Genomic DNA, 55876 nt, shown 5'->3' with positions numbered 1-55876 from the left:
GCGTCGCGGCGCTTCATCACGGCGCGCATGGCGGCGAGCTGGTTGGGCCGCAGCGCGGTCCAGCCGAACAGGTTCCGCGCCGCCCGGCGCAGGCTGGTGGAGTGCGTGGTCAGTTTCATCAAGCGCCTCAGCTACCCCCGGCGATCCCGCCCGAAACCGGCACCGCCGCTCACCGCCCGGCGCGGGATCAGCGGCGGAACATGGCCCGGATCGCGATCAGCAGGAACAGGCCGCCGACCACCAGGCCGAGCAGGCGTACGCCGGGGATGTCGGCGGCGCTGGTGGCGTCGGCGAGCGGCAGGGCGGACATGTGGGAACTCTCCCACGGGTGGTCCCGGGACGCCAGCGGCTAACAGTAAGGATTGTTGACTATTTAGCTGCGCGGTGTGACCATGGCAGCACCCGCCGGTCCTGGCGGGTCCGTGGGGGAGACGGGGGTACGACAGCACATGAGCGAGCGGACCGTGGGATCGACCGGAGACCTGGCGGCGCTCGCCGCCGCCGTCCTGCAACCCGGGTTCGTCGGCACCACGCCGCCGCCGTGGGTGTGCCGCTGGCTCGGCGAAGGGCTCGGCTCGGTCGTCCTGTTCGCCCGCAACGTCGTCGACAACGAGCAGGTCGCCACGCTCACCGCGAACCTGCGCGCCGAGCGGCCGGACGTCATCGTCGCGATCGACGAGGAGGCCGGCGACGTCACCCGGATCGAGTCGGCCCGGGGCAGCTCCCGGCCCGGCAACTACGCGCTCGGCGCGGTCGACGACCCGGCGCTGACCGAGGAGGTCGCCCGCGACCTCGGCGCCGAACTCGCCGCCGTCGGCGTGACGCTCGACTACGCCCCGGACGCCGACGTCAACTCCAACCCGGCCAACCCGGTCATCGGGGTGCGCTCCTTCGGCGCCGACCCGGAACTCGTCGCCCGGCACACCGCCGCCTGGGTACGCGGCCTGCAGGCCGGCGGCGTGGCCGCCTGCGCCAAGCACTTCCCCGGCCACGGCGACACCCGGGTCGACTCGCACCACGACCTGCCGCGCATCGGCGGCGACCGGGCCCGCCTCGACGCTGTCGAACTCGCCCCGTTCCGTGCCGCCGTCGCGGCCGGGGCGCAGGCGGTGATGACCGGTCACCTGCTGGTGCCGGCGCTGGACCCGGAGTTGCCCGCCACCCTCAGCCCGCGCGTGCTCGGCGGCCTGCTGCGTGAGGAGATGGGCTTCGGCGGCGTGGTGGTCACCGACGCGGTGGAGATGCGCGCGGTGGCCGACCGGTACGGCTTCACCGGCGCCGCCGTGCGCGCGCTCGTGGCCGGGGCCGACGCGATCTGTGTGGGCGGGGAACGGGCCACCGAGGCGGACGCCCGCGAGCTGCGCGACGCGATCGTCGCGGCGGTGATCAGCGGGGAACTGCCCGAGGAACGGCTCGCCGAGGCGGCCAAGCGCGTCGGTCAGCTCGCCGCGTGGAGCGTCGCCGCCCGCGCCCGCCGGACCGCCGGCCCGCACTCGGCCGGGAACCCACCGATCGGGCTCGCCGCCGCCCGCCGGGCGGTACGGGTCACCGGCGACGCCGGGCTGCTGCCGCTGGCCGGTCCGGCGCACGTGGTGGAGTTCGCGCCCGCACGCAACATCGCCATCGGCGAGGAGACGCCGTGGGGCATCGCCGCGCCGCTGGCCCACCTGGCGCCGGGCACCACCACCGCCCGCTACGCCGCCGACGCCGTACCGGCCGATCCAGGAGCGGCGCCGGCCGGCCGGCCGCTGGTGCTCGTGGTGCGCGACCTGCACCGCCACGACTGGATGCGGGACGCGGTACGCCGGGCGCTCGCCGCCCGCCCGGACGCGGTGGTGGTCGAGCTGGGCGTGCCCGAGCTGGTCACCGGCGCGGTGCACCTGGCCACCCACGGCGCGACCGCCGCAGCGGCGCGGGCCGCCGCCGAGGTGCTGACCGGGGCACGCTGACTCCCGGCCCGGCCGGGTGGGGAGGTCCCCCGGCCGGGCCGGGCCTCACGGCTTGTCGGCCAGCAGGTCGGCGTACTCGGGGTGGCGTTCGATGAACGAGGCCACGAACGGGCACTGCGCCACCACCCGGCCGCCCCGGGCACGGACCTGCTCCAGCGCGCCCCGGACCAGCGCCGCGCCGACGCCCTTGCCCTGGAACCGGTCGTCGACCTCGGTGTGGGTGAAGACGAGCGTCTCGCCCCGGGGCGTGTACGCGGCGAACCCGCCCAGCGCGTCGTCCACCAGGATCTCGAAGCGGCGCTCGGCGGTGTTCTCCTCGACCAGAAAACTCACCGGATCATTCTCCCTCCGGGCCCGGCCAGCCGGTCCAGTTCGGCCAGCAGCCGGTCCACCTCGTCGACAGTGTTGTAGTGGTAGACGCTGGCCCGCACCGCGCCGCCGTCGGCGCGCAGGCCCATGCCCTCGAAGTACTCGTAGGCGTAGTAGTCGCCGTGCGACAGGCACAGGCCCGCCTCGCCGAGCGCCGCCGCCGTCCGTGCCGGGGCCAGACCGGCCACCCGGAACGACACCGTGGGGCAGCGCCGGGCCGGTGCGGCGTACACGGTCACGAACGGGCGGTCGGCGAGCCCGGCGAGCAGCCGGTCGAAGACCGCCTCCTCGTGCGCCCGCGCGGCGGCCAGCCCGGCGCGCAGGCGTTCCCGGCGATCGCCGGTCGCCTCCGGGTCCAGGCCGGCCAGGTGGTCCACCGCGGCGGTCACCCCGGCCAGCAGCGGGAAGCTCGGCGTGCCGTACTCGAACCGGTCCGGCACCGCGTCGGCGGAGGGGAGCAGCTTCGCCGGGCGAAGCTCCGCCCACCGCCGCGGATCGGCAACCATCGCCGCCAGGTGCGGACCGGACCACTTGTACGCGCTGGTCACCAGGAAGTCGGCGCCGAGCGAGGCCAGGTCGGTCGGGCCGTGCGGCACGGAGTGCACGCCGTCCACGCAGAGCAGCGCCCCGGCCGCGTGCGCGGTCTTGGCGATCGCCGCCACGTCCGGCACGGTGCCGATCGCGTTGCTGCCGGCGGTCACCGCCACCAGCCGGGTGCGGTCGGTGACCAGGTCGGCGTACTGCCCGGCGGGTAGCTCGCCGGTCGCCGGGTCGAACTCGGCCCAGCGCACCGTGGCGCCGGACGCCTGCGCGGCCTGCACCCACGGGCGGACGTTGGCGTCGTGATCCAGCCGGGACACCACCACCTCGTCGCCCGGACGCCAGCCCGCGCCGAGCGTGCGGGCCAGCGTGTACGTCAGCGCCGTCGCGCTCGGCCCGAGCACCACGCCCGACGGCTGCGCGCCGAGCAGGTCGGCGACCGCGGCCCGCGCCCCGGCGACCAGGTCGAGCGCCCGGCGGCCGGGCGGGAACGCGGTGCTGCGGTTACCGGTGGCGGCACGCATCGCCCCGGCCACGGCCTCGACGACGCCGGCGGCGGTCTGGGTGCCCCCGGCGCCGTCGAAGTGGGCGAATCCCTCGCCCAGGGCAGGGTAGGCGGCCCGGACCCGGGCGACGTCGAAAGCCATTCCGGCACCCTAGCGCGCACCCCGGACACGCCGCCCGGCGTGGCCTCCCGGCACCGGTGGGCGAAGGCGCCGTGGCGCGGGCCGCCTATCCTTGGGCCGGTGACGATCCGACGCGCCACCTCCGCCCCCGCCCGCCGCGCCGCCGGTCTGCTCGCCGGCCTGGCCCTCGGCGTCGCACTGCTCGCCGGATGCAGCTCCGAGGGCGCCGAGACCGACTGCGGTCTGGACGCCTGCACGATCACCTTCGACCGCGGCGTCGAGGCCAGCGCGCGGATCCTCGGCGTCGAGGCCAAGCTGGTCGGCGCCCAGGGCGACCAGGTGACGGTCGAGGTGGCCGGGGAACAGCTCTCGCTCACCGTCGGCCAGCAGGCCACCGAGGTCGCCGGCTTCCAGGTCAGCCTGGACAGCGTCACCGACCAGCAGGTGGTGCTGCGGGTCGCCCGCGACCTCAACGGCTGATCCGTTTCGGCCGTCCCGGCGGGCGCGGACGTTTGGAAAATCGCCCGCCGGGAGATTGAGGGCTCATGTCTCTCACCCGGAATGCCGGAGCCACCGCCGCCCAGGCTCGAAACAGCCGGTGGCTCGAACTGTTGACCCGTGCCGGATTCATCGGTTACGGAGTTGTGCACCTGCTCCTCGCCTGGCTGGCGCTGCAGATCGCCTTCGGGAACTCGGGCGAGGAGGGTAACCAGAACGGCGCGCTGCGCACCCTCGGTGAGCAGCCGCTCGGGAAGTTCCTCCTGATCGCGATGGCGGTCGGCCTGTTCGCCATGGCGATCTGGCAGGCCTTCGAGGCGATCTCCGGCCACGTGTCCCGCACCGGCAAGGAACGGCTGTTCGAGCGGATCGCCTCGGCGGTCCGGGTCGTCGTGTTCGTCTGGCTGGGCTGGACCGCGATCAAGGTCTTCCAGGACGCCAGCGAGAACGCCTCCGACCAGCAGCAGCAGTTCTCCGAGAAGCTGATGGCCTCCGACGGCGGCCGGTGGCTGGTCGGGCTGGCCGGCCTGGCGCTCGCCGCGCTCGGCGTCGGCATGGTGATCTACGGCCTGAAGAAGAAGTTCGAGCGCAACCTCAAGACCGGCGAGATGAGCCCGAAGACCCGCCAGCTCACCCGTCGGCTCGGCATGGCCGGGTACGCCTCCCGGGGCGCGGTGTTCGCCATCGCCGGCGGGCTGGTCGTGGTCGCCGCGGTGAACTACGACCCGGAGAAGGCGCGTGGCCTCGACGCCGCCCTGCGTACGCTGCGCGACCAGTCGTACGGGCCGTGGCTGCTGGCGCTCATGGCGCTCGGCATCGCGGCGTTCGGTGTCTACTGCTTCTTCCAGTCCCGGTACCGCAAGGTCTGATCCTGGTCGATACCCGGGCCGCCGGGCACCATTGGGCCCTTGCCCGATTCCGCCCGGTCGGAGGGAGAGAGAGTTCGTGCAGAGTTACGTCGTGACCGTCGCCGCCGCGCTCGCCGCGGCGGCGATCGCGTTGGTGCTGGCCCAGGTGGTGCACCGGGTCATCCGCCGCCTCGGCCGCCGCTCGCTGCTGATGACCGAGCTGACCGAGCACGCGCACCGCGCGTTCCAGGTCGCGCTCACGGTGGCCGCGGTGCAGTTCGCGGTCCGGTTCACCACCGGGTACGCGGTCGGCAGCCCGTGGCGGCAGTTCGTCCTGCACACGCTGGTGCTGGCGACGATCGCGGCCACCGCCTGGCTGGTGGCCTCGCTGCTGGTGGTGGCGGAGGACACCGCGCTGGCCCGGTTCCGGGTCGACGTGCCGAACAACAGGCACGCCCGCCGGGTGCGTACCCAGGTGGTGCTGCTGCGCCGGCTGACCATCGCGGTGATCGTGATCCTCACGGTCGGCGTGATGCTGATGACCTTCCCGGCCGTCCGCGGGGTGGGCGCCGGTGTGCTGACCTCGGCCGGTGTGATCGCCGCGGTCGCCGCGCTGGCCGCGCAGAGCCTGCTCGCCAACGTCTTCGCCGGTCTCCAGCTCGCGTTCAGCGACGCGGTGCGCCTGGACGACGTGGTGGTGGTCGAGGGGGAGTGGGGCCGGATCGAGGAGCTGACGCTCAGCTACGTGGTGGTGCAGGTCTGGGACGACCGACGGCTGATCCTGCCCACCTCGTACTTCACCAGCCGGCCGTTCCAGAACTGGACCCGTACCGAGGCGGCGGTGCTCGGCACCGCCGAGTTCGAGCTGGACTGGGCCATCCCGGTGCAGGCGATGCGGGAGGAGCTGCGCCGCCTGTGCGAGGGCACCGAGCTGTGGGACGGACGGGTCTGCGTGCTCCAGGTGACCGACGCGACGGGTGGCCTGGTCAAGGTCCGCGCGCTGGTCAGCGCCGCCGACGCGGGCAGCCTGTGGGACCTGCGGTGCCTGGTCCGCGAGCACCTGGTGGCCTGGGTACGCGACCAGCGCCCGACCGCCCTGCCCCGGCTGCGCGCCGAGATCGGCGAGGCCACCGGGCCGCTGCCCTGGCAGGCGGCGCAGCCGCGCCGCCCGGTACGCCGCCCGGCCGGCACCGAGGCGCCCGACGACGCGCGGGTCTTCGGCGGCAGCGACGACGGCGACGCCCGCAGCGAGGTGTTCGTGGGCCGGGAGGAGCACGCCGAGGCGCGCGGCTGACCCCGTACCCCGATCGGAGCCCCCGGCCGCCCACGGCGCCGGGGGTTCGGCGCGTACGGGCGGCTTTCCGGCCGCACGGGTTTGGCCGGGCCGTGGCGGGGGACGTGGTGCGCACGCCCCGGATCCGGTGCCCGGCACCGGCTTGCGGCGGCGCGCGGCCGGACGTACCGGCCGCGCCGCGCAGGATTGACGAGCGGCGACTCCGGGCATACAGCGCGGTGATGACGAAAGGAGGACAGCATGGCTGACGTCGCGAGTCGCAGCACGTCGCGGACCGGGAGCGAGCCGTCCACCGCCGAACTGGTACAGCGCGCCACCGAGCAGGTCACCCGCCTGGTGCGGGACGAGCTGGCCCTGGCCCGTGCGGAGCTGACCGAGAAGGGCAAGCACGCCGGGATCGGGATCGGTCTGTTCGGCGGCGGCGGGGTGATGGCGCTCTACGGCGCCGGGGCCCTGGTCGCCACCGTGATCCTGCTGCTGGCGCTGGTCATGCCGGCGTGGCTCGCCGCCCTGATCGTGGCGGTGGCGTTGTTCCTGCTCGCCGGGATCCTGGCGCTCGTGGGCAAGAAGCAGGTCAGCCGTGCCGTCCCGCCGGTGCCCCAGGCGACGGTCCGCAGCGTTCGGGCGGACGTCGAGACGGTCACCGCCGCGGTGAAGGACGGGAGGCGGGCATGACCGGTAACGGGACCGGGGACGTGGCGGCGCTCCGGGAGGAGATCCGCCGGACCCGGGTGGAGCTCGGTGAGACGGTGGAGTTGCTCGCGGCCAGGGCCGATCCGAAGGCGCTGGTGCGGCACTCGGCCGAGCAGGCGAAGGCGCGGATGCGTGAGCAGGCGTCGCTGACCGCGGCCCGGGTGCGCGGGCGGGCGGCCCAGCGGGCCCGGCTGGTCCGGGCGCAGGCGTACGAGAAGGGCGAGGCGGTCGGGCGCAACCCGTTGCCGTGGGCGGCCATCGCGGCCGGCGCGCTGGTGACGGCGGTGGTGCTGGTGATCGTCCGAGGGAGGCACAGGTGAGCGGCAGGGTCGGCAAGGCGGCGTACAAGCCGGTGGGGGTGCTGCTCGGCCTGGCCGCCGGCGCCGTCGCGGGGGCGGTCTTCCGCCAGGTCTGGAAGGTGACGGCGGGCGACGGCGAGGCGCCGAGCGCCACCGACGAGGACCGCCGCTGGGGCGAGGTGCTGGCCGCCGCGGCCCTGCAGGGCGCCATCTTCGCGGTGGTGCGGGCCGCCGTCGACAGGGGCGGAGCGGTGGGCGTACGCCGGTTGACCGGTCGCTGGCCGGACTGACGAGAAGGCCGGAAAAGGCCCCTTTCCCGAGCGCGGGGAAGGGGCCTTTCGCATGGCTCCGTCCGGTCCGCGCGGCGGCGCTCGCGCGACCTTCAGGTCACATGTCGGAGAAATTTCCTCCGCTAGGCTGTGCGAAGTTTTTGCGTACGTGGTTTGCTTTCTCACGCTGTTGAGAGACGCGTGGGTTGAGAGAAGTCTCCCGCATGGGGGCCGCCTCAGGCGCCGCTGCTCGAAAACGGCCAATCGGCCGCACGGCGTGCTCGGCCGCCAGTTTTAGAAGGAGATACACATGGCGCAGGGAACCGTGAAGTGGTTCAACGCTGACAAGGGCTTCGGCTTCATCACCGTCGACGGCGGGGGTGCTGACGTGTTCGTCCACTTCTCGGCCATCCAGACCAGCGGCTACCGCACGCTGGAGGAGAACCAGCGGGTGGAGTTCGAGATCGCCCAGGGTCAGAAGGGTCCGCAGGCCGAGCAGGTCCGCCCCATCTGAGCTGACCGCACCGGCCGCGCCGGCCGGTGCCGGAAGCCCCGCATCCCGTACGGGAGGCGGGGCTTCGCCTTGCCCGGTGGCTCAGCGGCGCCGCGCCCGCATCCCCCACCAGAGCCCGGCCAGTCCGAACAGGATCAGCACCGGGCCGACCACCGCCCAGATCCGCCTGTCGCTCATCGCGCTGCCCTCGACGTACCCGAGACCCAGCACCGTCCACAGCGCACCGATCACCACGGCGAGCAGCCCCAGGGTGAGCCGGAACCAACCCCTCATCGTTCCCCCTCCGACGACGACAGTCCCGCTCCAGCATGCCCGCCGCCGCGTACACCCGGCGACGCCGCGCCGGCCGGTCGGTTCACCACCGGTCGTGCACCTGCGGGCGGATCAGCTCGTCGTAGGTGGCCCGCACCGCGGCCAGCTCCACCTCGGTCAGCGCCGGCTGCCCGGCCGCCTCGGCGTTGCGCCGCGCCTGCTCGGGGGAGCGGGCGCCGGGGATCACCACAGTCACGCCGGGCTGGTCGAGGATCCACCGCAGCGCGAACTGCGCCATCGTCCGGTCGTCGCCGACCAGCGGCGCGAGCCGGCGTACCGCGGCGAGGCCGCTGTCGTAGTCGACGCCGGAGAAGGTCTCGCCCACGTCGAACGACTCGCCGTGCCGGTTGAACGTGCGGTGGTCGTTCGCCGGGAACGTGGTGTGCTCGTCGTACCGGCCGGAGAGCAGGCCGCTCGCCAGCGGCACCCGGGCGATGATTCCCACCCCGGCGGCAGCGGCGGCGGGCAGCACCCGCTCCAGCGGCTTGTGCCGGACCGCGTTGAGGATGATCTGCACGCTCGCCACGCCGGGCCGGGCGATGGCGGTGAGCGCCTGGTCGCAGGTCTCCACGCTGACGCCGTACCCGGCCACGCGACCCTCGGCGACAAGCGTGTCGAGCGCGTCGAAGACCCGGTCGTCGGCGAAGACGGCGGTCGGCGGGCAGTGCAGTTGCACCAGGTCGAGCGTGTCGACGCCGAGGTTGGCCCGGGACCTGTCGGTCCAGGCCCGGAAGTTGTCGAGCGTGTACGCCTCCGGCGTCTGCTCCACCCGGCGGCCCATCTTGGTCGCCACGGTCAGCCCGTGCCCGGGACGGGAGCGCAGGAACCGGCCGATCAGCGCCTCGCTGCGGCCGTCGCCGTACACGTCGGCGGTGTCCAGGAAGGTGACGCCCGCGTCGACGGCGGCGGCGAGCACGGCGAGTGCGTCGTCCTCGCTGACCTCGCCCCAGTCCGCGCCGAGCTGCCACGCGCCGAGTCCGATGATGCCGACGTGCCGGCCGAGCCGGTCGAAGCTGCGCTGTTCCACCCGGCCGAGCCTAGTGAGCGGCTTGCCGTCGCGCTCGGCGGGCCGTACGGTCTAACAAGACGTACGTACGGTTTGGAGGCTGTCATGTGGGATCCGCGCACCTACCTGCGCTACGGCGACGAGCGCTCCCGGCCGTTCCACGACCTGCTGGCCCGCGTCGGGGCCGAGCAGCCGCGCGCCGTTGTCGACCTCGGCTGCGGCCCCGGCACGCTCACCGCCACGCTCGCCGCCCGCTGGCCTGGCGCCCGGGTCACCGGCCTGGACTCCTCTCCGGAGATGATCGCCCGGGCGACCGCCGAGGGCGGACCGGTCACGTACGCCGTCGCCGACGTCCGCGACTGGCGGCCGGAGCCCGACGTGGACGTGCTGGTCGGCAACGCCGTGCTCCAGTGGGTGCCGGAACACCGCGATCTGCTCCGCCGCTGGGCGCACGCGCTGCCGGCCGGCGCCTGGATGGCGTTCCAGGTCCCCGGCAACTTCGACGCGCCGTCGCACCGGCTGCTGCGCTCCGTCGCCCGGCAGGACCGGTGGCGCGACGCGCTCGCCGGTGAGCTGCGCGAGGCGCCAGTCGACGAGCCGGTCGGCTACGCCACGCTGCTGACCGACGCGGGCTGCGCGGTGGACGCCTGGGAGACTACGTACGTGCATCTGCTGCCCGCCACCGGCGCCGACCACCCGGTGCTGACCTGGATGGAGGGCACCGCGCTGCGCCCGGTCCGCGCCGCGCTGGACGCCGCCGGCTGGGCCGCCTTCCGCGCCGAGCTGGGGGTGCGGCTCGCGCAGGCGTACCCGGTGCGGCAGGGTCAGGTGTACTTCCCGTTCCGCCGGATCTTCATGGTGGCCCGCACCGGCGCCCGCGCAGAGGAGAACTCGTGACCGACCTGCCCACCTTCATCGCCGGACTGCCCAAGGTGGAGCTGCACGTACACCACGTCGGCTCGGCCTCACCCCGGATCGTCGCCGAGCTGGCCGCCCGGCACGAGGGGCGCAGCCCCGTCCCGGCCGACCCGGAGGCGCTCGCCGACTACTTCGCGTTCCGCGACTTCGCCCACTTCATCGAGGTCTACCTGAGCGTGGTCGACCTGATCCGCGACGCCGACGACGTCTGGCTGCTCACCCACGAGGTCGCCCGGGAACTGGCCCGCCAGCAGGTCCGCTACGCCGAGTTGACGGTCACGCCCTACTCGCACGTCAACCGCGGCATCCCGGCGCCGGCGTTCTGCGAGGCGATCGAGGACGCCCGCAAGCGCGCCGAGGCCGACTTCGGCATCGCGCTGCGCTGGTGCTTCGACATCCCCGGCGAGGCCGGCCTGCCCGCCGCCGAGCAGACGCTGCGGATCGCGCTCGACGAACGACCGGACGGGCTGGTCAGCTTCGGCCTCGGCGGCCCCGAGATCGGGGTGCCCCGGCCGCAGTTCAAGCCCTGGTTCGACCAGGCCCGGGCGGCCGGGCTGCGCTCGGTGCCGCACGCCGGTGAGACCACCGGCCCGGAGACGATCTGGGACGCGCTGCGCGAGCTGGGCGCCGAGCGGATCGGCCACGGCATCTCCGCCGCGCAGGACCCGGCGCTGCTGGCCCACCTCGCCGAGCGGCGGATCCCGCTGGAGATCGCACCGACCTCCAACGTGCGCACCCGGGCCGTGCCGAGCCTGGACGCCCACCCGCTGCCCCGGATCGTCGAGGCCGGTGTGCCGGTCAGCATCAACTCCGACGACCCGCCGATGTTCGGCACCACGCTCGACGACGAGTACGCGGTGGCCGCCCGGCTGCTGCGGCTCGGCCCGGACGGGGTGGCGGCGCTGGCGCGCGACGCCGTCTCGGCCGCGTTCCTGGCGCCGGCCGAGCAGGCCCGGATCACCGCCGAGATCGACGCGTACCTGGCGAACGCGGCCCGCTGAGCGGCCGTACGGGCGCCGGCCGCCGGGACATCCGGGGCGGCCGGCGTCGCGCGGTCAGCAGCATCCCGGCCACCGCCAGCGCGGTGAGCGCGACGTTCGGGCCGGCCGCGGCCGGCGCGGGCCGGACGGGACCGTGCGCGAGCACCGGGTCCTGCCAGACCGCCAGCGTGAGCGCGATGCCCAGGCCGATGACGGCGGCCCAGCGGAGCAGACGGCTGACAGCCGGTGGCATGACGGTCACCTCGCGCCCGGGCTCGACGGGAGAGCGCGCGCGACGGGAGCGAGGTGTGGGGGGACCGGACTCCCGCCGCGCGCATGATCCGCCGGCCGGAAGGTGTTACGGGGCGTCCCGGCCGACGGAACTGATGGGTTCTGTCAGCGATCCTGCCAGTTCACGCCGGTTTCGCGGCCGTCGTTAAACCACCTTTAAGGAGAACTTGCGCCGGTACACAGTCACCGGTCAGCGCGGACGTCCCCAGCGCCGCCCGGCGCGCGGCTCGCGTGCCTCCCGGGCCATCCGGCCGACCAGCCCGAACCGGTTCACCGGCCGGGGCGCCGCGTCCGGATCGGCCAGCAGCATCACCACGCTCGCCCCGCCGAGCCGGGCCCGGTCGATGCTCACCGAACCGTTCGCCTGCAACGCGACCCGCTTGGCGATGTCCAGCCCGAGCCCGGTGGAGCCCCTGTCGCTCTCGCCCCGGCGCAGTGCCCGGTCCGGGTCGGCGATGCCCGGCCCGGCGTCGTCGACGCGGATCGCCACCCAGCCGTCCCGGCGGCTCACCGCCACCTCGAACGCCGTGCCCTGCGGCGTGTACCGGAACACGTTGCCGATCACCGCGTCCAGCGCGGCGGCCAGCTCGGCGCGGGGCACCGGCGCGGGGATGCGCAACTGCGCACCGACCACCCGGTGCGGGCGGTTCTGGTCCCCGGCCAGCGCCGACCAGAAGACCATCCGGTCCCGGACCACCTCGCTCACGTCGCACGACGCCGGCGCCGTCTCCTGGCTGACCGCCTTGCGGGTCGTCTTGATGAGCTGGTCGACCTCGCCCTCCAGCGTGACGATCGCCTGCCGGATGCGCCGGATGCCGCGCCGCCGGTCCAGCTCCGCCTCGCTGAACGTGCCGATGCTGGTGTCGTCGGACTCCAGCGCCTCGGCGTCCAGCCGCAGCGCGGTCAGCGGCGTACGCAGCCGGTGCGACAGGTCGGCGACCAGTTCGTGCTCGTCGGCGCGCAGCGCCACCAGCCGTTCCGTCATCCGGTTGAACGCGTGCCCGGCCTCGGCCAGCTCGCGCGGGCCGGTCGGCTCGACGCGTACCCCAAGCTCGCCGTCGCCCACCGCGAGCGCCGCCTTGACCAGGTCGCCGGTGGCGTCCACGGCCCGCGCGGCCACCCGGTCGACCACTGCCACGGCCGCGCCGACCAGCGCCAGGCCGATCGCGAGCAGCAGCAGCCACCGCCCGCCGTCGCCGGAGTCGAGCACCTCGTCGGGGACGAAGACCTCCACCACGGCGACCCGGTCACCGAGCACCACCGGGTCCAGCCGCAGCACCCCGCCGTCCACGTCGGTCACCACCGACCGGCGCTGCGTGGCGGCGTCGGCGAGCACCCGCGGGTTGGCGCGGCCGGCGGACTCGTCCGCCCCGATGCCGTGCACGACCGGACGCAGGGCCGGATCGTCGCCGGCCGCGGCGGCCACCGCCCGTTCGATCGTCGCGGTGTCCGTGCTGGCCGCCAGCGCGCCGGTCACCAGCGCGGCGCGGCGCTCGGCGTCCGCCAGCTCCGCCTCCCGGGTCCGGTCGGCGAGGGTGAGCCCGAGCGGGACGAGGAACGCGAGCGCGATCAGCCCGCACAGGCCGGCGGTGAGCCCGGCCAGCGTGAGCCTCAGTCCGGCGCCACCAGCCGGAAGCCGACCCCCCGCACGGTGCGCAGGTAGCGCGGCTTCGCCGCGGACTCGCCCATTTTGCGGCGGAGCCAGTACAGGTGAACGTCGATGGTCTGGTCCTCGCCGACCGATGGCTGCCGCCATACCTCCTCCAAGAGTTCCCGCCGGGACACTACCCGGCCGGGACGCGCGGCGAGATACGCCAGCAGGTCGAATTCCTTGCGGGTCAGCGCCAGCGCCTCCCCGTCCAGCACCGCGCTGCGCTCACCCACGTCGACCCGCAGGCCGCCGACCGTGTGCGCGGCCGGCGCGACGGTACGGCTGGCCCGCCCGGCCCGGCGCAGCACCGTGGTGATCCGGGCGTCCAGGTGCGCCCCGGTGAACGGCTTGACCATGTAGTCGTCCGCGCCGGCGCGGAGCAGCCGTACCACCGACTGCTCGTCGTCGCGGGCGGTGGCGATGATGATCGGCACGTCGGTGATGCCGCGCAGCATACGCAGCGCGTCCGAGCCGTCCAGGTCGGGCAGTCCGAGGTCGAGCACCACCAGATCCGGTGTCTCCGCGGCGACCCGGCGCAACGCGTCCAGCGCGGTGCCGACGGCGTGCACCGCGTGCCCCCGGTCGGTCAGCGACCGCAGCATGGCGCCGCGCACGACGTGGTCGTCTTCGACCAGCAGGACGGTTGCCACGTCAGCACCGTACTCGGCGTGGCAAGCCGGCAGCGTTGCGGAGCTCCGGCGAAGCGGGCAAGCTGGGGCGGCGATGACGTTCACGCTCTTTCCCGACGCCCGCCTCACGCTCGCCCGCGACGCGCTGGCCGGCCTGTCGGTGGGCGACGCCCTCGGCTCCCAGTTCTTCGTCCCCGGACGGCACCCGGACGACCTCGCCGCCGGGCGGCTGCCCGAGCCGCCGTGGGAGTGGACCGACGACACCGAGATGGCCTGCTCCGTGGTGGCCGAGCTGGCCGCCGACGGGCACATCGACCGGGACCGGCTGGCGCTGGCGTTCGCGCACCGCTGCGAGCCGTACCGGGGGTACGGGCCGGGTGCGGTGACCGTGCTGCGGCTGATCCGCACCGGCACGCCCTGGCCGGTGGCCGCCGCGTCCGCGTTCGACGGGCAGGGCTCCTGCGGCAACGGCGCCGCGATGCGCGTCGCGCCGCTCGGCGCCTGGCACGCCGACTCCACCCGGCGCGCCGCCGAACAGGCCCGCGCCTCCGCCGAGGTGACGCACGCCCACCCGGAGGGCGTCGCCGGTGCGGTGGCGGTGGCGGTGGCCGCCTCGCTCGCCGCCCGCGCCCGCCTCGACGGTGACCGGCCCGACCCGGCCCGGCTGCTCATCGCCGTCGCGGGGGCGCTCGACCCGGCCGGTGAGGTGCACCGGGGGGTACGCCGGGCCGCCGCGCTGCTCGGTCACTCCGCGGCCGGGGCGGCCGACGCGCTCGGCAACGGCTCCCGGGTCACCGCGCAGGACACCGTGCCGTTCACGCTCTGGGTCGCCGCCACGCTGCTGCACGACTATCCCGCCGCGATCCGCGCCTGCGTCCAGGCGGGCGGCGACGTGGACACCACGGCCGCCATCGTGGGCGGGATCGTGGCCGCGTACACCGGAGCCGGCACCCCGGGCGGCGTGCCGGCGGACTGGCTGGCCGCCCGCGAGCCGCTGCCCCACTGGCTTCCCACCCCCGCCTGACGGGTCCGTCCCCGCCCCGTTCAGGAGTGTGTGGGGGCGCCGACGGTCACCGGCTCGCCGGCTTCCGGGGTCGCGCTGGCGGGGGCACCGTCGGTGTCGGAGGGCGTGCCGCTGTCGGCGGTCGCGGTCGCGGTGGTGTCGGAGGTGCCATTGCTGCCCTGCGGGAGGGCCATGGTGTCGCGCCGGCGGCGGCTGAGCAGCCAGCCGATCGCGGCGCCGCCGGCCAGCCCGGCGAGCAGGCCGCCACCGAGCAGCAGGTCCGCGCTCGGCCCGTCGTCCGCCGTACCGGCCGCCGTGCCGCCCGGAGCGCCGTCCTGCGCCCCATCGGCAGCGCCGGGTCCGCCCGCCGCGCCGTGACCGCCGTGCGCACCGCCGTTCGCCCCCGCGCCGGGGCCACCGTCGTGCGTCACGGTGCCCGGCAGCGGCGGCAGCAGATCGAGCGTCGGCGCGGGGTGCGCGCCACCCGCCGGGTCCGCCCACCGGACCACGGTGCCGTCGTCGTACGTCTGCACGACTGTGAACGTGAGCCGGTCGGTGGCGGGCATCGGTCCCATGCCCAGCGGCAGCCGGCCCGGCCCGGTGCCGGTGCCGGGCATCCGCAGCCAGCTCACCGAGTGGGTCACCTGGTTCAGCTCGGCCGCGTGCATGCCGGGGACCGGCTGGTCGAGCGTGCGGGTGGTGATGGTCGGCGCCCAGTCCGGCACCGACAGCGGGTACACCTCGCCGATCGGGGCGTCCGCGGGCATGGTCAGCTCGATCCGGGTGGTCCGGGTGCCGGGCTTGTCCGCCGGCACCAGCACCGACAGTTCGATCGCGTCGCCCTGGCGTACCTGGACGGGCGAGGTCGTCACCGTCACCCCGGCCGCGTTCGCCGCGCCCGGCCAGCCCACCGCCCCGGCGAGTACGGCCGCCAGCAACGCCGCCGCCCACCGGCCCCGACGGGTCATCCTCATGGTCGTCCCCATCCCTGTCGACTGGGGCCGGCACCGGCTCCGGCCCCACCTGGTAGTTCGGGCTGCGGGGCGAAAAGGTTCAACACGGCACGGAACTCGCCGGGAACGGGCACCGGCGTCGGCGGCGGCGCGGATCCGGGCGACCGATAGCATCGCAGAGGCCGGTCACCGGCCGATCCGTACCGTCGACGACTAGGAGTCACCGTGTCCGCACCCCGTACCCCCGTCGTGGCCGACCCCGTCGTCGTCGCCGCCGGGACGACGGCGGCCGACGCGGTGGCCGCGGCCGGCCTGCCGACGAGCGGGCCGAAGGCGATCGTGGTGGTCCGCGACCCGCAGGGCCAGCTCCGCGACCTGGACTGGCGCCCGGCCGAGGAGGTCGCGGTCGAGCCGGTGCCGCTGGACAGCCCGGACGGGCTGAACGTGCTGCGCCACTCCACCGCGCACGTGCTGGCCCAGGCGGTGCAGGACATCTTCCCGGAGGCGAAGCTCGGCATCGGCCCGCCGATCGAGAACGGCTTCTACTACGACTTCGGCGTCGACAAGCCGTTCCAGCCGGACGACCTCGCCAAGCTCGAGAAGCGCATGCAGGAGATCGTCAAGTCCGGCCAGCGGTTCCGCCGCCGCCGCTTCGCCGACCTGGACGAGGCCCGGACCGAGCTGGCGGCCGAGCCGTTCAAGCTGGAACTGATCGAGGTCAAGGGGGAGGGGCTGGACTCCTCCGAGGTGATGGAGGTGGGCGGCGGCGAGCTGACCATCTACGACAACCTGGCCGCCAACGAGGACAAGGTCTGCTGGTCGGACCTGTGCCGCGGCCCGCACCTGCCGAACACCCGCCTGATCGGCGCGTTCAAGCTGATGCGCTCGGCCGCCGCGTACTGGCGCGGGTCGGAGCGCAACCCGCAGCTCCAGCGCGTCTACGGCACCGCGTGGCCGACCCGGGACGAGCTCAAGGCGTACCTGAAGCTGCTCGAGGAGGCCGCCCGCCGCGACCACCGCAAGCTCGGCGCGGACCTCGACCTGTTCAGCTTCCCCGACGAGATCGGCTCCGGTCTGCCGGTCTTCCACCCCAAGGGCGGCGTGCTCAAGCGGGTGATGGAGGACTATGTCCGGGCCCGCCACATCGAGGAGGGCTTCGACTACGTCGGCACGCCGCACATCTCCAAGGAAGGTCTCTTCCACACGTCGGGACACCTGCCGTACTACAAGGACACGATGTTCCCGCCGATGGAGATGGAGGGCAGCGACTACTACCTCAAGGCCATGAACTGCCCGATGCACAACCTGATCTACCGTTCGCGCGGTCGGTCCTACCGGCAGTTGCCGATCCGGCTGTTCGAGTTCGGGACGCTCTACCGGTACGAGAAGTCGGGCGTGATCCACGGCCTGACCCGGGTGCGCGGCTTCACCCAGGACGACTCGCACTCCTACTGCACTCAGGAGCAGGCGCCGTCCGAGATCAAGCACCTGCTCGGCTTCGTGCTCAGCCTGCTGCGCGACTTCGGCATCGACGACTTCTACCTGGAGCTGTCGACCCGCGACGAGTCGAAGCCGGACAAGTTCGTCGGCTCCGACTCCGACTGGGCGACCGCCACCGCCGTGCTGGAGCAGTGCGCGCTGGAGACGGGCCTGGAACTGGTGCCGGACCCGGGTGGCGCGGCCTTCTACGGCCCGAAGATCTCCGTGCAGGCCAAGGACGCGATCGGCCGTACCTGGCAGATGTCGACCATCCAGTACGACTTCAACCAGCCCAAGGGCTTCGGGCTGGAGTACCAGGCCGCCGACGGCACCCGGCAGCAGCCGGTGATGATCCACTGCGCCAAGTTCGGCTCCATCGAGCGGTTCATCGGCGTGCTCACCGAGCACTACGCGGGCGCGTTCCCGGCCTGGCTGGCACCGGTGCAGGTGGTCGGCATCCCGATCCGCGAAGAGCACGGCGACTACCTGGTCGACTTCGCCGCGACGCTGCGGCGGCACGGCGTCCGGGCCGAGGTCGACCTGGGCGACGACCGGATGCAGAAGAAGATCCGCAACGCGCAGCAGCAGAAGATCCCGTTCATGGTGATCGCCGGGGACGACGACGTGGCCGCCGGCACCGTCTCGTTCCGCTACCGCGACGGCTCGCAGCGCAACGGTGTGCCGATCGACGAGGCGGTGGCGCACGTCCGCGAGGTGGTGGATTCGCGCACCAACGCCGGTCCCACCGCCACCGCCGCCGAGTAGGCGGCCCGGCGACCGCGCCGCCCGGGCGGCGGCGCGGTTCGCCCCGGATCGTAGGATCGCCTGTGTGACAGGGGCGGAGCGGGACACCGGGTACGGCGGCGACAACGGTCTGGCGGACGGACTCGACCGGCTCTGGACGCCGCACCGGATGACCTACATCTCCGGCGAGGACCGGCCCGAGGGCGGGTACGAGAAGCCGGCCGGCTGCCCGTTCTGCCTCGCGCCCGGGCTGCCGCCGGAGGAGTCCCTGGTGGTGGCCCGGGGCGAGCACGTCTTCGCGGTGCTCAACCTCTACCCGTACAACCCCGGCCACCTGCTGGTCTGCCCCTACCGGCACGTGGCCGACTACACCGAGCTGGACGAGCCGGAGACGGTCGAGCTGGCCGCGTTCACCAAGGCCGCCATGCGGGTGATCCGGCACGTGTCCAGCGCGCACGGCTTCAACCTGGGCATGAACCAGGGGGGCGTCGCGGGCGCGGGCATCGCCGCGCACCTGCACCAGCACGTGGTGCCGCGCTGGGGCGGCGACGCCAACTTCATGCCGGTGATCGGCCGGACGAAGGTGCTGCCGCAGCTGCTCGCCGACACCCGGGACCTGCTCGCCGGTGCGTGGGCGGCGGCCTGACGGCGGCGGGCCCCGACAGTACGATCTCGCGCATGGCTCTCCTGCACCGCGCGGAACTGCGCCCCTCGAAACTGGAGCTGCTCGCCTCCTGGCTGCCCGGCCGGCAGTGGTTCGCCGGCGAGGCCGGCGCGCCGGTCAGCCGCGTGGCGGCGTACCGCTTCGACGACCCGGCCGGCGAGGTCGGCGTCGAGACGCTGCTCGTGCGCGCCGGCGACGGCCCGGTGCTCCAGGCGCCGCTCACCTACCGGGCCGCGCCGCTTGCCGGAGCTGACGAGCACCTGGTGGGCGTCATCGAGCACTCGGTGCTCGGCCGCCGCTGGGCGTACGACGCCTGCGGCGATCCGGTGTACCCGCCGCTGCTGGCCGCCGCGGTGCTCGCCGACGCCGGTCAGGCCGAGGAGTACTTCGAGGTCGATGGAAAGCGCGAGGTGCGACCGGCGAGCATGACGCTGACGGGCAGCCGTACCGGCCGTCCGTTGCCGGTCGGTCCGTTGCCGGTCGGTCCGGTGTCGGCCGGTCCGGTTCTGCCTGGTCCGGGTTCGGCCGGTCCGGTCGGCGGCGGCGTGACGGTGGTCCGGGTCGGGGAGGTCGAGCTGGCGGTGGTCCGGCGTCCCGTACCGGCCGACGTCCCGGCGGCGGGCGGTCTCGCCGGCACCTGGCCCGGTCAGGACGCGCCGGTGCTGCTGGCCTACGCGCGCTGACGGCTTGCCGGGCGGCGGCGTCCCACCGTCTGACGTCACGGGGCGTGACCGTGGCCGGACTCCTCGGCTACGAACCGGCCCGCGGTCGCCGGGAAGGTGACAGGATGCGGCGGTGGCAGTCGACACACGACAGTTGGGGCGCAGCGGCATCGAGGTGAGCGCCCTCGGCATGGGGTGCTGGGCGATCGGCGGCCCGTGGGCCGAGGGCGCCCGCCCGCTGGGCTGGGGCCGGGTCGACGACGACGAGTCGGTACGCGCCGTCCGCCGTGCGCTCGACCTCGGTGTCACCCTGTTCGACACCGCCGACACGTACGGCGCCGGGCACGGCGAGCGGGTGCTCGGGCGGGCGCTGGCCGGCCGGCGCGACGAGGCGGTGATCGCCACGAAGTTCGGCTACACGTTCGACGAGCACGCCCGGCAGGCCACCGGCGAGAACGCCTCGCCGCACTACCTGCGCCGGGCGGTGACCGACTCGCTGCGCCGGCTCGGCACCGACCGCATCGACCTCTACCAGCTGCACCTGGGTGACCTGCCGCTGCCCCGGGCCGAGGCGCTCGTCGGCACGCTCGACGAGCTGGTCGACGCGGGCCTGATCCGGGCGTACGGGTGGAGCACCGACCGGGCCGACCGGGCCGCCGCCTTCGCCCAGGTCGCCCGTGGCGCCGCCGCCGTGCAGCACGCGCTGTCGGTGCTGCGCGACGCCCCGGCCATGCTCGACGTCTGCGACAAGCACGACCTGGCCAGCCTGGCCCGGGGGCCGCTCGGGATGGGCCTGCTCACCGGCAAGTACACGCCGGAGTCCACGCTGCCCCGCGACGACGTACGCGGGCTCGGGCCGACCTGGCTGGAGTGGTTCCGCAGCGGCCGGCCCGCCCCGGAGTGGCTGCGCCGGGTCGCCGCCGTCCGCGACGCGCTGACCGCCGACGGCCGCACCCTCGCGCAGGGAGCGATCGGGTGGATCTGGGCGCGCAGCGACAGGGCGGTGCCGATCCCCGGCGCCCGTACCGTCGCCCAGGTCGAGGAGAACGCCGCCGCGCTGGCCCGGGGTCCGCTCGCCCCGGACCACTTCGCCGAGGTGGAGCGGCAACTGGCGGCGGTACGGCGGGCCGCCCTGCGGGACGCCGACCGCCCCCACTGGCCGATGCCCCCGGTCCCCGCCGTCCGCCCCTGACCGCACTTCCACCCACCAGCCGACCCCGTCGAGCCGACCCCTGCCCCGGCCGACCCGCCCGCCGAGCCGACCGCTCCCACGCGACGAGATCGGTGTCCCAAATCCTGAGGGCACCGCAGATCTTGGTACGAAAGGGCCCTTATGGGGGCCCCTATGAGGGCCACTTCCTACCAAGATCTGCGCAGTCCTGACCCGACCCCGCCCTCGGCGGCGTCGATCTTGCACTCGGTGCCCTTTCGTTGCCGGAAATGCACCGCTTGCCGGGGCCGCAAGTGCAAGATCGCGGGGCCGAGGCGGGGGAGGGGGGAGGGGAGAGGGTGGGGTCAGCGGGTGGTGGATTCCTTGCGGGCCTGGTCGGCCAGGTGGGCGGGCATGGGTTCGTGGCGGGCGAACTCGCGGCGGAACGTACCGGTGCCGGCGGTCATCGAGCGCAGCTCGACCGCGTACCGCAGTAGTTCCGTCGCGGGCACCTCGGCGCGGACCAGTGTGCGGCCCTCGGCATCCGGGTCCGGCTCGGTGCCGAGCACCCGGCCGCGCCGCCCGGAGAGGTCGCCCATCACCGCGCCGACCGACGTGTCGGGCACCCGTACGGTGATCTCGTCCACCGGCTCCAGCAGCGTCGGCTGGCCCTTCTCGGCGGCGTCGCGCAGCGCCAGCGCGCCGGCGGTCTGGAACGCCGCGTCGGAGGAGTCGACGCTGTGCGCCTTGCCGTCGACGAGCGTGACCCGCAGGTCCACCACCGGGTAGCCGGCGACCAGACCGCGTTCCATCTGGGCCCGGACGCCCTTCTCGACCGACGGGATGTAGTTGTGCGGGACCGCGCCGCCGACCACCCGGTCGACGAACTCGAAGCCGGCGCCCCGGGGCAGCGGCTCCACCTCGATGTCGCAGACCGCGTACTGGCCGTGGCCGCCGGACTGCTTGACGTGCCGGCCGTGCCCCCGCGCGGCGGCGCCGAACGTCTCGCGCAGCGGCACCCGGACCGGCTCGGTGTCCAGCTCGACCCCGCCGCCGCGCAGCCGGTCGAGCACCACGTCGGCGTGTGCCTCGCCCATGCACCAGAGCACGAGCTGGTGGGTCTCCGGGTTGCGTTCCAGCCGCAGCGTCGGGTCGCCGGCGACCAGCCGGGACAGGTTGCGGGCCAGCGCGTCCTCGTCGGCCCGGCTGCGCGCCGTGATCGCCACCGGCAGCAGCGGTTCCGGCATCTCCCAGGGGGCGATCAGCAGCGGGTCGTCCTTGGCGGAGATGGTGTCGCCGGTCTCCGCGCTGCCCGACTTGGTGATCGCGCACAGGTCACCGGCGACGCAGGCGGCCACCTCGCGCAGCGTCGCGCCGAGCGGGCTGTAGACGTGACCGACCCGCTCGTCGGCGTCGTGGTCGGGGCGGCCGCGCTCGGCCATGCCGTGACCCGACACGTGGATCACCTGGTCGGGGCGGAGCGTGCCGGAGAAGACGCGTACCAGCGAGACCCGCCCGACGTGCCTGTCGACTGTCGTCTTGACCACCTCGGCGACCAGCGGGCCGTCCGGGTCGCAGGTCAGCGGCGGGCGGGGTGAGCCGTCCACGCCGGTGACCGCGGGCAGGTCGTGCTCCAGCGGCGACGGGAACGCCGCGACCAGGCCGTCGAGCAGCGCGTCCAGGCCGACGCCGGTCTCCGCGCAGACGGGCACCACTGGATAGAAGTGGCCCCGGGCGACGGCGGTCTCCAGGTCGGTGATCAGCACCTCGGGGTCGATCTCCTCGCCGCCGAGGTAGCGGTCCATCAGGGTCTCGTCCTCGCTCTCCGCGATGATCCCCTCGATCAGCTCGTTGCGGGACTCCTGGATGGCCGGCAGGTGCTCCGGGTCCGGCTCGCGCACCGCCGCCGGCAGCCCGGCGGAGTAGTCGAACACCCGGCGGGTGATCAGCCCCATCAGGCCGGCCACCGACTCGCCGTCGTCGCCGAGCATCGGCAGGTAGAGCGGGAGCACGTTGTCGCCGAAGACCCGCTGGCACAGCGCCACCGCCTCGTCGAAGTCGGCCCGCGGGTGGTCCAGCCGGGAGACCGCCACCGCCCGGGGCATGTCGACGGCGGCGCACTCCTCCCAGAGGGCGGCGGTGGCGGCGTCCATGCCGTCCACGGCGGAGACCACGAACAGGGCCGCGTCGGCGGCGCGCAGCCCGGCGCGCAGCTCGCCGACGAAGTCGCCGTAGCCCGGCGTGTCCAGCAGGTTGACCTTGACGTCGCGGTGCACCAGCGGGGCGCAGGCGAGGCTCACCGAGCGCTGCTGGCGTACGGCGGCGGGGTCGTGGTCACAGACTGTGGTGCCCTCGGTGACGGCGCCGGCGCGACTGATCGTGCCGCTGGCGGCCAGCAGCGCCTCGACCAGCGTGGTCTTGCCGGCGCCGGAGTGCCCGACGAGCACCACGTTGCGGACCCTGCCGGGCTCGGTCACCACCGGCGCGCCGCCGGTGACACCCTTCTCGTTCTTCTGCGCCATCGCGGCGCACCTCCCTCAACCGGTGGTGGTGGCGACCGCCGCGGGCGACGGGGAGCGGACCCGGGACGGGCGCCGCGGCGATATCTTCCGGTGATCTGCTGCCGGATGCGAACGCGGACCGGTGATCCGGTGAACTGGCTCACCTCCTGGCTCGATCTCACACCCGCGCGGGTGCCGGCACAAGGGCCGTCGGGCGGGTCGCACGCCCGGCTGTGTCCCCGGCCGTTGCGGGCCGTTATCGTGGGACCGCCATGGCGAAGATCTTCCAAGTGACGGCCCGCGCGGGCATGACCCGCGTCGTGGAGCCGATCGCCCGTACGCTGCTGCGTGCGGGCGTGTCCCCCAATGCGGTCACCGTGACCGGCACCCTCGGCGTGCTCGCCGGCGCGCTCGGCTTCGGCGCGCGCGGCCACCTGGTCGCCGGCGCGCTGATCGTCACGGTCTTCGCTCTCACCGACCTGCTCGACGGCACGATGGCGCGGATGAGCGGCGGGTCCACCCGGTTCGGGGCGTTCCTCGACTCGAGCATGGACCGGATCGCCGACAGCGCGGTGTTCGGCGCCGTCGCGTACTGGCTGGCCACCGAGCACGACTACTCGGGCGTGGCGGCGGCGCTGATCTGCCTGGCCGCGGGTGGGCTCGTCTCCTACGTCAAGGCCCGCGCCGAAGGGCTCGGGATGACCTGCAACGTGGGCATCGCCGAGCGCACCGAGCGGCTGCTCATCGTCGGCGTCGGCGGCCTGCTCACCGGCGTCGGCGTCCGGCACGCGCTGGAGATCGCGCTCTGGCTGCTCGCCGCCGTCTCGATCTTCACCGTGGGGCAGCGGATGGCGCACGTCTACCGCCAGGCCCAGCGGGTCGGCGCCGAGTGAACCTCACCGAGGCGGGCTTCGTCGCGGGCTGGCGCCTGGTCCGGGCGCTGCCCCGGCCCGTCGCGGCGGCGGCCTTCCGGATGGGCGCCGACCGCGCCCACCGCAAGGACGGCGGGGGTACGCGCCGGCTGCGCGCCAACCTGCGCCGGGTGGTCGGACCGGAGATGCCCGACGCGGAACTGGACGCGCTGGTGCGCGAGGGCTTGCGCTCGTACGCCCGGTACTGGATGGAGGCGTTCCGGCTGCCCGGCCTGAGCCGGGCGGACATCCTCGCCGGGTTCCGCCTGGACGGGCAGGAACTGCTCGCCGCCGACGTGGCGGCCGGGCGGGGGGCGGTGGTGGCGCTGCCGCACGCCGGCAACTGGGATGCGGCCGGTGCCTGGGTGGCGGCCACCGGCTGGCCGATGACGACTGTGGCGGAACGGCTTCCGGACGGCGTCTACGAGCGGTTCGTCGGGTTCCGGGAAGGGCTGGGCATGGAGATCCTGCCCAACCAGGGCGGCCCGCGTCCCGCGTTCGACGTGCTGGTGGATCGGCTGCGCGCCGGTTACGTGGTGCCCCTGCTCGCCGACCGGGACCTGTCGGCCCGGGGCGTCGAGGTGGACTTCTTCGGCGGCCGGACCCGGATGCCGGCCGGGCCGGCGCTGCTGGCCATCCGCACAGGCGCACCGCTCTACGTGGCCTCGATGTGGTACGAACCGGACACCGCGTGCGCGTCGCTCGAGGGTCCGCTGCCGCTGCCGGACCCGGACAGCGCCCCACTCGACGCGCGGGTGCGCGCGGTGACGCAGCGGATTGCCGACGGTCTGGCGGCGGGCATCGCCCGGCATCCGCAAGACTGGCACATGTTGCAACGGATGTGGCTGGACCAGGGCCGGGACGGCACGCCCGCGTCGGCGCAGCCGTCGGCCACCACCGGGACGGTCTAGGGGGACGCCATGCGGATCGGCATCGTGTGCCCGTACTCCTTCGACGTGCCGGGCGGCGTGCAGAACCACGTCATGGACCTGGCCGAGGCGCTGCTCGGGCTCGGTCACGAGGTGAGCGTGCTGGCACCCGCCGACGAGGACTCGGCGCTGCCCCCGTACGTGGTGTCGGCCGGCCGGGCGGTGCCGCTGCCGTACAACGGTTCGGTGGCCCGGATCGCGTTCGGCCCGGTCTCCACCGCCCGGGTGCGGCGCTGGATCACCCGGGGCGACTTCGACGTGCTGCACGTGCACGAGCCGCTCACGCCGAGCCTGTCGATGCTGGCGGTGCTCTGCGCGCGCGGCCCGGTGGTGGCCACCTTCCACACCGCGATGACCCGCTCCCGGGTGCTGTCGGCCGCGCAGGGCGCGCTCCAGATCGTGCTGGAACGGATCACCGCCCGGATCGCGGTCAGCGCGCTGGCCCGCAAGGTGCAGGTCGAGCACATGGACGGCGGCGCGGTGGAGATCCCGAACGGGGTGGCGGTGGCGAAGTTCGCCGGGGTGCCGCCGCTGCCGGGCTGGCCGGGGGAGTGCGCCCCGGGCACCGGCGGCACGCTGGGGTTCCTGGGCCGGTTCACCGAGCCGCGCAAGGGCTTCCCGATCCTGCGGGACGCGTTCGTCGCGCTCGCGCCGCACCGCCCCGGGCTGCGTCTGCTGGTCGCCGGGCCTGGTGACGCCGACGAGCTGTACGGGCGGTTCCCGGCCGGCCTGCGCGACCGGGTCACGTTCCTCGGCCTGGTCTCCGAGGCGGACAAGGCACGCATGCTGCGCAGCGTGCACCTCTACGTGGCACCGAACACCGGAGGGGAGTCCTTCGGGATGATCCTCACCGAGGCGCTGGCCGCCGGCACCACGGTGGTCGCCAGCGACCTCGACGCGTTCCGCCGGGTGCTCGACGGCGGGCGGGCCGGGTGGCTGTTCCCGACCGGCGACGCGACCGGGCTGGCCGCCGCGCTGTCCGAGCTGCTCGACGACGACGGCCGCCGCGCCGGGCTGACCGCCTGCGGCGACCAGGTGGTGGCGAATTTCGACTGGCCCGTGGTTGCCCGCCGCGTTCTGGAGGTATACGCAGCCGCGATCGAGGCCACCGACGGCCGGGTCATGGACCAGGAGTGGGCGGGACTGGGCTGACCGCTGTGGCCGCCGCGGCCGCTGTGACGAGCGCGTCGACCGGTGCGAGCGCCGGCCGGCCGGGATGAGGAGCAGCACTACGATGCCGGGCATGTGGTGGGTGGTGGGCGCGGTCGTGGTGCTCGGGCTGCTCTCGGCGTACCTGATCTGGACCTCCGGGCGGGTGCAGCGGTTGCAGGTCCGCGCGGACTCGGCGGCCCGCGCGCTGGACGCGCATCTGCTGCGCCGCGCGGCCGCCGCCGCGGTCCTGGCCGAGCAGCGGTACGGCGTGGAGCTGTACGCCGCCGCCCGGATCGCGCTGGACGCCGTGCCGGAGGAACGCGAGGCGGCGGAGAACGACCTGACCCGGCAGCTGCGCGCGGTGCGGCTGGACCCGGACGACCCGGCCTGCGCGGCGGTGATCGCGGCGAGCCGGCGGCTGGCGCTGGCCCGGCAGGTGCACACCGATCTGGTCCGCGACGCCCGCTCGGCGCGCGGGCGTCCGGTGGTGCGCCTGTTCCGGATGGGACGCGGGCGGGAGTGGCCGCGCTACTTCGACATCGACGATCCCACGCTGGCGTCGCACGCGGACGTGACCACCGGCTGATCCACCGGCCGTGACCGGGGCCACACGGCAGGCCACCGGGGGTTCGATTGGCGCTCGGACCGGCGCCGCGCCGGTCGTAGCATTCCTGCGCAGTCACCTCCCGAGTGCGCCGAGGAGCGATGTCCCGTGTCTGAATCCGCAGCCCCGACCGCCGCCACCGCCGTCGGCACCGCCCGCGTCAAGCGCGGCATGGCCGAGATGCTCAAGGGCGGTGTGATCATGGACGTGGTCACCCCCGAGCAGGCGAAGATCGCCGAGGACGCCGGCGCGGTGGCCGTGATGGCCCTGGAACGCGTGCCTGCCGACATCCGCGCGCAGGGCGGCGTGTCCCGGATGAGCGACCCGGACATGATCGACGGCATCATCCAGGCCGTCTCGATCCCGGTGATGGCAAAGGCCCGCATCGGTCACTTCGTCGAGGCGCGGATCCTCCAGGCGCTCGGCGTCGACTACGTCGACGAGTCCGAGGTGCTGACCCCGGCCGACTACGCCAACCACATCGACAAGTGGGCGTTCACCGTCCCGTTCGTGTGCGGGGCGACGAACCTGGGTGAGGCGCTGCGCCGGATCACCGAGGGCGCCGCGATGATCCGCTCGAAGGGCGAGGCGGGCACCGGCGACGTCTCCAACGCCACCACCCACATGCGGAGGATCCGGCAGGAGATCCGCCGGCTCCAGACGCTGCCCGACGACGAGCTGTACGTCGCGGCCAAGGAGCTGCAGGCCCCGTACGAGCTGGTCAAGGAGGTCGCCGAGCTGGGCAAGCTGCCGGTCGTGCTGTTCACCGCCGGTGGCATCGCGACCCCCGCCGACGCGGCCATGATGATGCAGCTCGGCGCGGAGGGCGTCTTCGTCGGCTCGGGCATCTTCAAGTCCGGCAACCCGGCCCAGCGGGCCGCGGCGATCGTCAAGGCGACCACGTTCCACGACGACCCGGACGTGCTCGCCAAGGTGTCGCGCGGGCTGGGCGAGGCGATGGTCGGCATCAACGTCGACGAGATCCCCCAGCCGCACCGCCTCGCCGAGCGCGGCTGGTGAGCGCAAGGAAGGGCCCCCTGTTAACGCCTGCGGTAGAGGCGGGGCCCCCTCTTAACACCCCGGAGGAGCATCGTGGCCGTACCGGTGATCGGCGTGCTCGCGCTTCAGGGCGACGTACGCGAGCACGTCGCGGCGCTGACCGGCGCGGGCGCCGACGCCCGGCCGGTGCGGCGCCCGGGCGAGCTGGACGCGGTCGACGGCCTGGTGGTGCCCGGCGGCGAGTCGACCACGATCAGCAAGCTGGTGGACATCTTCGAGATGCGCGAGCCGATCGACAAGCGGATCGCCGCCGGCATGCCGGTCTACGGCTCCTGCGCCGGCATGATCATGCTGGCCGCGCGGGTGCTGGACGGCCGACCCGACCAGCGTGGCTTCGCGGGCGTCGACATGACGGTGCGGCGCAACGCGTTCGGCCGTCAGGTCGACTCGTTCGAGGCGCCGGTGGCGCTCACCGGCGTCGACGGCGGCCCGTTCCACGCCGTGTTCATCCGCGCGCCCTGGGTCGAGCGCGTCGGCCCGGACGTCGAGGTGCTCGGCCGGGTGACCGACGGCCCGGCCGCGGACCGGATCGTCGCGGTACGGCAGGGCAACCTGCTGGCCACCTCGTTCCATCCGGAACTGACCGGTGACCTGCGCCTGCACCGCCACTTCGTGGAGCTGGTCCGGGCCGCGTCCTGACCACCCGATCTGCCGTGCTTGTGCCGGTTCGGGCGACCTGGGGCGGGCCGGTGCCGTGCGGCGCGTGACAGCCACCCGCCGCGCGCCGGTAGGATTGCCGAGATTCGGCAGGGCCATCAGCCCGCCGCGGCTCCCAGCAGAGATCACGGCACCTCGGCGTCGGCGTGAGCCGGCGGGGGAGCGGGGCGTGTGGTGCGGTCGATGCAGACGGCGGGTAGCAACGGAGGTAACAGATGTCCGGCCACTCAAAGTGGGCGACGACCAAGCACAAGAAGGCGGTCATCGACGCCAAGCGCGGCAAGATGTTCGCCAAGCTGATCAAGAACGTCGAGGTGGCCGCCCGTACCGGCGGTGGTGACCCGGCCGGCAACCCGACTCTCTACGACGCCATCCAGAAGGCGAAGAAGAACTCGGTCCCGAACGACAACATCGACCGCGCGGTCAAGCGCGGCTCCGGCCTGGAGGCCGGCGGCGCCGACTGGCAGACCATCATGTACGAGGGCTACGGCCCGAACGGCGTGGCGATGCTGATCGAGTGCCTCACCGACAACCGCAACCGGGCGGCGACCGAGGTGCGCACCGCGCTGACCCGCAACGGCGGCTCGCTGGCCGACGCGGGCTCGGTGTCGTACATGTTCTCCCGCAAGGGCGTCGTGATCGTCCCCAAGGCCGGCACCAGCGAGGACGACGTGATGATGGCCGTCCTCGACGCGGGCGCGGAGGAGGTCAACGACCTCGGCGAGGCGTACGAGGTGGTCTCCGAGCCGGGTGACCTGGTCGCGGTCCGCACCGCGCTGCAGGACGCCGGCATCGAGTACGAGTCGGCCGAGTCCTCCCTCATCCCCAGCGTGAACGTGCCGCTGGACGAGGAGGGCGCACGCAAGATCTTCAAGCTGATCGACGTGCTGGAGGACTGCGACGACGTGCAGAACGTCTTCGCCAACTTCGACGTCTCCGACGAGGTCATGGCCGCCGTCGGCTGACCCCGCCCGACGTGCCGAGCGCCGGCCACCCCGTGATCGGGTGGCCGGCGCTCCGCGTCTCGCGTGGTCAACTCCGCGTCTCGCGTGGTCAGCCGATCGGCTCGCGCTGCCGCCACGCCGTCCGTACCGAGGTCCGCCCGTTGGTGCGCAGCAGCGAACCCTCGTAGATCCGGGCCCCGGCGAGCAGGAACCCGGCCGCCGCGAGCAGCAGCAGCGCCAGCGACACGAACGGCTCCCACGTGGCCGCGTCGCCGGTGAACAGCCGTACCGGCATCGCGGTCGGCGCGGAGATCGGCAGGTAGGACAGGATCCGCATCGCGGCGGCGTTGTCGTTGAGGAACACCACCGCGAAGAACGGCGCCATCACGGCGAGCTGCACCGGGGTGGACGCCCCGGCGATGTCCTCCTGGCGGTTCACCAGCGCCCCGGCGGCCGCCCACATCGCCGCCAGCAGCAGGAAACCGCACAGGAAGAACGGCACGAACCAGCCGATCGCGGGTGCGATCAGGCCGAGCAGGTCGCCGCCGTCGGTCAGGCGCATGCCGATCAGCGCGACGGCCGCGATCAGGGTGATCTGTCCCAGCGCCAGCGCGCCCGCCGCGAGGATCTTGCCGGCCAGCAGCGCCCGGGCCGGCACGGCGGCGACCAGGATCTCCACGATCCGGGTCTGCTTCTCCTCGGTGACGCTCTGCGCGATCTGCAACCCGAACGTCTGGGACATGAAGAAGAAGACGAACGCGAAGGCGAACGGCACCAGGTAGCCGACGAGCGGATCCACCGCGTCCGGGTCCAGCAGCTTCACCTGCGGGGCCGCGCTGAGCGCGGAGACCACGTCGTCCGGGGCCCGCTCGTCGGCGACCACGACCGGACCGGCGACCACCGCGGCGTCCGCGTCGCCGTCGCGTACCGCCTGTTCGGCGGCGCCGTCGTCGGCGACGAGCATGACGTCCAGCCCGGCCGCGCGCAGCGGATCGGCGCCGGCCGCGGTCACCGCGACCGTGGACGGACCGCTGCTCATCAGCGCCGGCACCACAGTGGCGACGACGGCGAGCAGCAGGAAGATAAGCGTGCTGTAGAGGAACGTCTTGTCGCGGATCTTGACCTTGATCTCGCGGGCCGCGACCAGCCGGGTGGCCTGGAACGTGTTCACTGGTTGACCTCTCGGAAGATCTCGGCGAGGGACGGGGTGACCGGGCCGAACGCGCGGACCGGGCCGCGCTCCAGCGCCGCGCGCAGCACCGCCTGGTCGTCGGCGGGCGGGTCCACCTCGAACACGGCGCGCGCGCCGTCGAGGTCGACAAGCCGCACGCCGGGCTGGTCGCGCAGCCAGCCGGCGTCGCCGTCGACCACGAGCGAGAACCGGGGCAGGGTGTACGCGGCGCGCAGCTCCTCGCGGGCGCCGGCGGCCCGGATCGTGCCGCCCGCGATGAGCACCAGGTCGTCGCAGAGCCGCTCCACCACGTCGAGCTGGTGGCTGGAGAACAGCACCGGCGCTCCGGCGGCGGCGCGCTCCCGCAGCACCGCCACCACCATGTCGACGGCGAGCGGGTCGAGCCCGGAGAACGGCTCGTCCAGGATCAGCACCTCCGGGTCGTGCACCAGCGCGGCGGCGATCTGCGCGCGCTGCTGGTTGCCGAGCGACAGCGTCTCCAGCAGGTCGTCGGCCCGCTCGCCCAGACCGACCCGCTCCAGCAGCGCGTCGGTACGCCGGCGCGCACCTGCGGCGTCCAGCCCGTACAGGCGGCCGAGGTGGACCACCTGCTCGCGGGGCGTCATCTTGGGATAGAGGCCGCGTTCCTCCGGCATGTAGCCGAACCGGGCCCGGGCCTCGCGGGTGAGCGGCCGCCCCCGCCATGTCACCTGCCCGGCGTCCGGGGCGAGCACGCCGAGAACGATCCGCATGGTGGTGGTCTTGCCGGCGCCGTTGCCGCCGACGAATCCGGTCATGCGCCCGGCGGTCACGTCGAAGGAGACGTCCTTGAGCACCTGACGGCCGCCGAAGCTGCGGTCGACGCCGTCGAGGCGGAGCACGCTGGTCATGATCCCGACGCTACGGCCGGCCGTCGCTCCCGTCGTCCCACCGTGGGGCGATCACGAGGTCCGTCGCGTGGGGGACGGGCGTCATCCCCCGGGCCGCACCACGCCGTGCTCGTACGCGAACACCACCGCCTGCACCCGGTCGCGCAACCCCAGCTTCGCCAGGACGCGGCTGACGTGGGTCTTCACCGTCGCCTCGCCGACGCGCAGGACGTCCGCGATCTCGGCGTTGCTGGCCCCGCTCGCGACCAGCTCCAGCACCTCCCGCTCGCGCGGGGTCAGGTCCGCCGTCGCCGCGTCGTGCCGGGGGTCCGGCGGCGCCGCGCCGGGCCGGGCGAACGTGGAGATCACCCGCCGGGTGAGCGACGGCGCGATCAGCCCTTCGCCGCGCGCCACCACCCGCACCGCCTCGACCAGGTCCTCCGGGGTGCCGTTCTTGAGCAGGAAGCCACTCGCCCCGGCCCGCAGCGCGGCGAACAGGTAGTCGTCGTGGTCGAACGTGGTGAGGATCAGCACCGCCGGGCCGCCCGGCGTCGCGTCGGCGGTGATCCGGCGGGTGGCCTCCAGCCCGTCGAGGACGGGCATCTCCACGTCCATCAGCACCACGTCCGGCCGCAGCGCGGTCGCCATCGACACGGCACGCTGCCCGTCGGCGGCCTCGCCGACCACCTCGATGTCGTCCTCCACCTCCAGGATGACCCGGAAACCGGTCCGGACCAGGTGCTGGTCGTCGACGAGCAGCACCCGTACCGGCGCGGTCACGCCGCCCGCCCGGTGGCCTCGACCGGCAGCGGCATGCGGGCCCGGACCCGGAACCCGCCGCCGGGGCGTGGCCCGGCCTCCACCTCACCGCCGTGCGCGGCGACCCGTTCCCGCATGCCGATCAGGCCGAGCCCGGCCCCGGCGGCCGGCGCGCCGCCGTGCCCGTCGTCGCTCACGTCGATCTCCAGTTCCCTCGCCAGATAGCGGATGCGCACGTCGAGCGTGGTCGCGTGGGCGTGCTTGACCACGTTCGTCACCGCCTCCTGCACGATCCGGTACGCCGCCTGCGACACCGAGCGCGGCAGCGGCACCGGCTCGCCGTACACCCCGAGTTCGGCCCGCAGCCCGGTCTCCCGGGCCCGGTCCACGAGCGCGCGGACGTCCTCGATGCCGGCGGTGTCCTCCGGCGCGGCGGCCGCGCCGGCCGGGTCGCGCAGCACACCGAGCATCCGGCGCAGCTCGTCGACCGAGGTGCGGGCCGTCTCCTCGATCGCGGCCAGCGCGGTACGCGCCTTGTCCCGGTCGCGGTCGAAGACACGCCGGCACGCGGCGGCCTGCACGCCCATCACCGAGACGTGGTGGGCCACCACGTCGTGCAGCTCCCGGGCGATGCGGACCCGCTCGCCCATCACCGCGCGCTCGCGCGCCTCGGCCTGTGACCGGCGCAGCTGCTCGGCCTGCTCCCGCAGTTCGTGCCGGCGGCGGGCGGCCACCCAGGCGGTCTGCCCGGAATAGTAGGCGAACCCGAAGAACAGCACGTTGTAGAACACCCCGTTGACCACCGCCGCGAGTACCGGCGGCACCGGGCCGGCGGCGTCGGCGAAGGAGGCCGCCGAGATCTGGTCGGCCCGCAGCGCGAGCGACAGCGCGAGCCAGCCGAACATCGCCACGATGATGCCGGCGCGCAGCCGCCCGGCCAGCCGCCGGTCGGCGCCCCACGCGCCGAGCGTGAACAGGGCGGCGAACAACGCGCCCGAGGGGAGCTGGGCGAGCGGCACCGCCCGTGCCTGCCCGGCGATGAACGCGATCGAGACGAGCACCGCGACGGTGGCGGGCCACCGCCGCCGTACGGTGAGCGGGGCGGTCACCGCCACCGTCCACCAGACCTGCTCGCCGAGGCTCGGCGGCGGCCCGAGCAGGAAGGCCCCGGTGCTGTGCGCCAGCGTCAGCTCGAACAGGGCCAGCACGGTGACCGCGAGCCCGACCCAGAGGTCGGCGCGCAACTGCGCGGCGGTGGGAACCGGCCGGCGCCAGGCGGTGGTGGTTGCGGTGCTCACCGTACGACCATGCCACCGCCGCGCCCGGTGCGGTGCCCGGGGCGTAATCGGGTGGGCCGGACGACAACCGCGACGTAGCCTGCCGGGGTGTTCGTGCCCGATCTGCCGTTGCGCACCGAGCGCCTGGTGCTGCGCGCCTTCACCGCCGACGACCTCGCGGTGGTCCGGGACTACCGGGGCCGCCCGGAGGTGACCCGCTACCTCTACCACCAGCCGTACGACGACGCCGCCGCCCGCGCCGCCATCGAGCGGCTGGTCCGGCGGACCGCGCTGCGTGCCCCCGGCGACGTGCTCAATCTCGCCGTGACGCTGGCGGGCACCGGCGAGTTCGCCGGGGACGTGCTGCTGAGCTGGACCAGCGGGGAGCACCGGCAGGGCGAGATCGGGTACGTGGCGCATCCCGCGCACACCGGCCGGGGGTACGTCACCGAGGCGGCCCGGGAACTGCTGCGGATCGGCTTCGACGGGCTGGGGCTGCACCGGATCGTCGGCCGGCTGGACGCCCGCAACACCGCGTCGGCCCGGGTGCTGGAGCGGCTGGGCATGCGCCGGGAGGCGCACCTGCGGGAGAACGAGTTCGTCAAGGGGGAGTGGACCGACGAGGTGGTCTATGCGGTGCTGGCCCGCGAGTGGCGGGCGGCGACCTGAGCGGCCGCCGGACGCGGGCCCGGCACGACGGCCGGGCCCGCCGCCCTCAGCAGCAGCAGCCCTGCCGGAACCCCCGCTCGACGTACGACGCCAGACCGGCCTCGTAGTAGCCGGCCCCGGGCCGGATCGGGTGGTCGCTGAACAGCTCGACCCGCGACCCGAACCGGACCAGGTACGCCTCGGCGTCACCCGCGTCGTTGCGGATCATGCTGCCGCGCGGTCCGTAGACGTGCTCCAGCTCGGCGAAGGACATCCCGACCGACCCGCCGGCCGGGGAGCGCGGCGGCGCGGTGGCCGTGCCCACCGACACGAGCCGGCCGTCCCGGAAGGCCAGCAGGATCGCGCCGGCCCAGGAGCCGGTGACACCGGCGTGCACGACTCCGGGGCAGCCGGGCGCCGTCCAGTCGATCAGGCCGGCCGCGACGAGCCGGTCCAGCCGGGCGCCGATCCGGAACGGGCCGGCGCCCCGGACACTGAGCACCGCGTTCTCCGGGACCGCCGACCGGGCGCGCACCGGCGTGCCGGCATCGCCACCGGTGGCCGCCGTGCGCACCGGTGCGGCGGAGGCGGCCGGTGCGGCGACCGGCACGGCGGCGGCCAGCGCCAGTAGAGCGGCGAGGACGGTGGACGCGAGACGGTTCATGGTGGATCTCCTTCCGTCGGGTTCTCCTGTCCTGTTGGTCTCCGGCCGCGGCGGTTCGGTTCGGTGGATCGTCTACCGTCGACGTGGTGGCCCGGGTGGCGGTCCCGGAGGTGGTGCGGTGATCACGCCGACGTGGATCGGGGCGTACCGGGTGGAGCGCCTGCTCGGCACGGGGTCCTTCGCCACGGTCTGGCTCGCGTACGACCCCGCCCTCGCCGGCCGGGTGGCGGTCAAGGTGCTGGCCGAGAACTGGAGCCACGACCTGCGGGTGCGGGAACGGTTCCTCGACGAGGCCCGGCTGCTGCGGCGGCTGGACCACGACCGCCTGGTCCGGGTGCACGCCGTGGGGGAGCTGCCCGACGGCCGCCCGTACGCCGTGCTGGCCTGGGCCGACGGCGGCAGCCTGCGGGACCGGCTGGCCCGGGGCCCGCTGCCGGTGACGGAGGCCCTGTCGGTGCTGGACGAGATCGCGGCCGGGGTGGCGGTGCTGCACCGGCACCGGGTGGTGCACCGGGACCTGACACCGAGCAACGTCCTGTTCCACTCCGGCCCGGACGGTGAGCGGGTGCTCATCGCCGACCTGGGGCTGGCCAAGGCGCTCGCCTCCGCCTCCGGGCTGACCGCCCGGGCCGGCACGCCCGGCTACATGGCGCCGGAGCAGGACGACCCGCTGGCGGTGGTCGACACCCGCGCCGACGTGTTCGGACTGGGCCGCCTGGGACTGCGGCTGCTCGGCCGGGCGGGCCCACCGGGCGGGCCGGTCGAGCAACGGCCGGCCGGTTCACGCCTGCGTCCCGGGGTGCCGGCCGCCGTGGACGCCGTGCTGCGGACCGCCACCGCCGTACGCCCGGCCGACCGCCACCCGGACGCGGACGCGTTCCGGCGGGCGCTGCGGCGCGCGGTGGCGGGTGGGCCCGCCCCGCCCCCGCCCCGGCGGGCACCGCGCCCGGTGCCGGCCGTCGCCGCGGTCGCGGTGACGCTCGCCGTCGCCGTCACGGGCGCGGGGGACGCGATCCACCCCGTTGCGGCCGGTGCGGTGGGCCGCAGCGGGCCGCTGACCGTGCTCCTGCCGTCGGGCTGGCGGGCCGAGGGAACCGGCTGGGCCGGACGGTACGGCGACGACGGCCGCCTCGAACCGGCGCTGGTGATCTCCCCGGACCCGGGGAACTGGGCGGCCGACCCCATGCTGCCCGGCGCGTTCGTCGGTCTCGCCACCGGTGCGGCTCGCCGGACCGGTCCGGCGGCCTTCCTCGCCGGACGGCCGCACGCCGACTGCGTCGCGGCACCGCCGCGGCGTACCCGGCAGGGCGGCGTCGAGTGGACCGTCGTCACGTACACCTGCCCCACCGGCCGCCCGGTGATCGTCGAGGCGGCCGGGCCGGCGACCGGCCGGGCCGGCCTGCTCTACGTCCAGCTCGTCCCGCCGCCGGACGCGGGCGCGGACTTCGTCGACGGCGTGCTCGCCGGGGTACGGGCCGGGTAGGCGGCGCGGTCAGACCACCACCACTGTGATGGGGTACGCCCGCCCGTCCTGCGGGATGGTGACGACGACGGTGCCGGTGCGCACGAACCGGATGTCCACCACGCCGGCCTCGTAGCTCTGCGAGGCTAGATCCTCGCGGTCCACCGTCACCTCACCCGGGCCGATGCCCCGGATACGCAGGATTCCACCGGCGGCGAAGCAGAGCGACCGCACCAGCGCCAGTTCGGTCTCGGCCAGGATCAGGTCGTGGCGGACCGGCCCGAAGCACGCGGCCGGGGCGGTGGTGCGTACCGGCGGGGCGGGCTTTGTGGTCCGGGGCGCGGCCGGTGGTCGTGGCCGCGTACGCGGGACCGCCGGTCTGCTGCTCGACGGGGCCGGCGTGCTCCCCGGCGGTGCCGGGGTGGGCCCGGGCGGCCTCGCGGTGGTGGGTGGCGCGGCGGCGACGGCGCTTGTCACCGCCGGCCGTGCCGGAAGTGGCGAGACCGGGCGGCCGGCGCAGGCGGGCGTCGCGGCGAGGGCGGCGAGTACGACGAGCGCGACGCCGCCCCGCCGGCGGGCCGGCTCACGCATCGGACAGCCGTAGCCGCAGTTGCCGCCGGGCCTCGTGGATGCGGGACTTGACGGTGCCCTCCGGCACGTCGAGCAGGCCGGCGATCTCCCGGTAGCTCAGCCCGAGCACGTCGCGCAGGGTCACCGCCTCGGCGAGGTCCGGCGGGACCGCGTCGAGCGCGTCCAGCAGGTCGAGCCGGGTGCCGGCGACCACGCTCGTCCGGCGGGGGTCGGGCGGGTCCGGCAGCGGGACCCCGCCGGCCTCCCGCTGCCACCGTCGCCGCAACGTGCGGTAGGTGGAGCGGGCCCGGTTGGCGGTGATCCGGTAGAGCCAGGTGTCGAACGACGACCGCCCCTCGAACCCGGTGATCCCGTGCGCGAGCGCGAGCAGGGCGTCCTGGCAGGCCTCCTCGGCGTCCTGCCGGTGGGGCAGCAGCCGCGCGCACTGCCGCAGCACCTCTGGCCGTACGGCGGCCAGCAGGGCGTCGAGGGCCGTGCGGTCGCCGAGTGCCGCCGACCGGGCCAGCTCGTCCGTGCCGTCGGGGAGGGGCATCAGGGCGTCCCAGTGCTCGCCGGTGGTCCGGACCTCAGGCTATGCCCCGGGTGGCCGGTCCGCCCCGGCTGAGTCGGGCAGCCGACGGCGTCTCGCCCCGGCGCCGACGGCACCGGGGCGAGAGCGAGGTCGCGGGGACCGTAGCCGGGCGTCAGCGGGTGGCGCGTCCGGCCTTGATCGCGCTGTCGATCACATCCCAGATCGCGACCAGCACGACCACCGCGCCCGCCACCCGGGCGAACTCGACGGTGCCGCCGTCGCGCAGCCAGGCGAACCGCTCGACCAGCTCCGGGTTGAGCAGCCGGTCGGTGGCGAGCAGCCAGAGCACCGGGGCGGCGAAGGCCACGTTGAGCACCGCGTTGACCGCCACCAGCGGCCAGGTCCACCGGCCGGACCGGTATTTGGCGATCTCCAGGCCGACGGTGGCCAGCAGCACCACGATCAGGGCCGGCAGCCAGAAGCTCCAGAGCGCCGGGTCGAGCACCGGCATCCGGGAGCCGCCGTCGGTGGTCCAGCGCTGGAAGTGCTGACCGATCAGACCACCGACGGTGGCGAGCAGGAACACCACCGAGGCGATGCTGTCGGAGTGGCTGATCTGCCGCTCCCGGCTCTCCTCGGGGAGCTGGTCGACGGTCCACTCGGGCAGCCCGAGCGGGGTCCGGGTGCGCTCCAGCAGGGCGAACACCAGCGTGACCCAGAACGCGATCTGCACCGCGGTCTGCATCGCGGCCACGACCGCCGTGCCGATCGCCGCGCCCGGCTCGCCGTCGACAAGCGCCTTGGTGAGGCCGGCGAGCACGCCGACGATCGCCGGGATGTACGTGAGCAGCAGCCGCAGCAGCCGCCACCACGTCAGGTAGTAGCGCGGGCCGATGAGTTGCAGGGTGCGGTCGCTGTAGCGGGCCGCGAGCTTCTCCGGATGGCCCAGCTCGGTGAGCACCTCGCGCTCGGCGGAGGCGTGGTCCTGCCCGCCCGAGGTCCGGTCGTCGATCATGTCGGCGATGGAGCCGCGCAGCTCCTCGGCGAGCTCCAGGCGGCGTTGCGCGGGCACGGCCCGCATGGTGGCGGCGACGTAACGGTCGGTCAGGGAACTCATCGTTCCGCTCCTTCGATCAGTTCGGTGACGGACGTCCGCACCGCGGTCATGTCGTCGAGCAGGAGGTTCAGCACGGCGTCGCCGTCGGCGCTGGTCCGGTAGAACTTGCGCGGCCGGCTCTCCTCGGTGTTCCACTCGCTGGTGAGCAGGCCCTGGTCCTCCAGGCGGCGCAGCAGCGGGTAGAGCGTGTTGGCGTCGACCGCGAAGCCGTGCGCGGCCAGCCGTTGCAGCAGGGCGTATCCGTAGTCGGGGCGGCGCAGGGCGACCAGGCTGGCCACCACGACCGTGCCGCGCCGTAGCTCCTGGAGGTGGGTCCGGAGGACCTCGTCGCTGACCATGCTCAACACAATAGTGTGTGTCACACACTATTGCAATAGAGCAGAACGCCGCGTGCCGCACACCTGTCGGTCGGAGAGAGACGGAGCACCCTCGGTGTGGGCGGTGGAGCCCGCAGGGCCGCCTCGGTAGGGTGGGTCGGTCGACTCCGACGCAGCTTGATCCACAACCCGGGGGGCGCCACGCATGGGCGATTCGTTCGCGCATCTGCACGTACACACCGAGTACTCGATGCTGGACGGGGCGGCCCGGCTCAAGGACCTCTTCGCCGAGGCGGCGCGGCTCGGCATGCCGGCGGTGGCGATCACCGACCACGGCAACATGCACGGCGCGAACGACTTCTACAAGCAGGCCATGGACGCCGGGGTCAAGCCCATCCTCGGCGTCGAGGCGTACGTCGCGCCGGAGTCGCGCTTCCACAAGGCCCGGGTCAAGTGGGGGCGCCCCGAGCAGAAGAGCGACGACGTCTCCGGTAACGGCGCGATCACCCACATGACCATGTGGGCGGCCAACCGCGACGGCCTGCACAACCTGTTCAAGCTCAACTCCCGCGCCTCCATGGAGGGCCACTACGTGAAGTGGCCCCGGATGGACATGGAGCTGATCGCCGAGCACGCCGAGGGCATCATGGCCACCACCGGCTGCCCCTCCGGCGCGGTGCAGACCCGGCTGCGGCTGGGCCAGTTCGACGAGGCGCTCAAGGTCGCCGCCGCGTACCAGGACATCTTCGGCAAGGACAACTACTTCCTGGAGATCATGGATCACGGCCTCGACATCGAGCGCCGGGTCCGCGACGGGCTCACCGAGATCGCCCGCAAGCTCGACATCCCGCCGGTGGTCACGAACGACTCGCACTACACCCACGAGGCGCAGGCCGAGGCGCACGACGTGCTGCTCTGCGTACAGACCGGCAGCAACGTGGCCGACCCGAACCGGTTCCGCTTCGAGGGCGGCGGCTACTTCGTCAAGTCCGCCGACCAGATGCGCGCCGTCGACTCCTCCGAACTGTGGCAGCAGGGCTGCCGCAACACGCTGCTGGTGGCCGAGAAGGTCGACCCGGCCGGCATGTTCACGTTCCACAACCTGATGCCGCGGTTCCCGATCCCCGAGGGCGAGACCGAGGAGTCCTGGTTCCGCAAGGAGACCTTCGCGGGGCTCAAGCGCCGCTTCCCGAACGGCATCCCCGAGGGCCACGTCGTCCAGGCCGAGTACGAGCTGGGCGTCATCATCCAGATGGGCTTCCCGTCGTACTTCCTCGTGGTCGCCGACTTCATCCAGTGGGCCAAGAGCCAGGGCATCGCGGTCGGCCCGGGGCGTGGCTCGGCGGCCGGCTCGCTCGTGGCGTACGCGCTGGGCATCACCGACCTCGACCCGATCCCGCACGGCCTGATCTTCGAGCGGTTCCTGAACCCCGAGCGCGTCTCCATGCCGGATGTCGACATCGACTTCGACGAGCGCCGGCGCGGTGAGGTCATCAAGTACGTGACCGACAAGTGGGGCGAGGACAAGGTCGCGCAGATCGCCACGTTCGGCACGATCAAGGCGAAGGCCGCGATCAAGGACTCGGCCCGGGTGCTCGGCTTCCCGTACGCGGTAGGCGACCGGATCACCAAGGCCATGCCCCCGGCGGTGATGGGCAAGGACATCCCGCTGTCCGGCATCTTCGACCCGAAGCACCCGCGCTACGCCGAGGCCGGCGAGATCCGTGGCCTCTACGAGTCCGACCCGGACGTCAAGAAGGTCATCGAGACCGCCAAGGGCATCGAGGGCCTGATCCGGCAGACCGGTGTGCACGCCGCCGGCGTCATCATGTCCGCCGAGCCGATCATCGAGCACATCCCGCTCATGCGGCGCGACTCCGACGGCGTCATCATCACGCAGTTCGACTACCCGACCTGCGAGTCGCTCGGACTGCTGAAGATGGACTTCCTCGGCCTGCGCAACCTGACGATCATCGACGACGCGGTAAAGAACATCCAGCTCAACCACGGCCGGGAGCTGGACCTGCTCGGCCTGCCGCTTGACGACAAGGCGGCGTACGAGCTGCTGGCCCGTGGTGACACGCTCGGCGTGTTCCAGCTCGACGGCGGGCCGATGCGCTCACTGCTGCGGCTGATGAAGCCGGACAACTTCGAGGACATCTCCGCCGTCCTGGCGCTCTACCGGCCCGGTCCGATGGGCGTGGACTCGCACACCAACTACGCGCTGCGCAAGAACGGCCTCCAGGAGATCACCCCGATCCACCCGGAGCTGGAGGAGCCGCTGCGGGAGATCCTCGCGCCCACGTACGGCCTGATCGTCTACCAGGAGCAGGTGCAGCGCGCCGCGCAGATCCTCGCCGGCTACACGCTCGGCCAGGCCGACCTGCTGCGCCGGGCGATGGGCAAGAAGAAGAAGGAGATCCTGGACAAGGAGTTCATCCCGTTCCGGGACGGCTGCCGCGAGCGCGGCTACTCCGACGAGGCCATCCAGGCCGTGTGGGACGTGCTGGTGCCGTTCGCCGGCTACGCGTTCAACAAGGCGCACTCCGCCGCGTACGGCCTGGTCTCCTACTGGACCGCGTACCTCAAGGCGCACTACCCGGCCGAGTACATGGCCGCCCTGCTCACCTCCGTCGGTGACGACAAGGACAAGATGGCGCTCTACCTTTCCGAGTGCCGCCGGATGCGCATCCAGGTGCTCCCGCCGGACGTCAACACCTCGGCCGGGCCGTTCACCCCGGTCGGCAAGGAGATCCGCTTCGGCCTCGGCGCGGTGCGCAACGTCGGCGCGAACGTGGTCGCCTCGATCATGCGCTGCCGCGAGGAGAAGGGCGACTACGCCGACTTCTACGACTTCCTGTCCAAGGTCGACGCCGTGGTCTGCAACAAGAAGACGATCGAATCGCTGATCAAGGCCGGGGCGTTCGACGTGCTCGGCCACCCGCGCAAGGGCCTGCTCGCCGTGCACGCCGACGCCATCGACGCGTACGCCGACGTCAAGCGCAAGGAGGCGGTCGGCCAGTACGACCTGTTCGGAGCCGGCTTCGGCGAGGCGGAGACCGGCGGCACCACCACTGTCATGCCGGTCATCGGCGAGGGGGAGTGGGACAAGCGCGACAAGCTCGCGTTCGAGCGCGAGATGCTCGGCCTGTACGTCTCCGACCACCCGCTGTTCGGCCTGGAACATGTGCTCGGTGCCGCAGCCGACACCACCATCGCCGCGCTGTCCGAGGAGGGCACCGTGCCCGACGGCGCGGTGGTCACGCTGGCCGGCATCCTCTCCGGCGTGCAGCGCCGAGTCACCAAGCAGGGCCGGGCGTGGGCGTCGGCCACCCTGGAAGACCTGGCCGGCGGCGTGGAGACGCTGTTCTTCCCGAACACGTACGAGGTGATCGGGCAGTACATCGCCGAGGACGCCATCGTGGTGGTCAAGGGCCGGGTGGACCGGCGCGACGACACCCCGCGCATCATGGCGATGGACATGTCCATGCCGGATGTCAGCAGCACCCCGGGGAGCAAACCGGTCACGCTCACCATCCCGGTGCACCGCTGCACGCCGCCGCTGGTGGAACGGCTCAAGGAGACGCTGGTGCTGCACCCCGGCGACACCGAGGTGCACGTCAAGCTGCTCAACGGCGGCAAGGTGACCACGCTGCGCCTCGGCCCGTTCCGGGTCGCGGCGACCACCGCGCTGATGGGTGACCTGAAGAGCGTGCTCGGCCCGGCCAACGTGAGCTGACCGGGCCGAGCGCCCCGGCACGACGCCGGGCCGGGGGCGGGCGTACCGCTAGACGCGGGTGACGCGGATGGCGTCGGCGATCACGTACCCGGTGCTGCCGGTCCACCGGCTGACACCCACCTTGTTGGCGTCCCCGGCGGCCAGGGTGAAGGTGCCCAGCGAGCGCCACGCGCCGCCGTTCGCCGTCTGGTTCACCGATACCGTCTGGTTGCCGCTGGTGGTCGCCACGATGTACGGCGTGGAGGTGTTGTAGCCGGCGACGGCCGGGTACCAGACCTCCACCCGGTAGGTCGCTGTCGCCGGGATGTTCACCTTGTACCAGGCGGTGTCGCTGGCCGCGACCGGGTTGGCGTACCGGTAGTCCGCGCCGTAGCGCTGCGCCGAGTACGTCGAGGTGCTCCAGTTGGCGCTCGCGGTGAACCGGCCGGCGGTGGTGTTGTCCACGATGGTCGACCAGGCGGTCGGCGGGGGCGTGGTGCCGCCGGTGACGAGCTGCATGTAGTAGGTCCAGTTCCAGTTCGGCCCCGGATCGGTGTGCGTGGCGCCCGGCACCTGGTTGTGCCCGATGATGTTGGTGCGGGTCTTGGGGATGCCGTACTTGTCGCACAGGTAGCGGGTCAACGCCGCCGACGACCGGTACATCGCGTCGGTGTACCAGGAGGCGTTGTCGACGTACCCCTCGTGCTCGATGCCGATCGACTGGGTGTTGTAGGTCCAGTTGCCGGCGTGCCAGGCGATGTCCTTGTCCCGGACCATCTGCGTCACCGCACCGTCGGAGGAGCGGAGCAGGTAGTGCGCGCTGGCGCTGGCGGCGGGGTTCTGGAACCAGCTGATCGAGCCGGAGTAGCTGCCCTGCATGGTGTGGATGACGATGTAGTTGATCGGGTACGCCGACTCACGGCTGGAGGCCGTGTAGTTGGACGAGCTGGCCGGCACCCAGGCCGCCGGGCCGTAGTCGGTGCTCAGGGTGCCGAAGTCGCCGCTGCCCAGCGGCGCGACGTCGGTGTACCGGCCCCGCTCGGGTGCGACCGGACGGCCGGCCACGCTGACCTCGCCGGTGGCGGTGGTCGCGATGAAGCCCCTGGCGAGCAGGTCGTACACGGAGTCGGCGTACAGCCGGGCGGTGGCCGGGTCCGTCGCGCCGCCGTAGCGGGCGATCGGGCCGTACCACTGGTTGACGTCGTCCCGCTGCGCCGCGGTGAGCCCGGCCTCGTCGGCGTACGAGCGCAGGACCGCCGCCGCGCCGGCCACGTTCGCCGCGTCCCGGGCGCGCAGTTCGGCGCGGTCCAGCCGGGTCCGGCGGGCCGCCTCGTCGAGGGTCCGCACCTTCGGGTTGCTGGTCAGGTGCATCACGCCGTATCCGCCGGAGGCGCTGGGCTCGCCGCCGTGGCCGTCCAGGCGGGTCTCGGCGTACCCGAGCGCGGCGAGCAGGTCGCGCGGCACGTCGGAACCGGCGGCGGCCCGGTCGAAGGCGGCGGCGAGCGGCTGCGCGCGGTGCTGTGGCGCTGCCTGGGCCGGCTGACCGGTCAGGCCGATCGTGAGGATCATGGCGCCGCCGAGCAGGGTGCTCACCCGACGCGAGGGTCTCCGAATTGTCACGTCACTCCTCGTCGACTGCATGGGGCGACTGGGCTCCCGTCGCCGGTTCGCCGCACCTTATAGCGTGACGCTCATCAATGTCGATACCTTGCAAAAGAGGGCTTCATCGTGAAGACTTCCTTCAGTTGGGGCGAGATCCCCGGCGCGGTCGCGCCGGCTGCCCGTACCGTCCCGGTGTTGCCCGGCGGGACGCGGCCGGGCAGCATCGTGCGGATGCCGCCCGCCGACCTGCTCCGTGTCCGTGACCTGGTGCCCGACTTCCTGGCCTGCGCCGAGCCGTCCGCTTCGCCGCAGCCGTGGACCTCCCGTTACCTGGCCGGGCATCCGGACGTGCTCCGGGCGCTGCGCCGCGACGGCGACTGGTCCGACGCCGCGCGCGTGGCCGCCGTCCTGGACGGACTCCGCGACAGCGCCGCCGATCTGGCGGCAACCGCCGGGACGGTACGCGCGCTGCTGCCCGGCGGCGTCGCGGCGGTGGCCGGTGCGCTGGGCTGGTCCGGCGAGGGCGGGCCGGTCGAGTGCGTGGTGCTGGTCGGGCTGCACCAGGCGAACGGCTGGGCCGGCGAGCTGGACGGCAGGTACGCGCTGTTCCTCGCCGTGAAACAGCTCGGGCCGCCCGAGGACCTCGGCCTGCTGGTGCGGCACGAGGCCGCGCACGTGGTGCACGACGGGCGTGCGGCGATCCGCGACTGGCCCGAGTACGGCGTGGCGAACGCGCTGTTCACCGAAGGGCTCGCCACCCAGGTCAGCGCGGAACTGGATCCCGGGCGGCCGGACGAGGCGTACCTCTGGTTCGGCCGCCCCGGCCACCGCCCCTGGCTCGACGAGTGCCGCCGCCGCTGGCCGGAGATCCTGCGCCGGGTCCGCGCCGACCTCGACGCCACCGACGTGGACCACCACGCCCCGTACTTCCTCATGCGGGACTCGCCGCTCGCAGGTGACCTGCCCAAACGCTGCGGCTACCTGGTCGGCCTGACCGCGGTACGACACCTGCGCCGGCGCCACTCCCTGCGGGACCTGGCCACCTGGCCCCTGCCGAGGGTGCGAACCGAACTGGCCGCAGCCCTCACCGACCTCCCCCCACCCCACCCCGCCCCGCCTGCACGCGCCCCGATCCCGCGATCTTGCGGTTTCGGCCCTGTGGATGGCGGCTTTGCGCCAATTGCCGGGGCGGAAAGTGCAAGATCGCGGGCCGGGGTGGGCCGGGCCGGGCCGGGCCGGGGTGGGCCGGGGCGGGCGGGGGTGGGGGCGGGGTGGGGGCCACGGGGGTGGGATTGGTGGTGCCGGGGGTGGGGTGGGGTGGTTAGCGTCGGGGCATGGAGCTGGAGCAGGCGCAGAAGTTGTGGCAGCCGGAGCCGGGCTGGTTGAACACCGCCACCTACGGGCTGCCGCCCGAACCGGTGTGCGACGCCGTGGAGCGGGTGCTCGCCGACTGGCGGACCGGGCGGGTGTCGTTCGAGGTGTGGGACGAGTCGGTCGGGCGGTCCCGGGCCGCGTTCGCCCGGCTGACCGGTGTGGACGCCGCCGACGTGAGCATCGGCTCCGCCGTGTCGCAGCTGGTCGCGCCGATCGCCGCGAGCCTGCCGGCCGGCGCCTCGGTGGTGGTGCCCGAGGGCGAGTTCACCTCGATCCTGTTCCCCTGGCTGGTCCAGCGGGAGCGGGGCGTGCGGGTCCGCACCGTGCCGCTGGCCGGACTGGCCGACGCGATCGACGCCGGCACCGACCTGGTGGCGTTCAGCGTGGTGCAGTCCGCCGACGGCACCGTGGCCCCGTACGACGAGATCGTCGCGGCGGCCCGGGCGCACGGCGCGTTCGTGGTGGTCGACGCCACCCAGGCGTGCGGGTGGCTGCCGTTCGCGGCGGACCGCGCGGACGCGGTGGTCGTGGGGGCGTACAAGTGGTTGATGTCGCCGCGCGGCGCGGCGTTCGCCTACCTGGCTCCGGCGCTGCGCGAGCGGATACGCCCGGACGCGGCCGGGTGGTACGCCGGAGAGGACCCGCACGCCTCGTACTACGGGACGCCGCTGCGGCTGGCCGACGACGCCCGGCGCTTCGACATCTCCCCGTCCTGGCTGTGCTACGTCGGGGCCGCGCCGGCGCTGGAACTGCTCGCCGACCTCGATCCGGAGGAGGTGCGCGCGTACGACGTGGCGCTGGCCAACCGGTTCCTCGCCGGGCTGGGCCGCCCGCCGGGCGACAGCGCGATCGTCAGCGTGGACGTGCCGGACGCACAGGAGCGGCTGGCCCGCGCCGGGGTGCGCGCGGCGGTACGGGCCGGCCGGGTCCGCGCCTCGTTCCACCTCTACACGACCGAGGCGGACGTGGACCGGGCGATCGAGGCGCTGACCGGCTGACCCGGGGCCGGGAGCGGCCGGAGAACGACCGCAGACCACCCGGAGTACGGCCGGCCCGCCACCGCGCGCCGGCCGTACCTGTGGGTCAGCAGACGGCGAAGGTCGCGGACGTGTAGGAGAGCAGCTCCCACTCCTGGTCCGGGCCGAGGCTCATGTCCCACCTGCCGTCGGTCCGGCGGCCGAGCTGGAAGTAGTCGGTGGCTCCGTCGTAGTAGTACCAGCCCTCGCTCTCCCAGACGCCGAGGCGGGTGGCCGCCCGGGACAGGGTCCTGGCCCCGACGACGCCGTCGGCGACGAGGCCCCGGGCGCTCTGCCACCGCTTCGTGGCGGCCGTCGTCTGCGGCCCGAACCGGCAGTCGACCTCGGAGCGGGTGAGGTAGCCGTCGGCCCACAGGATCATCTGCCACATGGCGACGACGTTGCTGTACGAGCGCGTCGACGCCGAGAACGGGCCCTCGTCGCCCCAGTCGTCCCGCCAGTCGCCGGAACCCGCGATGTACCCCTGACTCACGCTCGCCGAGGCCGGTGCGGCCGAGAGCGCGAGGACTCCGAGCATGGCGGCGGCCGTCGTGAGCGCGACCGCCCTGGTTCGTGTGCGCATGTGCATCCCCTCCAGCTGGTGGTGCCTGTGCCGGGGACACACCCCAGACCTGCGCGTGGTTGCGCAGAGTCAGGATTGAGACACGACGCGTCAGGCCAGATGGCCGCCGATCTTCGTGTATCCGCGCAGCAGGTCCCGGGAGATGATCAGCCGCTGCATCTCGTCGGTGCCCTCGAAGATCCGGTACAGCCGCACCTGCCGGTACCAGCGTTCGATCGGCAGCTCACGGGTGTAGCCCATGCCGCCGTGGATCTGCAGCACCCGGTCCACCACCCGGTTGACCATGCCGGCGCCGTAGAGCTTGCCCATGGAGGAGGCGTGCCGGGGGTCGAGGCCCGCATCGACGGTCCAGGCCGAGCGCAGGATCAGCCAGCGGGCCGCCTCCAGCTCGGTCTCCGAGTCGGCGATCATCCACTGGATGGCCTGGTTGGTGGCGATCGGCGCGCCGAACGTCTCCCGCGTGTTGGCGTGGTCGATGGCCATCTGCAGGGCGCGGTCGGCGATGCCGATGGCGTGCGACGGGATCGTGTAGCGACCCTTGCCGATCCACTCCATGCCGAGCGTGAAGCCCTGCCCGATCTCGCCGAGGATGTTGCGGTGCGGCACCCGTACGCCGTCGAAGATCAGCGAGGCTGGGCCGCCCTCGCCCATGGTCTGGATGAACTCGGACCGCCAGCCCATCGCGCGGTCCACCAGGAACGCCGTCGCGCCGCCGCGGCGGGCGCCCTTCTCCGGGTCGGTCACCGCGACCACGATGGCGAAGTCGGCGTCGTTGCCGTTCGTGATGAACGTCTTCTCGCCGTCGAGGACCCAGTCGTCGCCGTCGCGGCGGGCGCGCAGCTTGATGTTCGCCGCGTCGGAGCCCGCGCCGGGCTCGGTGATGGCGAAGCAGGAGATCCGTTCGCCCTCGATGGTGGGGATCAGGAACTCGCGCTTCTGCTCCTCGGTGGCGTGGAACAGGATGTTGTCGGCCTCGCCGCCGAAGCGGAACGGCACGAAGCTGCGGCCCAGCTCGGTCCAGATCAGCGACTGCATGACAGCCGGGAGGGCCATCCCGCCGTACTCCTCCGGCGTGGCCAGCCCCCAGAAGCCGAACTTCTTCGCCTTGAGCTGGAGTTCGCGCAGCTCGGAGCGGTCCAGGCCGGGCTGGTGGGCGCGCTCGCGGCGCAGCACCTCCGCCTCCAGCGGCATCACCTCACGGGTGACGAACGTGCGAACGGTGTCCCGGATCGCGCGTTCCTCGTCGGACAGTGCGAAGTCCACGGTGCCCCCTCAGGTCGACTGGCTCTAAACTAGCGCTGGAAGTTTTCCCGCGTCCAGACCCGATGTCGAAGGGAGGATGATGACCAGGTGCCCAGACCCCGGCAGGCCCTGCTCACCCGCGATCGGATCGTCGAGACCGCGTTGGCCCTGATCGACGCCGACGGGCTGGACGCGCTCTCGACCCGGCGGCTCGCCGCCGCGCTCGGCGTACGCGGTCCCTCGCTCTACAACCACTTCGCCACCAAGGAGGAGATCCTCGACGCGGTGGCCGACGGCGTCGCGGCAACAGTCGACACCGGCGTCTTCGACGAGTACGACTGGCTTGACGCGCTCGGCCGCTGGGCGCACTCGTACCGGGCCGCGCTGGCCGCGCACCCGAACATCGTGCCGTACCTGGCGCAGGGGCCGGGCCGCCGTCCGGCCGCGCTCGCCATGGCCGACGCGGTCTACGGCGCGCTGGTGCGGGCCGGCTGGCCGCCCGCGCGGGCCACCCACATCGGCGCCGCCATGCGCTACTTCGTGGCCGGGTCCGCGCTCGGCTCGTTCGCCCGCGGCTTCGTCGAGGACCCCTCGCTCTACGCCGCGCACCCGCACCTCAACCAGGCGCACCGGCTCGCCGGCCACCAGCGCAGCGTGGACGAGGGCGCGTTCGCGCTCGGCCTGGACGCGCTGCTGCACGGGCTCGCCGCCGAGTACGCCGCCACCGTCGCCCCGCTGGAACGGGTCGGCGGTCCGGAGTAGCGTAGAAACTCCCACCGCTAGTTTCCCCCGCCCCCGAAGGACGCCATGGATCTCGCCGCCGCCCCGCCCGCCCTGCTGACGCGCCGCCACCTGCACATCGCCGGTGACTGGGTCGACCCGTCGTCGGGCGACACCATCCCGGTGGAGAATCCGGCCACCGCGAGCACCGTCGGCGAGGTGCCCGCCGGCACACCGGCCGACGTGGAGCGCGCGGTCGCCGCCGCCCGCGCGGCGTTCCCCGGCTGGGCCGCCACCGCCCCCGAACAGCGGGCCGCGCACCTCGACCGGCTGCACAGCGCGCTCGCCGCCCGCGCCGACGAGATCGCCCGTACGGTGGCGACCGAGCTGGGCACCCCGCTCAAGCTCGCCACCCGCGTCCAGGCCGGCCTGCCGCTCACCGTGCTGCGGAGCATGGTCGACCTGGCCGCCCGCCCGGCCGCCGAGCACACGGTCGGCAACTCGCTCGTGGTCCGGGAGCCGGTCGGCGTGGTCGGCGCGATCACCCCGTGGAACTACCCGCTGCACCAGGTGGTCGCGAAGGTCGCGCCCGCGCTCGCCGCCGGGTGCACGGTGGTGCTCAAGCCCAGCGAGCTGACGCCGCTGACCGCCTACCTGCTCTTCGACGCGATCGTCGACGCCGGCCTGCCACCGGGAGTGGTGAACCTGGTGCCCGGCACCGGCCCGGTCGTCGGCGAGGCGCTCGCCGCGCACCCCGACGTCGACCTGGTCTCGTTCACCGGCTCCACCGCCACCGGCCGGCGCATCGCCCATCTCGCCGCCGAACGGCTCGCCCGGGTGTCGCTGGAACTCGGCGGCAAGTCGGCGAACGTCATCCTGGCCGACGCCGACCTGCCCACCGCGGTCAAGGTCGGCGTCGGCAACGCGCTGCTCAACTCCGGGCAGACCTGCACCGCCTGGACCCGGATGCTCGTCCACCGCGACCGCTACGCCGAGGCGCTGGACCTGGTCGCGGCGGCGGTGGCCGGCTACCGGCTCGGCGACCCCTTCGACCCGGCCACCCGGCTCGGCCCGCTGGCCTCCGCCGCGCAGGCCCAGCGGGTACGCGACCACGTGGACCGCGCGCTCGCCGACGGCGCCCGGCTCGTCGCCGGTGGCCCGGACGCGCCACTGCCGCCGCAGGGTCACTTCGTCGCGCCCACCGTCTTCGCCGATGTCCACCCGGACAGCGCGCTCGCCCAGGAGGAGGTGTTCGGTCCGGTGCTCGCGGTGATCCCGTTCGCCGACACCGACGAGGCGGTCGCCATCGCCAACAACTCCCGGTACGGGCTGGCCGGCGCGGTCTGGTCCGCCGACTCCGACGCGGCGCTGGCGGTGGCCCGGCGGATGCGTACCGGCCAGGTGGACGTCAACGGCGGCGCGTTCAACCCGCTCGCCCCGTTCGGCGGCTACAAGCAGTCCGGCCTCGGCCGAGAGTTGGGCGCGTACGGCGTGGAGGAGTTCACCGAGCTGAAGGCGATCCAGCGGTGAGGGCGCTCGTGGTGCGCGGCCGGGGCGCCACCCCGGCGGTCGAGGAGGTACGCCTGCCCGCGCCGGGCCCGGGCGAGCTGCGGGTACGCATCCGCGCCGCCGGCATCTGCCACTCCGACCTGGCCATGGTGGACGGCACGCTGGCACCCACGTACCCGCTGGTGCTGGGGCACGAGGCGACGGGCGTGGTGGCCGAGGCCGGGCCGGGCACGACACTGGCGGTCGGCACGCCGGTGGTGCTCAACTGGGCGCCCGCCTGCCGGGAGTGCTGGCACTGCCGGCACGGCGAACCGTGGCTCTGCGCGGCCAACCCCAACCCGTCCACGCCCCGGGGCGAGACGGCCGCCGGTGAGCCCCTGCAGGTCACGCTCGGGCTCGGCGCGCTCGCCGAGGAGGTGGTGGTGCCGCAGCACGCCGCCGTACCGGTGCCGGCCGGGCTGCCGCCGGAGCAGGCGGCGGTGCTGGGCTGCGCGGTGCTCACCGGCGTCGGCGCGGTCCGCAACACCGCGCGGGTCGCACCCGGCGAGTCGGTCGCGGTGATCGGCCTCGGCGGGGTGGGCCTCGCGGTGCTGACCGCCGCGCGGCGAGCCGGCGCGGCGCCGATCCTCGCGGTGGACGTCGTGGAGGCCAAGCGGGACCTGGCGCTCGCCGCCGGGGCCACCGACTTCCTGCGCTCGGACGACCGGCTGGGCAAGGAGATCCGGGCCCGCACCGACGGGCGCGGCGTGGACCACGCGTTCGAGTGCGTCGGCCGGTCCGCCACCATCCGCGCCGCCTGGCGGGCGACGCGGCGCGGGGGAGCGGTCACAGTGGTCGGCATGGGCGGCAAGGACGACCTGCTCAGCCTCTCCGCGCTGGACATCTTCCACTCCGCGCGCACGCTGCGCTCCTCGGTGTACGGCTCGACCGACCCCGATCTGGAGGTGCCGGAGCTGGCCGCCGCGCTCGCCGCCGGCGACCTGGACCTGGGGCCGCTGGTGAGCGGCACGGTGCCGCTGACCGAGGCGCCCGCGGCGCTGGACCGGCTGGCCCGGGGCGAGGGCGCCCGCTGGGTGGTCACCTTCCCGGACTGAGGTTGCCTCGATCAGGGCGGCCCGAGCGCATCCAAGCGGTGCCGTTCCGCCGAATCCCTGGGTAGTGACCGTCTACCCGGGAGGTGCTTCTGGTGACCGAGGCGATGCCCGGCGACGCCGTCGAGGGCGTCCGCAAGCACCTCACGCTCGCCGCGGAGGATCTGGACGGTGACCGGGTGGCCGGGCTGGTCGTCGAGGCCGCCGGGCGGTGGGGCGTGACGGCGGTGTGGGAGCGGGTCTGCGCGCCGATGCTGGCCGCGCTGCCCGGGCACAGCGCGGTCGAGGTGGCGGTGGAGCACGCCTTCTCCGAGGGGATCCGGTCCGGCCTGGACGCGCTGCTGCGGGAGCCGGGGCGGGGGTTGCCGTCCGGGGGGATCCTGCTCGCCGCGGCCGAACAGGAGCTGCACTGTCTCGGCCTGCACGCGCTCGCCGCCGCGCTGCGGGAGGCGAACATGGGCAGCCTGTTCCTGGGCGCTGCCCTGCCCTGGCCGGCGCTGGCCAGTGCGGTGCGCCGCAGCCGGCCGCACACGGTGGTGGTGTGGTCGCAGACTCCGGTGACCGGCCGGGCGTACCGGATGGCCCGGTTCGCGCGGGAGTTCCCGTCGGTGTGGGTGCACAGCGCCGGACCGGGCTGGATCACGCCGCCGGCGGGGCATCTGAGGACCCTGTCCGACGCGCTCACCTCCTGCCGCGCCGCGGCCGGGCGCCGCGCCGCCATGCCCTAGGGGACCCGGACGTGACCTGAGACACACTCGATACGAACCGGTACCGTATCGAAATCCGCTCGCCTACGCTCGGCATGGTTACGAGTCCGACCCGTATCGTATTTCGGCGCGGGTGAACCGGGGGGAGAGCGGCAAGTGGAACCACACGAGAACACGGGACACCCGAGGAGGTGGGTGATCCTCGGGGTGCTGGTGATCAGCCTCCTCGTGGTCGTCCTCGACAACACCATCCTCAACGTCGCGCTGCGCACCCTGGCCGACCCGGTGCACGGCCTCGGCGCCACGCAGGGCGAGCTGGAGTGGGCGATCAACTCCTACACACTGGTCTTCGCCGGGCTGCTGTTCACCTTCGGCGTGCTCGGTGACCGGCTCGGCCGCCGCCGCTTCCTGATCCTCGGGCTGGCGCTGTTCGGCCTGTCCTCGCTGCTGTCCGCGTACGCGCAGGATCCGGGCCAGCTGATCGCGGCCCGCGCGCTGATGGGCGTCGGCGGCGCGGCCATCATGCCGGTGACGCTCTCGATCATCTCCAACGTCTTCGACCCGCGCGAGCGCGCCAAGGCGATCGGCGTCTGGGCCGGCGCGGTCGGCCTCGCGGTGGCGATCGGCCCGGTGCTCGGCGGCGCGCTGCTGGAGCACTTCTGGTGGGGCTCGGTATTCCTGATCAACGTGCCGGTGGTGGCGCTCGGCGTGGTGCTCGTCGCGGCCCTGGTCCCCGAGTCCCGAGACCCGAAGCCCGGCCGGGTCGACCTGCTCGGCGTGCTGCTGTCGGTGGTCGGCCTGGTCGCGCTCACCTACGGCATCATCGACGGCGGCGAGCACGGCTTCGGTCGCCCTCAGGTGTGGATCGCGGTCCTCGGCGGCCTCGCGGTGCTCGGCTGGTTCGTCGCCCACGAGCTGCGCAGCGACCACCCGTCGCTGGACGTACGGCTGTTCCGGGTGCCCCGGTTCGCCGCGCCGGTGGCCCTGGTCGGGCTGATCTTCTTCGCCGCCATGGGCGTGCTGTTCTTCGGCGCGTTCTATCTCCAGCTCGTGCGTGGCTACAGCCCGCTGGAGAGCGGCCTGCTGTTCCTGCCGTTCGCCGCGGCCCAGCTCATCTTCGCGCCGCGCAGCGCGGCGATGGTCCGCCGCTACGGCGGCCGGGCGGTCGCGGCCGCCGGGCTGCTTCTCACCACAGTGGCGCTCGCCGCGTTCGTCTTCATCGACGCGGACACCCCGATCTGGATCTTCTCGGCGCTGGGCTTCCTCCAGGGCGCCGGGATGGCGAACATCATGCCGCCGGCCACCGAGTCGATCATGTCGTCGCTGCCCCGGGAGAAGGCCGGTGTCGGTTCGGCGGTGAGCAACACCGTGCGTCAGGTCGCCGGCGCGCTCGGCGTGGCGGTGATCGGCTCGGTGCTCTCCGCCGTCTACCGCGACCAGGTCGGCCCGGCGGTGGCCGAACTGCCCGCCCCGGTACGCGACGCGGCCCGCGAGTCGGTCTCCGGGGCGTACGCCGTCGCCGGCCGGCTCGGCCCCGACGCGCCGCGACTGATCGACGCGGCGAACGACTCGTTCGTGTCGGCCATGCACTGGGCCGCGGGCGCCTCCGCGTTTGTGGCCGCGCTCGGCATCGTGATCGTGCTGCGCTGGATGCCGGGCCGTCCGGTCGTCGCCGCGCCCGGCGCGACGCCGGTCACGGACCGGGAGTTGGCCGGTACCGCGTAGGTTCGTGGACAATGTCTGACATGACTTCCACGGCGGATGCTCCGCGGTCGCCCGGGCGACCGCGGAGCACCCGCGCGGACGAGGCGATCATCGACGCCGCCCTCGACCTGCTGGCCGAGGGCAGCACCGTCGAGTCGCTGTCCATCGAGGCGATCGCGAACCGCGCCGGAGTCGGCAAGGCCACCATCTACCGCCGCTGGCCGGGCAAGGACGCGCTGCTGCTGGACGCGTTGCGCACGCTCAAGGGACCCGCGCCCCGCACTGCCGGGCGCTCCGTCCGCGACGACCTGGTGGTGCTCGTCGGCGCGGTGGGCCAGCACGCCGACCCCCGCGTCCGCAAGATCATGCCCTGCCTGGTGCCGGAGGTGAACCGCAGCTCCGCCCACCGGCAGGCGTACGAGGCGATCATCGGGCCCCGGCGCGCGGCGATGCGCGAGGTGCTGCGCCGTGCCGTCGACCGGGGCGAGCTGCGCGCCGACCTCGACATCGAGGTGGCGATGGCACTGCTGACCGCGCCGATGCTCACCCAGCGGATGCTGCGCTGGCACCCCGAGCGCGACGAGCGGCTGCTGCCGGAGCGGATCGTGGACACGGTCCTGGACGGCCTGCGCGTCCGCTGACCCGGCCGGCGCCCGGTCAGCGGCCGGGCGTGCGCAGCCGGTGCAGGCGCAGCGCGAGCTGCACCTCCAGCGCCCGCTCCGGCCGCTGCCAGTCCGCGCCGAGCAGGTGCCCGACCCGCTCCAGCCGCTGGGTGACGGTGTTGACGTGCACGTGCAACTGCTCGGCGGCCCGGGCCAGGCTGCCGCCCACCCCGAAGTACGCCTCCAGCGTCTTCACCAGCGCCGTGCCCCGCCGGGCGTCGTAGTCCAGCACCGGCCCCACGGTCGTGGCGAGGAACCGGGCCACGTCCCGGTCCCCGGCGTCGCCGACCGCACCGAGCAGCAGCCCGACGAAGCCCAGCTCGGTGGTGCTCGCCCCCTGCCCGGCCCGGCCCAGCGCACCGAGCGCGGACAGGCAGCGCTCCGCCTCGGCGAACGTGACCGCCAGCGACGCCGGACCGGTCGACGGGCCGCTCGCCCCGGCGGTCACCGGGCGGCCGGTCACCCGGGACAAATCCCGGGCCACCGCGCGGGCCGCGCCGCCGGCGTCGTTGCCGGGCAGCATCAGCACCACCCGCCCGTCGCGCGCCGCGGCCAGGCCACCCCGGGTCGAGGCGTACGTGGTGGCCCAGGACAGCACCCGCTGCCGGGCCGACCCGGTCTCGGCGAACGCGTCGTCGCCGACCGCCACCAGCACGTGCGGGGCGTCCAGGTCCACGGCGATCCGGCGGGCCCGCGCTCGTAGCGCGTCGGCGTCACGCAGCGGCCGGGCGATCAGGTCGTCAAGCAGCTCGCCGCGTACCCGACCCTCCGCCTCGGCCACGGTCCGGCGGAACAGCAGCAGCAGCGCGGTCACCAGCGCGGCCCGCTCCAGGATCCGCTGGTCGGCGTCGACCAGCTCGTCGTCCGGGCGCAGCACCAGCGCGCCCAGGTTCTCCGCGCCGGCCACCACCGCGGCGTACCAGAGCGGGCCCCGGCGCACGCTGCGCCCCTCGGTACGCGACGCGGCGACCGCCTCCACGATGTCCGCCCGGTCCGGCTCCTCGATCTCGCCGACCCGGGCCAGCCGCCGGCCCTCGGCGTCCAGCGCCAGCAGCGCGCCGCCGAGCACCTCGGTGACCGCCGCCGCCACGTCCTCCATCCCGCCGCCGCGCAGCACGAGCGCGGTCATCCGGTCGTGCGCGGCGGCGGCGCGCTCCACCGAGCTGCTGTGCGCCCGGATGGTGCTGTTCGCCGCGGAGAGCTCGGCCAGCGCCGCGCGCGTCTCGGCGAGCAGCCGGGCGGTGTCGATCGCCACCGCCGCGTGCGCCGCCAGCGACACCAGCAGCGACACCTCCTCGCGGGCGAACGGCCGGGCCGAGCGGTTGGCCGCGTACAGCACGCCGATCACGCTGGACCCGAGCCGCAGCGGCACGCCGAGGATGGCCACCAGGCCCTCCTCGCCCACGCCGCCGTCGATCTCCCCGGTGTGCCGGAACCGCTCGTCCTCCTGGTAGTTCGAGGTGA

Annotated in this window: 57 protein-coding genes (2 of these 57 only partly in view); 33 read left to right on the top strand and 24 right to left on the bottom strand. The window is 74.0% G+C overall.

The window, feature by feature from the left end:
- Positions 1-119, bottom strand: the beginning of a protein-coding gene (locus tag AB0B20_RS08645) for a RecQ family ATP-dependent DNA helicase (RefSeq protein ID WP_357387067.1). 1513 nt of this gene lie to the left of the window's left edge; the window shows 119 of its 1632 coding nt (coding positions 1-119); the start codon lies at positions 117-119; its stop codon lies off the left edge, out of view.
- Positions 120-187: 68 nt separating this feature from the next.
- The gene (locus AB0B20_RS08640; RefSeq protein WP_013285408.1) at positions 188-310 is read right to left on the bottom strand and encodes a hypothetical protein; all 123 of its coding nucleotides are present in this window, start codon (positions 308-310) and stop codon (positions 188-190) included.
- Positions 311-449: 139 nt separating this feature from the next.
- On the opposite strand from AB0B20_RS08640, the gene AB0B20_RS08635 reads away from it, so the two are divergent.
- Positions 450-1949 (top strand): glycoside hydrolase family 3 protein, encoded by a 1500-nt coding sequence (locus AB0B20_RS08635; protein WP_357469257.1) that lies wholly within the window; start codon positions 450-452, stop codon positions 1947-1949.
- Between the two features lie 45 nt (positions 1950-1994).
- Here AB0B20_RS08635 and AB0B20_RS08630 read toward each other — a convergent pair whose 3' ends face one another.
- Both AB0B20_RS08630 and AB0B20_RS08625 read right to left on the bottom strand, forming a co-directional pair.
- Positions 1995-2282: a GNAT family N-acetyltransferase gene (locus tag AB0B20_RS08630; protein WP_357387072.1), complete on the bottom strand. Its 288-nt coding sequence runs from the start codon at positions 2280-2282 to the stop codon at positions 1995-1997.
- Entirely contained in the window at positions 2279-3505 is a 1227-nt protein-coding gene (locus tag AB0B20_RS08625) for a cysteine desulfurase-like protein (protein WP_357469254.1), read from the bottom strand. Before AB0B20_RS08625 ends, AB0B20_RS08630 begins: the two co-directional genes overlap by 4 nt.
- A gap of 99 nt (positions 3506-3604) precedes the next feature.
- Between AB0B20_RS08625 and AB0B20_RS08620 the strand changes: the two genes are divergently transcribed.
- The 7 genes from AB0B20_RS08620 to AB0B20_RS08590 all read left to right on the top strand — a co-directional run bounded on the left by AB0B20_RS08620 (position 3605) and on the right by AB0B20_RS08590 (position 7899).
- Positions 3605-3964, top strand: coding sequence for a hypothetical protein (locus AB0B20_RS08620; protein WP_357469251.1), 360 nt, complete (start codon positions 3605-3607; stop codon positions 3962-3964).
- Between the two features lie 65 nt (positions 3965-4029).
- On the top strand, positions 4030-4851 hold the full coding sequence (locus AB0B20_RS08615; protein ID WP_357387076.1) for a DUF1206 domain-containing protein: 822 nt from the start codon (positions 4030-4032) through the stop codon (positions 4849-4851).
- 76 nt (positions 4852-4927) lie between these two features.
- Positions 4928-6124 (top strand): mechanosensitive ion channel family protein, encoded by a 1197-nt coding sequence (locus tag AB0B20_RS08610; protein ID WP_357387078.1) that lies wholly within the window; start codon positions 4928-4930, stop codon positions 6122-6124.
- 240 nt (positions 6125-6364) lie between these two features.
- On the top strand, positions 6365-6799 hold the full coding sequence (locus AB0B20_RS08605) for a phage holin family protein (RefSeq protein ID WP_357387080.1): 435 nt from the start codon (positions 6365-6367) through the stop codon (positions 6797-6799).
- Entirely contained in the window at positions 6796-7137 is a 342-nt protein-coding gene (locus AB0B20_RS08600) for a DUF3618 domain-containing protein (protein ID WP_357387082.1), read from the top strand. Before AB0B20_RS08605 ends, AB0B20_RS08600 begins: the two co-directional genes overlap by 4 nt.
- The gene (locus AB0B20_RS08595; protein WP_357387084.1) at positions 7134-7406 is read left to right on the top strand and encodes a DUF4235 domain-containing protein; all 273 of its coding nucleotides are present in this window, start codon (positions 7134-7136) and stop codon (positions 7404-7406) included. Before AB0B20_RS08600 ends, AB0B20_RS08595 begins: the two co-directional genes overlap by 4 nt.
- 289 nt (positions 7407-7695) lie before the next feature.
- A complete protein-coding gene (locus tag AB0B20_RS08590) occupies positions 7696-7899 on the top strand; it encodes a cold-shock protein (RefSeq protein WP_007075740.1) in 204 nt (67 codons plus the stop codon).
- Positions 7900-7980: 81 nt separating this feature from the next.
- Here the strand turns inward: AB0B20_RS08590 and AB0B20_RS08585 are convergent, their stop codons facing one another.
- Positions 7981-8172: a hypothetical protein gene (locus AB0B20_RS08585; RefSeq protein WP_357387086.1), complete on the bottom strand. Its 192-nt coding sequence runs from the start codon at positions 8170-8172 to the stop codon at positions 7981-7983.
- An 82-nt stretch (positions 8173-8254) separates the two neighbouring features.
- A complete protein-coding gene (locus AB0B20_RS08580; RefSeq protein WP_357469248.1) occupies positions 8255-9238 on the bottom strand; it encodes an aldo/keto reductase in 984 nt (327 codons plus the stop codon).
- Between the two features lie 84 nt (positions 9239-9322).
- Between AB0B20_RS08580 and AB0B20_RS08575 the strand changes: the two genes are divergently transcribed.
- Positions 9323-10114 (top strand): trans-aconitate 2-methyltransferase, encoded by a 792-nt coding sequence (locus tag AB0B20_RS08575; RefSeq protein ID WP_357469245.1) that lies wholly within the window; start codon positions 9323-9325, stop codon positions 10112-10114.
- Positions 10111-11136, top strand: a complete 1026-nt coding sequence (locus AB0B20_RS08570; protein WP_357469242.1) for an adenosine deaminase — start codon at positions 10111-10113, stop codon at positions 11134-11136. Before AB0B20_RS08575 ends, AB0B20_RS08570 begins: the two co-directional genes overlap by 4 nt.
- Here the strand turns inward: AB0B20_RS08570 and AB0B20_RS08565 are convergent.
- The 3 genes from AB0B20_RS08565 to AB0B20_RS08555 form a co-directional block, all read right to left on the bottom strand.
- Entirely contained in the window at positions 11093-11368 is a 276-nt protein-coding gene (locus tag AB0B20_RS08565; protein WP_357387094.1) for a hypothetical protein, read from the bottom strand. The genes AB0B20_RS08570 and AB0B20_RS08565 overlap by 44 nt on opposite strands.
- Positions 11369-11596: 228 nt before the next feature.
- Positions 11597-12988, bottom strand: a complete 1392-nt coding sequence (locus AB0B20_RS08560) for a HAMP domain-containing sensor histidine kinase (protein WP_357469414.1) — start codon at positions 12986-12988, stop codon at positions 11597-11599.
- Between the two features lie 29 nt (positions 12989-13017).
- Positions 13018-13707, bottom strand: a complete 690-nt coding sequence (locus AB0B20_RS08555; protein WP_357387096.1) for a response regulator transcription factor — start codon at positions 13705-13707, stop codon at positions 13018-13020.
- A gap of 73 nt (positions 13708-13780) precedes the next feature.
- Between AB0B20_RS08555 and AB0B20_RS08550 the strand changes: the two genes are divergently transcribed.
- Positions 13781-14710, top strand: a complete 930-nt coding sequence (locus tag AB0B20_RS08550; RefSeq protein WP_357387098.1) for an ADP-ribosylglycohydrolase family protein — start codon at positions 13781-13783, stop codon at positions 14708-14710.
- Positions 14711-14730: 20 nt separating this feature from the next.
- Here the strand turns inward: AB0B20_RS08550 and AB0B20_RS08545 are convergent, their stop codons facing one another.
- Positions 14731-15663 carry a DUF1775 domain-containing protein gene (locus AB0B20_RS08545; RefSeq protein WP_357469239.1) on the bottom strand — a complete coding sequence of 311 codons (933 nt, stop codon included), beginning with the start codon at positions 15661-15663 and terminating at the stop codon, positions 14731-14733.
- Positions 15664-15867: 204 nt separating this feature from the next.
- On the opposite strand from AB0B20_RS08545, the gene thrS reads away from it, so the two are divergent.
- The 4 genes from thrS to AB0B20_RS08525 all read left to right on the top strand — a co-directional run bounded on the left by thrS (position 15868) and on the right by AB0B20_RS08525 (position 20383).
- Complete coding sequence (gene thrS, locus AB0B20_RS08540; protein WP_357469236.1) at positions 15868-17886, top strand: threonine--tRNA ligase; 2019 nt, start codon at positions 15868-15870, stop codon at positions 17884-17886.
- 109 nt (positions 17887-17995) lie between these two features.
- Entirely contained in the window at positions 17996-18511 is a 516-nt protein-coding gene (locus AB0B20_RS08535) for an HIT domain-containing protein (RefSeq protein WP_357469411.1), read from the top strand.
- A gap of 32 nt (positions 18512-18543) precedes the next feature.
- A complete protein-coding gene (locus tag AB0B20_RS08530) occupies positions 18544-19212 on the top strand; it encodes a hypothetical protein (protein WP_357469233.1) in 669 nt (222 codons plus the stop codon).
- A gap of 112 nt (positions 19213-19324) precedes the next feature.
- Positions 19325-20383, top strand: a complete 1059-nt coding sequence (locus AB0B20_RS08525; RefSeq protein ID WP_357469230.1) for an aldo/keto reductase — start codon at positions 19325-19327, stop codon at positions 20381-20383.
- Positions 20384-20706: 323 nt separating this feature from the next.
- Here the strand turns inward: AB0B20_RS08525 and AB0B20_RS08520 are convergent, their stop codons facing one another.
- Positions 20707-22863, bottom strand: coding sequence for an elongation factor G-like protein EF-G2 (locus tag AB0B20_RS08520; protein ID WP_357469227.1), 2157 nt, complete (start codon positions 22861-22863; stop codon positions 20707-20709).
- 251 nt (positions 22864-23114) lie between these two features.
- Here AB0B20_RS08520 and pgsA point away from each other — a divergent pair, with 251 nt between their 5' ends.
- The 7 genes from pgsA to AB0B20_RS08485 all read left to right on the top strand — a co-directional run bounded on the left by pgsA (position 23115) and on the right by AB0B20_RS08485 (position 29119).
- The gene (pgsA, locus tag AB0B20_RS08515; RefSeq protein WP_357387110.1) at positions 23115-23735 is read left to right on the top strand and encodes a phosphatidylinositol phosphate synthase; all 621 of its coding nucleotides are present in this window, start codon (positions 23115-23117) and stop codon (positions 23733-23735) included.
- Positions 23732-24664: a phosphatidylinositol mannoside acyltransferase gene (locus tag AB0B20_RS08510; RefSeq protein ID WP_357469224.1), complete on the top strand. Its 933-nt coding sequence runs from the start codon at positions 23732-23734 to the stop codon at positions 24662-24664. Before pgsA ends, AB0B20_RS08510 begins: the two co-directional genes overlap by 4 nt.
- Positions 24665-24673: 9 nt before the next feature.
- The gene (locus AB0B20_RS08505) at positions 24674-25834 is read left to right on the top strand and encodes a glycosyltransferase family 4 protein (RefSeq protein WP_357387114.1); all 1161 of its coding nucleotides are present in this window, start codon (positions 24674-24676) and stop codon (positions 25832-25834) included.
- 82 nt (positions 25835-25916) lie between these two features.
- A complete protein-coding gene (locus AB0B20_RS08500) occupies positions 25917-26420 on the top strand; it encodes a hypothetical protein (protein ID WP_357387116.1) in 504 nt (167 codons plus the stop codon).
- A gap of 126 nt (positions 26421-26546) precedes the next feature.
- Positions 26547-27458, top strand: coding sequence for a pyridoxal 5'-phosphate synthase lyase subunit PdxS (pdxS, locus tag AB0B20_RS08495; protein WP_357387118.1), 912 nt, complete (start codon positions 26547-26549; stop codon positions 27456-27458).
- A gap of 72 nt (positions 27459-27530) precedes the next feature.
- Entirely contained in the window at positions 27531-28136 is a 606-nt protein-coding gene (pdxT, locus tag AB0B20_RS08490) for a pyridoxal 5'-phosphate synthase glutaminase subunit PdxT (RefSeq protein ID WP_357387120.1), read from the top strand.
- Positions 28137-28369: 233 nt separating this feature from the next.
- Positions 28370-29119 carry a YebC/PmpR family DNA-binding transcriptional regulator gene (locus tag AB0B20_RS08485; protein ID WP_357469221.1) on the top strand — a complete coding sequence of 250 codons (750 nt, stop codon included), beginning with the start codon at positions 28370-28372 and terminating at the stop codon, positions 29117-29119.
- An 88-nt stretch (positions 29120-29207) separates the two neighbouring features.
- Here AB0B20_RS08485 and AB0B20_RS08480 read toward each other — a convergent pair whose 3' ends face one another.
- The 4 genes from AB0B20_RS08480 to AB0B20_RS08465 all read right to left on the bottom strand — a co-directional run bounded on the left by AB0B20_RS08480 (position 29208) and on the right by AB0B20_RS08465 (position 33195).
- On the bottom strand, positions 29208-30269 hold the full coding sequence (locus AB0B20_RS08480) for an ABC transporter permease (protein WP_357387124.1): 1062 nt from the start codon (positions 30267-30269) through the stop codon (positions 29208-29210).
- The gene (locus tag AB0B20_RS08475; RefSeq protein ID WP_357387126.1) at positions 30266-31159 is read right to left on the bottom strand and encodes an ATP-binding cassette domain-containing protein; all 894 of its coding nucleotides are present in this window, start codon (positions 31157-31159) and stop codon (positions 30266-30268) included. Before AB0B20_RS08475 ends, AB0B20_RS08480 begins: the two co-directional genes overlap by 4 nt.
- 81 nt (positions 31160-31240) lie before the next feature.
- Entirely contained in the window at positions 31241-31918 is a 678-nt protein-coding gene (locus tag AB0B20_RS08470; protein WP_357387128.1) for a response regulator transcription factor, read from the bottom strand.
- Positions 31915-33195, bottom strand: coding sequence for a sensor histidine kinase (locus tag AB0B20_RS08465; RefSeq protein WP_357469217.1), 1281 nt, complete (start codon positions 33193-33195; stop codon positions 31915-31917). The genes AB0B20_RS08470 and AB0B20_RS08465 overlap by 4 nt, the downstream gene beginning before the upstream one ends.
- An 87-nt stretch (positions 33196-33282) precedes the next feature.
- On the opposite strand from AB0B20_RS08465, the gene AB0B20_RS08460 reads away from it, so the two are divergent.
- On the top strand, positions 33283-33843 hold the full coding sequence (locus AB0B20_RS08460; protein ID WP_357387132.1) for a GNAT family protein: 561 nt from the start codon (positions 33283-33285) through the stop codon (positions 33841-33843).
- Between the two features lie 46 nt (positions 33844-33889).
- Here AB0B20_RS08460 and AB0B20_RS08455 read toward each other — a convergent pair whose 3' ends face one another.
- Positions 33890-34486, bottom strand: coding sequence for a hypothetical protein (locus tag AB0B20_RS08455; protein WP_357387134.1), 597 nt, complete (start codon positions 34484-34486; stop codon positions 33890-33892).
- Between the two features lie 118 nt (positions 34487-34604).
- Between AB0B20_RS08455 and AB0B20_RS08450 the strand changes: the two genes are divergently transcribed.
- A complete protein-coding gene (locus AB0B20_RS08450) occupies positions 34605-35969 on the top strand; it encodes a serine/threonine-protein kinase (RefSeq protein WP_357469213.1) in 1365 nt (454 codons plus the stop codon).
- A 9-nt stretch (positions 35970-35978) separates the two neighbouring features.
- Here AB0B20_RS08450 and AB0B20_RS08445 read toward each other — a convergent pair whose 3' ends face one another.
- The 4 genes from AB0B20_RS08445 to AB0B20_RS08430 all read right to left on the bottom strand — a co-directional run bounded on the left by AB0B20_RS08445 (position 35979) and on the right by AB0B20_RS08430 (position 38505).
- Positions 35979-36539 carry a hypothetical protein gene (locus AB0B20_RS08445; RefSeq protein WP_357386577.1) on the bottom strand — a complete coding sequence of 187 codons (561 nt, stop codon included), beginning with the start codon at positions 36537-36539 and terminating at the stop codon, positions 35979-35981.
- On the bottom strand, positions 36532-37071 hold the full coding sequence (locus AB0B20_RS08440; RefSeq protein WP_357386575.1) for an RNA polymerase sigma factor: 540 nt from the start codon (positions 37069-37071) through the stop codon (positions 36532-36534). The genes AB0B20_RS08445 and AB0B20_RS08440 overlap by 8 nt, the downstream gene beginning before the upstream one ends.
- A gap of 151 nt (positions 37072-37222) precedes the next feature.
- Complete coding sequence (locus AB0B20_RS08435; RefSeq protein WP_357386573.1) at positions 37223-38167, bottom strand: permease prefix domain 1-containing protein; 945 nt, start codon at positions 38165-38167, stop codon at positions 37223-37225.
- Complete coding sequence (locus AB0B20_RS08430) at positions 38164-38505, bottom strand: PadR family transcriptional regulator (protein WP_357386571.1); 342 nt, start codon at positions 38503-38505, stop codon at positions 38164-38166. Before AB0B20_RS08430 ends, AB0B20_RS08435 begins: the two co-directional genes overlap by 4 nt.
- 184 nt (positions 38506-38689) lie before the next feature.
- Here AB0B20_RS08430 and dnaE point away from each other — a divergent pair, with 184 nt between their 5' ends.
- Positions 38690-42223, top strand: a complete 3534-nt coding sequence (gene dnaE / locus AB0B20_RS08425; RefSeq protein WP_357386569.1) for a DNA polymerase III subunit alpha — start codon at positions 38690-38692, stop codon at positions 42221-42223.
- A 48-nt stretch (positions 42224-42271) separates the two neighbouring features.
- Here dnaE and AB0B20_RS08420 read toward each other — a convergent pair whose 3' ends face one another.
- The gene (locus AB0B20_RS08420; RefSeq protein ID WP_357386567.1) at positions 42272-43795 is read right to left on the bottom strand and encodes an N-acetylmuramoyl-L-alanine amidase; all 1524 of its coding nucleotides are present in this window, start codon (positions 43793-43795) and stop codon (positions 42272-42274) included.
- Positions 43796-43930: 135 nt separating this feature from the next.
- Between AB0B20_RS08420 and AB0B20_RS08415 the strand changes: the two genes are divergently transcribed.
- Both AB0B20_RS08415 and AB0B20_RS08410 read left to right on the top strand, forming a co-directional pair.
- Complete coding sequence (locus tag AB0B20_RS08415) at positions 43931-45190, top strand: hypothetical protein (protein WP_357469210.1); 1260 nt, start codon at positions 43931-43933, stop codon at positions 45188-45190.
- Positions 45139-46176, top strand: a complete 1038-nt coding sequence (locus AB0B20_RS08410; protein ID WP_357386563.1) for an aminotransferase class V-fold PLP-dependent enzyme — start codon at positions 45139-45141, stop codon at positions 46174-46176. Before AB0B20_RS08415 ends, AB0B20_RS08410 begins: the two co-directional genes overlap by 52 nt.
- Positions 46177-46261: 85 nt before the next feature.
- Here the strand turns inward: AB0B20_RS08410 and AB0B20_RS08405 are convergent, their stop codons facing one another.
- Both AB0B20_RS08405 and AB0B20_RS08400 read right to left on the bottom strand, forming a co-directional pair.
- On the bottom strand, positions 46262-46777 hold the full coding sequence (locus tag AB0B20_RS08405; protein WP_357469207.1) for a peptidoglycan-binding domain-containing protein: 516 nt from the start codon (positions 46775-46777) through the stop codon (positions 46262-46264).
- A gap of 90 nt (positions 46778-46867) precedes the next feature.
- Positions 46868-48040 carry an acyl-CoA dehydrogenase family protein gene (locus AB0B20_RS08400; protein WP_357469203.1) on the bottom strand — a complete coding sequence of 391 codons (1173 nt, stop codon included), beginning with the start codon at positions 48038-48040 and terminating at the stop codon, positions 46868-46870.
- 87 nt (positions 48041-48127) lie between these two features.
- Here AB0B20_RS08400 and AB0B20_RS08395 point away from each other — a divergent pair, with 87 nt between their 5' ends.
- The 6 genes from AB0B20_RS08395 (at position 48128) to AB0B20_RS08370 (ending at position 54391) form a co-directional block, all read left to right on the top strand.
- On the top strand, positions 48128-48781 hold the full coding sequence (locus AB0B20_RS08395; protein ID WP_357386557.1) for a TetR/AcrR family transcriptional regulator C-terminal domain-containing protein: 654 nt from the start codon (positions 48128-48130) through the stop codon (positions 48779-48781).
- Between the two features lie 45 nt (positions 48782-48826).
- Positions 48827-50269 carry an aldehyde dehydrogenase family protein gene (locus tag AB0B20_RS08390; RefSeq protein ID WP_357469200.1) on the top strand — a complete coding sequence of 481 codons (1443 nt, stop codon included), beginning with the start codon at positions 48827-48829 and terminating at the stop codon, positions 50267-50269.
- Positions 50266-51342 (top strand): zinc-binding dehydrogenase, encoded by a 1077-nt coding sequence (locus AB0B20_RS08385; RefSeq protein WP_357386553.1) that lies wholly within the window; start codon positions 50266-50268, stop codon positions 51340-51342. Before AB0B20_RS08390 ends, AB0B20_RS08385 begins: the two co-directional genes overlap by 4 nt.
- 92 nt (positions 51343-51434) lie before the next feature.
- The gene (locus AB0B20_RS08380; RefSeq protein WP_357386551.1) at positions 51435-52067 is read left to right on the top strand and encodes a transcriptional regulator; all 633 of its coding nucleotides are present in this window, start codon (positions 51435-51437) and stop codon (positions 52065-52067) included.
- Between the two features lie 135 nt (positions 52068-52202).
- The gene (locus AB0B20_RS08375; RefSeq protein ID WP_357469196.1) at positions 52203-53771 is read left to right on the top strand and encodes an MFS transporter; all 1569 of its coding nucleotides are present in this window, start codon (positions 52203-52205) and stop codon (positions 53769-53771) included.
- 11 nt (positions 53772-53782) lie between these two features.
- Positions 53783-54391: a TetR/AcrR family transcriptional regulator gene (locus tag AB0B20_RS08370; protein WP_357386547.1), complete on the top strand. Its 609-nt coding sequence runs from the start codon at positions 53783-53785 to the stop codon at positions 54389-54391.
- A gap of 16 nt (positions 54392-54407) precedes the next feature.
- Here AB0B20_RS08370 and AB0B20_RS08365 read toward each other — a convergent pair whose 3' ends face one another.
- Positions 54408-55876, bottom strand: partial view of a helix-turn-helix domain-containing protein gene (locus AB0B20_RS08365; protein ID WP_357469193.1) — the 3' portion only. 451 nt of this gene lie beyond the right edge of the window; 1469 of the gene's 1920 nt are visible here — the last part of the coding sequence; its start codon lies off the right edge, out of view — the gene reads right to left on this strand; its stop codon occupies positions 54408-54410.

Origin of the sequence: Micromonospora sp. NPDC049151 (assembly GCF_040648395.1) — a bacterium.
In the GTDB taxonomy this organism is placed as follows: Bacteria; Actinomycetota; Actinomycetes; order Mycobacteriales; family Micromonosporaceae; genus Micromonospora.
The sequence above is the reverse complement of the archived record's forward strand: the minus strand, read 5'-3'. Positions and strand labels throughout refer to the sequence as shown.

Excerpts from the sequence above, each read along its gene's own strand:
- AB0B20_RS08600 (WP_357387082.1), top strand. The coding sequence starts at position 6,796 with ATGACCGGTAACGGGACCGGGGACGTGGCGGCGCTCCGGGAGGAGATC.
- AB0B20_RS08590 (WP_007075740.1), top strand. The coding sequence starts at position 7,696 with ATGGCGCAGGGAACCGTGAAGTGGTTCAACGCTGACAAGGGCTTCGGC.
- AB0B20_RS08435 (WP_357386573.1), bottom strand. The coding sequence starts at position 38,167 with ATGAGTTCCCTGACCGACCGTTACGTCGCCGCCACCATGCGGGCCGTG.
- AB0B20_RS08445 (WP_357386577.1), bottom strand. The coding sequence starts at position 36,539 with ATGCGTGAGCCGGCCCGCCGGCGGGGCGGCGTCGCGCTCGTCGTACTC.
- AB0B20_RS08585 (WP_357387086.1), bottom strand. The coding sequence starts at position 8,172 with ATGAGGGGTTGGTTCCGGCTCACCCTGGGGCTGCTCGCCGTGGTGATC.
- AB0B20_RS08390 (WP_357469200.1), top strand. The coding sequence starts at position 48,827 with ATGGATCTCGCCGCCGCCCCGCCCGCCCTGCTGACGCGCCGCCACCTG.
- AB0B20_RS08545 (WP_357469239.1), bottom strand. The coding sequence starts at position 15,663 with ATGAGGATGACCCGTCGGGGCCGGTGGGCGGCGGCGTTGCTGGCGGCC.
- AB0B20_RS08440 (WP_357386575.1), bottom strand. The coding sequence starts at position 37,071 with ATGCCCCTCCCCGACGGCACGGACGAGCTGGCCCGGTCGGCGGCACTC.
- AB0B20_RS08530 (WP_357469233.1), top strand. The coding sequence starts at position 18,544 with ATGGCTCTCCTGCACCGCGCGGAACTGCGCCCCTCGAAACTGGAGCTG.
- AB0B20_RS08520 (WP_357469227.1), bottom strand. The coding sequence starts at position 22,863 with ATGGCGCAGAAGAACGAGAAGGGTGTCACCGGCGGCGCGCCGGTGGTG.
- AB0B20_RS08455 (WP_357387134.1), bottom strand. The coding sequence starts at position 34,486 with ATGAACCGTCTCGCGTCCACCGTCCTCGCCGCTCTACTGGCGCTGGCC.
- AB0B20_RS08370 (WP_357386547.1), top strand. The coding sequence starts at position 53,783 with ATGTCTGACATGACTTCCACGGCGGATGCTCCGCGGTCGCCCGGGCGA.
- AB0B20_RS08575 (WP_357469245.1), top strand. The coding sequence starts at position 9,323 with ATGTGGGATCCGCGCACCTACCTGCGCTACGGCGACGAGCGCTCCCGG.
- AB0B20_RS08410 (WP_357386563.1), top strand. The coding sequence starts at position 45,139 with ATGGAGCTGGAGCAGGCGCAGAAGTTGTGGCAGCCGGAGCCGGGCTGG.
- AB0B20_RS08550 (WP_357387098.1), top strand. The coding sequence starts at position 13,781 with ATGACGTTCACGCTCTTTCCCGACGCCCGCCTCACGCTCGCCCGCGAC.
- AB0B20_RS08500 (WP_357387116.1), top strand. The coding sequence starts at position 25,917 with ATGCCGGGCATGTGGTGGGTGGTGGGCGCGGTCGTGGTGCTCGGGCTG.
- AB0B20_RS08635 (WP_357469257.1), top strand. The coding sequence starts at position 450 with ATGAGCGAGCGGACCGTGGGATCGACCGGAGACCTGGCGGCGCTCGCC.
- AB0B20_RS08485 (WP_357469221.1), top strand. The coding sequence starts at position 28,370 with ATGTCCGGCCACTCAAAGTGGGCGACGACCAAGCACAAGAAGGCGGTC.
- AB0B20_RS08475 (WP_357387126.1), bottom strand. The coding sequence starts at position 31,159 with ATGACCAGCGTGCTCCGCCTCGACGGCGTCGACCGCAGCTTCGGCGGC.
- AB0B20_RS08565 (WP_357387094.1), bottom strand. The coding sequence starts at position 11,368 with ATGCCACCGGCTGTCAGCCGTCTGCTCCGCTGGGCCGCCGTCATCGGC.
- AB0B20_RS08405 (WP_357469207.1), bottom strand. The coding sequence starts at position 46,777 with ATGCGCACACGAACCAGGGCGGTCGCGCTCACGACGGCCGCCGCCATG.
- AB0B20_RS08505 (WP_357387114.1), top strand. The coding sequence starts at position 24,674 with ATGCGGATCGGCATCGTGTGCCCGTACTCCTTCGACGTGCCGGGCGGC.
- AB0B20_RS08625 (WP_357469254.1), bottom strand. The coding sequence starts at position 3,505 with ATGGCTTTCGACGTCGCCCGGGTCCGGGCCGCCTACCCTGCCCTGGGC.
- pgsA (WP_357387110.1), top strand. The coding sequence starts at position 23,115 with ATGGCGAAGATCTTCCAAGTGACGGCCCGCGCGGGCATGACCCGCGTC.
- dnaE (WP_357386569.1), top strand. The coding sequence starts at position 38,690 with ATGGGCGATTCGTTCGCGCATCTGCACGTACACACCGAGTACTCGATG.
- AB0B20_RS08430 (WP_357386571.1), bottom strand. The coding sequence starts at position 38,505 with ATGGTCAGCGACGAGGTCCTCCGGACCCACCTCCAGGAGCTACGGCGC.
- AB0B20_RS08605 (WP_357387080.1), top strand. The coding sequence starts at position 6,365 with ATGGCTGACGTCGCGAGTCGCAGCACGTCGCGGACCGGGAGCGAGCCG.
- AB0B20_RS08640 (WP_013285408.1), bottom strand. The coding sequence starts at position 310 with ATGTCCGCCCTGCCGCTCGCCGACGCCACCAGCGCCGCCGACATCCCC.
- AB0B20_RS08615 (WP_357387076.1), top strand. The coding sequence starts at position 4,030 with ATGTCTCTCACCCGGAATGCCGGAGCCACCGCCGCCCAGGCTCGAAAC.